This window comes from Salinivibrio sp. IB574 (genome assembly GCF_001996205.1).
Taxonomy (GTDB): Bacteria; Pseudomonadota; Gammaproteobacteria; order Enterobacterales; family Vibrionaceae; genus Salinivibrio; species Salinivibrio proteolyticus.
In genome coordinates this window covers 1-57,671 of sequence record NZ_MUFN01000014.1, presented here as the reverse complement: position 1 = coordinate 57,671, position 57,671 = coordinate 1, and the positions used below count along the sequence as shown (strand labels likewise).

Below are 57,671 nucleotides of genomic sequence, written 5' to 3'. Positions count from 1 at the left end.
GACCTGCGGGTCGGCGTTTTCGTATTCTTAATATTGAAAAGNGCGAGGTTGGCTTTTCAACGGTTGCATGGCATGGCCTTGGCTGGTGATCTTCTGATGCAATTCGCGATACCAGCCCGCTAACGCCGGCGGCAGTGGCGTGTCACGACGCTTACCCAACCACCAAAGCCCTTGCAGCGGCAAACTCAGCGCAAACAACGCCACAATCATGGCTTGCGGCATCCCTTGGTAGTTATAAGTCGCCATTTGCAACAACACGCTGATGGCAGCAACGGCAGGCATTACTTTCATCGCAAAACGAGTGGTTTTAATCACCCGATTTTCTGGGAATACCGGGGTGAGCTCCTTACGCATCGGCCACTCTTTCATATACTTTTGGCCGTCTTGCAGGCAGCGCCAGATTGACTTGTTCGTTGCCATACCTACCTCACTTGCTTAGCGTGACCGCGATGGCTGTCACTAAACTTTTACAATAAAAACTAAACAAAATGTTCAAAAACTTTCAAAAATAGCCAGTATTACTCAAAAAATTTTTGTTATCTGTATCAAGTCCCGCTATCCTTAGCGCACTTTATCATTGTTGCTCGGATTTGATTGTCTCGCAACCTAATCCGGTTGTGCTCAATGGAGCGAATGCCTATCCAGGACGGATAAGATGCATCCTTTCCCCGCGACAAAGCATGAGATAATTCTTTTTTGAAAAGGTAGTGTCTCAGTTTGTCCACTATCCTTTTCAGTTACACACTCTACTTCTCACGACAAAATAGGTAGTCATACATGTCAAAGCTGGTTCTCGTACTCAACTGCGGAAGCTCCTCTTTGAAGTTCGCGATTGTCGATGCACAATCTGGTGAAGAGCATCTTACCGGTCTTGCCGAATGTCTTAACCTTCCAGAAGCCCGCATTAAGTGGAAAATGGACGGTAAACACGAAGCCCAACTGGGCGCTGGCGCGGCCCATACCGAAGCCCTGACCTTTATTGTTGACACCATTCTCGCCTCAAAACCTGAGCTTGCCGAGAACCTGGGCGCGATTGGTCACCGTGTAGTACATGGTGGCGAGCAATTCACCCAATCAGCCTTGATTACGGATGAAGTGCTAAAAGGGATCCAAGATGCAGCAAGCTTCGCACCGCTGCACAACCCAGCACACATCGTGGGCATTGAAGCAGCGAAGAAAGCCTTCCCTGCGCTGAAAAACGTGGCTGTGTTCGATACTGCGTATCACCAAACCATGCCAGAAGAGTCTTACCTTTACGCGCTGCCATACAAGCTCTACAAAGAGCACGGTATCCGTCGCTACGGTATGCATGGTACCTCTCACTTCTTTATTGCTAACGCGGCCGCTGAGCAGCTTGGCAAGCCAGTAGAAGAAGTGAACATCATCAACTGTCACCTTGGCAACGGCGCGTCTGTCTGTGCGATTAAAAACGGTAAATCCGTTGACACCTCAATGGGTATGACCCCATTAGAAGGCTTGGTGATGGGCACGCGTTCAGGTGATCTTGATCCTGCGATCATCTTCCATCTGCACGATGCACTGGGTTACAGCGTTGAGCAAATCAACACCATGCTGACCAAAGAGTCTGGCCTGCAAGGCTTGACCGAAGTGACCTCTGACTGCCGCTTTGTTGAAGACAACTACGGTGAGAAAGAAGAAGCGACCCGTGCCATGAACGTATTCTGCCACCGTTTGGCGAAATATGTTGCCGGTTACACTGCTAGCCTAGACGGCCGTCTTGACGCGATCGTCTTCACGGGTGGTATCGGTGAGAACTCTGGCCCAATCCGCGAATTGGTGCTTGAGCGTCTTGGCCTTCTCGGTGTGGAAGTGGACAAAGAGCGCAACCTAAAAGCACGCTTCGGCGGCGAAGGTGTGATCACCACTGACAACAGCCGTGTACCAGCCATGGTTATCTCTACCAACGAAGAGTTGGTGATTGCGCAAGATACTGCGCGCCTGACTGGCCTGTAAGGCTCACTTTTCCAACGGCTGATTCCACTCAGCCGTTTTTGTATTTGTGCCGGCTTTCCGGCACATTCATCAGATAGTAAGAGGAAGTCAACGTGTCCCGTACTATTATGCTAATCCCAATCGGCTCGGGTGTCGGTCTGACAAGCGTCAGCCTCGGCGTAATGCGAGCGATGGAGCGTAAGGGCGTTCGCGTCTCGTTTTTTAAACCTATTGCCCAGCCACATCACGGCAGCGACACTGATGTGACTGACCTCACTACCGAAATCATTCACGCTAACAGTGACATGAAGGTAGCCGAGTCCATGTCGATGCACGAAGCAGAAAACCTGCTGCGCTCTGATCAGGAAGATGTCCTGTTGGAAGAAGTGCTGGCTCGCTTTACTCGTGCGACAAAAGACGCGGAAGTAGCATTGGTTGAAGGCTTGGTCACCACGCGTAACCACCCATTCGCTAACCAAATCAACTACGAGATCGCCAAAACGCTGGACGCGGAAATCGTGTTTGTCACCACCCCAGGTACAGACAACCCGGCCCAGCTGAAAGAGCGCATTGAATTTGCTTGCACCAACTTTGGCGGCAGCAAAAACGGCAACATCTCTGGTGTGATCATCAACAAGCTTAACGCCCCTGTTGACGATGCTGGCCGTACCCGTCCAGACCTATCCGAAATCTTTGATGATGCGGATGCTGCACGTCCAACCAACGTTGAAGTCATGCAAATCTTCAACTCTAGCCCAATTCGTGTGCTAGGTTGCGTGCCGTGGAAAATCGACCTGATTGCCACTCGTGCTAGCGATATGGCGAAACACTTGAATGCCACCATCATCAACGAAGGTGAAATTCAAACCCGTCGTATCAAGAGCATCACCTTCTGTGCGCGTTCAATTCCAAACATGGTTGAACACTTCCGCCCAGGTTCATTACTGGTCACCTCTGCTGACCGTCCTGACGTGATTGTGGCTGCCTGCTTGGCTGCGATGAACGGCGTGGAAATTGGTGCCCTGTTGCTGACCGGTGGCTATGCTATCCCTGATCAGCTCAAAGCATTGTGTGACCGTGCTTTCGAAACTGGCCTGCCAGTATTCACCACTGCGGGCAACACATGGCAAACCTCTCTCAACCTGCAAAGCTTCAGCCTTGAAGTACCGGCTGACGACAAAGAGCGTGTTGAGTTTGTGAACGACTATGTAGCGAGCCACATTGACGGCAACTGGATTGAGTCTCTGTCTGAAGGCTCTAACCGTGAGCGTCGCCTAAGCCCACCGGCTTTCCGTTATCAGCTGACCGAATTGGCTCGCCAAGCGGCGAAGCGTATCGTACTGCCTGAAGGCGATGAGCCTCGTACCATTAAAGCAGCGGCGATTTGTGCTGAGCGTAAAATTGCTGAGTGTGTGCTGCTGGGTAACCCAGAAGAAATCAAACGTGTTGCTGAGCAGCAAGGCGTGACACTGGGCGCTGGCGTTGAAATTATCGATCCGGCCAAAGTCCGTGACAAATACGTTGCTCGCTTGGTTGAGTTGCGTAAGAGCAAGGGTATGACAGAGGTGATCGCACAAGAACACCTCAAAGATACCGTGGTACTGGGTACCATGATGCTTGAAGCCAACGAAGTTCAAGGACTGGTTTCTGGCGCGGTTCACACCACCGCCAACACCATCCGTCCACCGCTGCAAATCATCAAAACCGCACCGAACGCCTCATTGGTATCGTCAGTGTTCTTTATGCTGCTACCTGAGCAAGTGCTGGTCTACGGTGACTGTGCGATCAACCCGGATCCAAATGCAGAACAACTGGCTGAAATTGCCATTCAATCTGCAGAGTCTGCCGCGGCATTCGGTATTGAGCCTCGCGTGGCGATGATCTCCTACTCGACCGGTAGTTCAGGTAAAGGGGCTGACGTGGACAAAGTTCGCGAAGCCACCCGTATCGCGAAAGAGAAGCGCCCTGATCTGGTGATTGATGGCCCGCTTCAGTACGATGCTGCGATCATGGAAAATGTCGCAAAATCAAAAGCGCCTGACTCTCCAGTTGCGGGTAAAGCCACTGTGTTCGTCTTCCCAGACTTGAACACTGGTAACACCACGTACAAAGCGGTACAGCGTTCTGCTGAGCTGGTTTCAATTGGTCCAATGCTGCAAGGCATGCGTAAGCCAGTCAACGACCTGTCTCGCGGCGCCTTGGTAGACGACATTGTTTACACTGTTGCACTGACCGCTATCCAAGCGAAACAAGCAGAAGACAACGGCCAAGCGTAAGCCTCGCCTCGTCTTTGATTCAAAAGCCAGCACTCGTTGCTGGCTTTTTTGCGTTTGGGTTCACAACGCGATGCCCTCACCCGATCTAGCATAAGGGTCCATCCTTGTTTTGGAGTCGATGATGGCCACTCTATTTGATCCCGTGAGCCTGCGCCGTACCCTGCACCAATACCCTGAACTGTCCAACCAAGAAGCGCAAAGTGCGCGCACCCTTGCCGCCCAATTGCGCGCCTTCGGATTTACGCCACACACCGAGATTGGTGGACATGGCATTGTGGTTGAGATTGCCGGCAAGGCAGCCGGCCCCACCACCTTACTGCGTGCCGATTTTGATGCGCTTCCCATCCATGAACGCACCCAATGTGCTCATGCCTCAAACCATGAAGGCGTCATGCACGCATGCGGCCACGATGGCCATGCCACCGCTTTGTTAATGGTGGCGAACACCCTCGCGCAACAACCGCCACAGCGAGGCAAGGTGCTTCTTATTTTTCAACCCGCCGAAGAAACCGGTGAAGGGGCGGCACGCATGTGTGCTGATCCCTGCTTAGCGACGCAAGAGATCGATCATGTCTATGCCTTTCATAATCTGCCGGGCTTTGCTCAACATCACATCGTAGTGCGTTCAGGCACCTTTGCCTGCGCGTCAACCGGCGTCGCGATACACCTTCGTGGCAAAACCTCCCATGCCGCTTATCCAGAACGCGGTATCAGTCCAGCCAGTGCCATGACAGAGGTTATAACCGCCTTAATGCAACTGCCGGAACAACATCACCCAGCCTTTAGTCTGGTCACCTTAGTACACGCGCAGTTGGGTGAACCCGCCTTTGGCGTTTCGCCCGGTGATGCCACCGTGATGGCGACGCTACTTTCCACGCGATGAAAGCCAGCCTGACTGCCACGATTAACGCAATCGCGCAGCACGCGGGGCTAGAGGTATCCATTGCATGGCACGAGCCTTTTGTCGCCGCCTACAACCATCCGGATCATTACGCCCATGTGGTTGACGCCGCCCAAACACTTGGTTTGTCAGTTCAAACACTTACCGAGCCGATGCGGTGGTCAGAAGATGTGGCCGAATTTCTCGCCCGTTGGCCCGGCGCGTTGTTTGGGATTGGCAGCGGAGAGCATCACCCACAGCTGCACAACCCGGACTATGACTTTCCGGATGCGATTTTATCGACTGCACATGATCTATTCTGCGCCTTGGTGGCTCGCCATCACGGCATGGCTGCACCCTCAGCGCCACAATGAACACGAGCATAATAAAAAACAGGCCTGTTACGGGATCCGCAAAGGCCTGTTCATCCTGCTCAACGCCAAGTCAGCGCTAACACATCACCGTTAGAACGACCACTGGGTGCCGATGGTAATGGTGCGGCCCGGGTCCGGCATGCTCACCACCGAGCCAGGTTGAATGGTGTAACGGTCCGTTAGATTATTGACCGTAATAAAGACACTGGCATCCGGCGTGATGTCGTAGTGGCTATAAATATCCACCAAGTATTCTGATGGGATTGCCACCACAGGGCTTGCGGCGCCGGTGCCTGTTAGCCAATCGGCAGGGTTCGACTTGCCGCTGTGGTAACGCACTGTGGTACCAATATCAAGCCGATCATCCAACCATTTATGGCCAATATTTAAGTGCCATTTACGCTCAGGTGGAATGCGAGTCGGTGTGGTGCCCCACGCAAAGCCTAAGCCATTACAGCGGTCCATGCCTGAACGTTCAGCCTGATCTTGCGAACACACCTGCACCCTGTCGTAAAACGTGGCAGAGAAGTGGCTGTAAAAGCCTTGGTACGCGTAATGTGCCTGCAGCTCAATGCCAGACAGCGACAGATCATCATAATTGGTGAAGGTAAAATTACTGCGCCAAGACGGCATCCCCGGCGTGCGATCGAGCACACCTCCAGAAATAAAGTCACTGACATGGTTATTAAAGTAAGACACCGTCATGGCAGCGCGACGTGTTTGCACAAGCCCCAGTTCCTGCAACCAAGCTCGGCCGTCTAAGCTCACACCGTACTCTTGGTTAAACGACACTTCAGGATCGAGCGGGTTATACGGGTTGTAGCTAAACACCTCGTTAGAAATGGTGACTTCATACAAGCTCGGTAACCGCGCCGTGCGAGAGAGTTTGGCAAACACAGACGCCGAAGCGTTGATGTCATAATGCAGCTCACCCAATAAGTCCCATTCACCGCGATAGTGCAAAGATTGCTGGGTTTGCTTATCCAGTGATTGCGCCTCATGCCAGTTCACGCCAAGCTTTGCGGTCACCGGCGTGAGATCGATTTCACTATTGGCAAACACACTCCACTCTGAGCGTTTTCCGTGGCGAGAGGTCGGCTCGCTGGTATAAAACTTGTCGGTGTCACCACGCGGTTCAAGGGTTTCTTTGGTGTAAGACACACCATAATCCACACTCACCGGCACACTCGACCATTCACTGCGGTTGACAATACTCGCGCCATGACGGTCGTTTTGATACTCATGCAGATATTGCTCTGCATTACTCCCTTTCGCCCAGAGCCCGTTGTATTGGTTCAGTTTGGCAGACGTGTGCCACGCATTCGCATGCAGATTCAGCCAGCTTTGCGACGGCGAGGTGTAGCGATAATTCGCGCTATAAGCATCCACATCCGCGGTTCCTAGTCCCCACTGTGGCATCAAGGTGTCGCCATCTTTCTCGTAGGTATACCAATAGGCCATCAGTACCTCGCCCGCCTCTTGGCGGTGATGACGATAGCTAATATCTGCCTGATGACCATTGCCGAATTCTTTGTCCAGTTTGGCGAGCCAAGAATCACTCTCAAAGCTGGTATTACCCACCTCTTGGCCCGCGCCAATCACTGGCTCTTCGTAGCGTTCAATACCCTTTTTGCCGGCAAAGTGGTTGCCTTTTTTGCGATGGCTAAATGCCAGCACACCACCAAGCCCATCACTCTGATAACCCAGCCCTACCATTGCGGACCCGTTATCAAATCCTTGATGATCATTGCGGTCGGCCAAGCGATAACGCATTTGCTCTTGGGCATCGTCACTCACTCGCGGCGAACGGGCGTTATTGTGGGCACGTAACTTCACCACCGCACCAAAGCCCTCGCCATCGCGAACAATGTCTGTCGCATTGAGTGTGGTAGCGGTAATGGTGCCACCAATCGCGCCGCTGGCATAAGGCGACCGCCCAATTGTGGCCCCTTTGTCTACCGACAGCGACGACAATAAGTCGGTATCAATATAGGTACGATCACTCACTCCCTGATAACCACGCGAGGTATGCGTCGACTGCAAACTGCCATCAATCAGCATCGCAACCCGCCCATGCCCCTGCAAACCACGAATACCGGGATCAATCGCACCGGCTTCGTTGTGCATGTTATTGAGCTGAATACTGGTGTTGCCCGAAAAGACATCTGCGTTACTGATCCCGCGAACCTTATCCAAATCCTCGCGCATCATCAGCGCATCGGAAAAGCGATCGGCATTGACCACCACGGTATCGATCGGCGCATCGTTTTCAGACACATCCTCTGCCGATGCGGCAAGCGCGAGAGAAGGAAAAGCAAAAAAGGTAAGAATAAAAGAGGCGATTGGCTTTAACTGCATTGAACATTCCCCGTCAATAAAAAGCGACGGGGATGATAATGCAAATGGTTATCGTTTTACAGTACTATTTGTGATCAACAAAGCCCTCGCTCAACGAGGGCTCTTCACAACACCTTGTATTCAATTACTCTTGAATTAACGGGAGGTTGTCCATGATATCTAGCATCACCTGCTTGTTATCACTAGAAAGGCTGTAGTTTGGCAACGACGTTCCACCGTTATCTTGAGACCACGAAATCCCCACTAAAACATCGCCTATTTTGCGGTTAATGTAGCGATGACGTTTTTTCTGATCCTCACTCGATTCCTGTTGAATAAGCAACTCATTGCCGAATTCATCTTGAATAACACGCCATTGACCACCGGTAAAAAAGTCATCTTTTGACTGTGTTTTATAGTCGATGGATTGAGATTCGTAGTAACCATTGCTTTTGAAGCGATTCATTAATATCGAGTATTGCAAAATCGGATCTTCCCCATCGAAACTTTGGGTGACACCGGTTTGCTCAACCATCAATCGATATTCTTCAACACCAGGGTAAACAAATGAGTCAACCTGAGCTGATTGATAAAAAGGAGTATCTGACGAGTCTAGCCAGAACAACTCATCATTAAACGCTTTCATAATCAATTGCTCTTGACCCTCAGCGTCTACATGGTGATAGAGACGCTCCATCACTACCGATTCACCTGCCCCATCTAAGGTAAATTGTAATTTCCCTTCGTTCAGCGTCACACTACCGCAACGTTTATGTTCATACTCAACATAGCCTGTTACATGATCAAGAGAGACCAACATCTGTTGAACAGATTGTGGATTCGTTAATGACCAATCGGTCTTACGACTAATGTTTGTCTTGTAGGCGTCGGGCACCTCGTCATTGCCGCCCCAGCAAAACTGATAATCTCCACCATTTTGTAAGAACATGGCATAACCAATTTCACCATCGGAATCTGCCAAACTACCCATCTTCCAAACGCGATTATCGTCAAATAACGCTTGGGTAAAGCCATTTTCTGGTTCAGTCACTGGAGGCTGATAGCCCTCTTTAACGTCAGGAAGGGAGAACACGGTTGACGTCATCGCCCCTTTATTATCTTTCGCAGAGATAACGAGTTTTGTCCCCGACTGACGCGCATGTTTCGGGACACCCGTAATACGTACGAGACCTTGTTTATCCACGGAGGCAACGAGACCCTCGAGATTAAACTGATCGATGTGATAAGACTGGATCGCTCCATCGGCGTCCTTGAACATAGCTGCAACACTGAACGATTGCTCAAAAACGTCACCTTGCTGGATATACCAATTATCAAGGATATCCTGCAATTCGGTTTTTTCTTGAGTATCCACAACTGGCGCTTTGTTTGATGTGCCAACTGTGAACTGAAGTGTCACTGCTTGTTTACCAACTTTTTTATTATCACTGTTAAAATCGTCGGCCAAAAGGGTTAGAACAACAGGACCCGCTTTTAGCGCTTCACCATTACTCGAAAGCTTAAGTATATTCTCGCGATAAGAGATCTGAATCCCCATATCTGGCGACAATGAGTCTACCGACCACGCAACTGGTGCTGTGGTGTCTTTATCACTGAATAGATCCGAAATATCTAAATCAATGACTGGAAAACTGTCGGTATCCATTAATGATTTCGTTTTGTCACTCAGCTTTGCCTGTAGTTTAGCTAAGGCATCGGCGTTTACTTTTACTGTGTGGTTTTCAGTGACCGTAAAGCTGTCGTTGTTATCATCACGCGTAATCACTGGCTTATACGTCGCGTCCTCCAACTGCTCGTCAGTCAAGGTCTCAACATGTTGAACCGCCTGGTTAGCGATTTTTAAAACCATTTCATCGTACTTAGCTCTACTGTCAGCCTTTGAAACTGTCAGTACCTGAGCAACTTTATGCAGCTTTTTATTTTTGCCCACATAGTCATCAAAGATTTCTGTAGAGTCTTCAACGCCTAATGCCGATTGCACCGCTTCAATTGCAACGTCTTCACTTTCACCTTGGCGCACTCTACTTGCAACCAAATCAGACAATGGTGAAATAACAACATTTTTGTTCTTAAGAGTAGAAATCGGCGTCATTAACGCGACTTCTCTATTGAGTGTTTGTCCTTTCAAATCTTGGTCAATCGTCGCTTGAGGATCCAACCCTAACTCTTCGAGCCAATTCAGTTTAGGACTGCCTTCAGCGATAATCTGTATCCCGATAAGTCCTTTGTCTTTAATCTTTTCACGTTCAACCTGAGCCTTACCATCACTATTCGTTTGTGCAATCACGGGCTCAGATTTATTCCAGTTACCGTCGTTATTTTGGTCGATAAAAACGACAGCGTTGCTCAAATAACCATCGATTGCCGTAATGGTTACCATATCTTTCGATGGCGTCGATTGCTCAGAAGAACCAGAGCCATTACAGCCAGTTAATGCAATCGCAACGGATGCCGCAAGAAGTGTTTTTTTATTCATCTTTGTCCCTGAAATAAACTGCAAAAAATACGCGCACTATCAAGCGATGTACGCATTTTCGTTCATTCTGTTGCTAGCACCTTGCTAGCACAAGGCACGCAAAGCTATACAAAAACCGTAATTTTTTTTAGTCTTTTTTGTGTTAAAGGTGCTGTTCGAATGAAAATCAGGCCAAGATAGATAAAATCTGTCTATATATCATACTATTCCTGTGGTTCAGCATAGAGAAGATTGATCTTAAACGTCTCTAAGCGATCCTTATATTCAGGCTTAGGATGAAACAGATAAGAGTAAACACGCCCATGAATCGGTATATCACTCGGATCAAAAGAAAAGTCTAGGTAGAGCGCCACTCTCGTCGGCGTTTGTTGGTACGTACCACATTGGGGAGGATAATTTCCCATGGGATCACCACTTGTGCTGATGAGCGTGTTGTATTGTGATGGACCAATCAACACTGAGTAGCCATACCAGCGCTCAATGTCAGCGCACGTCATACTATGAACAGGATGGGCAATATTCAGATCGGAGTCTGCAGGCTGATAATAACTTGGATCATCAATACGGACGTTATACATGTAATTCATCATGCCCACCAAGTAATAGTTACCCTCAGGATCCATTAACAAGTGGTCAAAATAACGGCCTTCATAGATATGATGCCCAGTATGCATATTCAACCGAGCTTCTGCCGCACGTTTGTTATCAAAAAGTGTATCGGTTTGGTATTGCCCACCACGTCGTTGCGTGACCAAGTAGTGGTGTGCACTTGGCCCATAATAAGCATCATAATCAAAGCGTAGTAGCCAAGTGATCTCGAAGGCTTCACGCGACAATTGGATTAAAACAGTATCACCTTCGACTCGATAAGTTCCCCGCTGCGCAATATTTGATATGTCTGGACATTTTAAACGATCTTGGCTTATGGCATACCAAACCTCATCATCACGAAGTAAGAAAACCTCGCATTGCAAAATATCATAAGCGACACCATTTTCATCACGAATTCGTGTTGTTGTTAAACGATACAAGGGTTGATCAACGAGCATCTCTGCCTTATCAGGTTTGTCCTCAATGCCCGGCATAGGAAAACGAGCAACAACCCAACTCTCTTCGCCACTGCCATGGTGATTATCTCTCGCCCTGATTACTAAAGTTAAACGCTCAAGATGATCATGCGGCGTGCCGCTCACTACAATCTGGCTTGATGATAATCGGGCAGAAATCGACTGTGTTTTTGCTCCCTCAATGCCGACTTGATAACTTAAGAAATCATCTTCAGCATCAATAAATAAATTTTGGAACGAAACCCGATGATACATGGCAACGTCTTGTTCCAAACGCCACGTTGCAACCTCCGCGGATATTTGAGAAAAAACATGAGGATCGATGGTTGGTTTGCTGTTATTGGGCTTCTGATAACCAGCCACTTCTCGTGACGACGCTTGTGTCGCCAACAATGCCACTTCATCCTCAACACTGTCATCGGGAACAAATAGCTTCCGCTTCATTGAGCACGCATCCTCGATGCAAACCATCCTTTCGAGAATTTAAGATCCTTTTCGATCAAGCTTTTGCTGCAACTCAACGTCTGGCTAATTTCATCCACTTTCATTCCAACCAGATACTTCATTTTTAAAACATCAGCTTGCCTAGGATAGCGATGCCCAAACTTCTCGAGCTCCATATCAAAAACTAGCATTCTATCTAATCCACTCAACTGATTTTTATCTACGAAAATTCTGGTCGATTTTCTCTTACTAGCATGTAATTTTCTTGCTTGTTCAATCAATACCTGACGGATAATTTTTGCAGCCATGAGATAGAATGATTTTCTATTATTCACGTCTGCTAAATCCGCTTGCGTCATTTTGATATAAGCTTCATTAACAAGCATAGTATCACTGTGAATAGCATCACTAATAATCGTATTTTCAACACCAAAGTTTTCGCTACTTCTTTTGCTTTCACGTGCCGCTAATTGCTTTAACCTAGAATAAGCCAGATGGTACAGTTCCGATTCAGATTGTCGATCACCTTGCTTCCATTGTAAAAGAAGCTGTGTGAAGTCTGCGTTTTTATTAATCATATTTTGTATACATACTTGTGTTAATGGTTTTTAAACTGGGCAAACCATGTTTATCTAATATTTTTATTTGATTGTATTGATAGATAGTCCCGCCTAACCAACTTTCATTAACTGGCAAGTACTCCCAACTAGTGTATTGATCGCCCTTATCTATATCAAACCAACTCACAGTAACATTGAGTGCAGACAAAGTGGTCTTACCCGTTTCACTCAGCCACCAAGCATCTCGATACAAAAACTTATCCATTAACTGATAGCTCGATTCTGTGATCGGACAATGATCTGTTTCTTTAGGTCCTTCTAGGATACGATCACCTTTCATCAACACGCATTGAGATGAGGTTTCTCTGCCATTAAATGTTTTCTTTATCCATACTCCAGAATAATCAATAAAACTCTCTTTATTCTTCGGATAAATAAAAGACACGCCTGCAGCAACATTGTTGTGATCAACGTGCTTTTTTTTACCTAACCCCTGAGATTTCTCCATTAAAAGATGCGTTTTCTCATCGTAATTTATGGCAATAGAACGATATTTCCAATCGCTACCATCTTGTCGATCGTCAATGTAAAAGCCATTCAATTGATATTGTCGACAGCCCTGCTTGGCACAACTTACTAGGCCTCGTTCGCCACCAAATTCATTGAGTGGGCTGACCACTACCTTCTGAACGTTATTGGGAACAAGCTGGCATCCTTCGAATCTATCGCCTATTGAAGGATATTCTATGATCGTATCATCTTTTATCTCAAAAGTCGTTTTCCCTATCGGAGCGTGGTAATAAGGGTTCCTTAGTTGGTCAAGATTAATGGCACAGATACTCCCTTTATAGTCTCTTTTCTTGACGGTTTCATAGATGAATACTGTATCTTTTGCATCAAGCACTTTATGCTCTGAAGCAAATCTATCCTTAATATACTCGTGGCTTTTTTTAAGGTGACGAGCAGCTTCTTCGATGGATACAAATGCAAGTTGAAACTCATCTAGGTGACTATCTAAATAGCTCAAGTCGAGATTGTTTAGTGTGTTTATTAACTCAGTATTACTCCTCACACTGTCGTCAATCGTGATGTTATTACGGTTATTTGGTGTACTATCCAGTGACATCAGTAAGCGAGTAAGATTAATACTTCGACTTGGCTGAGTGGAAATATTATTAGGAGTCACAATTTCTTGACCTGAAATTGCACTAATTAAAGCTCCTCGGTTATCTTGACCTAAATAAAATTTAACAGCGTCACCCTCATCATATTCAAATCGACCTTTATCCGTAAAGCCTTGATGCCCCGAGGATGTTTCGTAATATAAACCTGTAACAGGAGCATCAATAAAGTAGCCACTTAATTGCGGTTCACTTTGCGCTGGCAGTATCACACTCATGTAGGATAGTAAAAACAGTGTAATTTTATTTTTCATTTTTTGAAGTACTCGGATGAGGGACCATCATAGCGACAATTAATTTTTGTTTAACATCATCAGAGACATGGGGATTTGCAAGAATTTGACGACGAGAAAGATCTAACATCACCTCAAAACTAATCGGGTGGTCGTACGTTTCTTTACCATGAAACATCAGCTGTATCAGATGCATAACCAGCTCTTCAGATGCCTGTTTTTCAGAATAAAGCTGCTGATTTTTATTCACTAACACTAGGCTAAACACAAACGCAGACACGACCAACACGATCGATAAAAATAGAGGGATAGGCCGTCGTCGTACTAAACAGCGTAATCGATAGAGCCAATTATCTTGCTTAACAGAAATCGGCTTTTTATTCATCACATGAATAACGTCATTACGAAGCTGGTTGACAGTCACGTAGCGATTATCTGCCTCTTCTTCTGTCGCTTTAGTAATTACCAATGCCAACTCTTGATTGGGCTTTTTACCGTCCGCAGTCAGCAGAAATGCTAACAATTTGCCTAATGCGTATACATCTGTTTGTTGGGTAAGGTATTCGCCACGTTTTTGTTCAGGGCTTGCATAACGCTCACTGTAGGCCAACACACCATCATCACTATCAGGGCTTGGATAGCATTCAAGTTTTTGTGTGAGGTTAAAGTCGATAATTTTGGCCTGTCCGTCTCTATCAATCAGGATATTATCCGGCTTAATATCACCATGAATCATTTGGTGGCGATGCGCATGCTCAATCGCTGAGCAAATCGACACAAACAAGGATAGTCGTGCCTTGTGCGACGTTGGCTGCGTTGCTATCTGCTTTCCAAGCGTGCATCCATCCACATACTCCATGACAATATAAACACACCCGTCACTGATCCCGCCATCAAACACCTTTGCGATACAGGGGTGACTTAAACGCGCCAACATCTGTGCTTCTTTGAACAGAGAATTTCTACCGATAATAGGGTACAAAGAAGGGTGGATACACTTTATTGCAAGTTCTTGTTCAAACGTACTATCATCGCGATAAGCGCGATACACAACCCCCATTCCACCGCGGCCAATCTCCTCACCGAGACGATATTTATCCAACGTGGTATTCGGTTCAAACAGCTGTGATGCGATGAAAGATTGAGCCCCATCTGACCAAATTTGGCTCAGCAATGGCTGTGTATCGCAATGATAGAATGGCAAGAGTTGTGCGTATTGAGAGGGAGACGTGACTTTCAACCGACTTAACCATACCTCCTGTTCTTCCTCGGACAGATCGAGAAAATCATAAACAAGCTGCGTCTCAGCCCCACTAAATTGCACAATAATCGACCAAGTCTATGAATTTAAGTGGTTATTCTAATTATTTGCAGAATTATTAAAAGTTAATTCACCCCAACGCCAACCAAAATCCGACCCCGATCATCAGGGTGCCGGCGATTCGGTTCAGCAATTGTACATTGCCCTTTTGCTGCAAAAACTGACGCAAGGTACGCCCACCGCTGGCATACAGCATAAGACAACTGAATTCCGTGCAAAGAATGATCAACACCAGCACGCTCAACTGACTGGGTAGTGACATTGCAGGGTTAATAAACGGCGGCAACAGCGAGATCATAAACGCCCAACCTTTCGGGTTGGCAATGGCGGTCACAAAGCCTTGCGCGGCCAACGACAATGCCGAGGCTTCATTGGGGCTATCGTCATCCTCATTTGGGATCGCCATCTTGCCGCGAGAGCGCCACATTTGTACGCCTAAATACGCCAAGTACACACCACCGACATATTTAAACACCTGAAATACGCCGGGATAGTTCAGCATCACCGTCGCCACACCAATGACAGAGGCTATCGCGACCAGCCCCACGCCGATAAGCTCGCCCCACATCATATGTAAGCTACGCTTAACGCCAATTGTCATGCCAAGGGTCATCGATAACGTCATGCACATGCCGGGCGTAACCGACACAAAAAAGAAGGTGGGAATAAACAGCGTCAGCATGGTGGTATCAATCAACAGGGGAGACATAAAAACAACAGTCTTAACAGTTAGGTACGGAGACTATCAGTTAACGCGCTTTCCCTGCAGAGATCAAGCCCTTCGCTCACTTTATAACCGGACGGTTAGACTTATTGCCATTTGGACGTCTAGAAGTAAAAATATCCATTGACTTGTTTTTAACGAACCCATAGCATCAATAACCAGAGAGACCCGACAGCCAAGGTGCAAGGCGCTGGACAGCTGCGAGATGTCATAAGATTTATCGCTAAGGACATGTGATGATTGAGATAAAACAACTCAACAAGGTATTCGAACTCGGGGAGCGCCGAGTTCATGCCCTTAAAGACATCAATTTATTTATTCCGAAAGGAAAAGTGTTTGGTGTGATTGGCGCCTCTGGCGCGGGCAAAAGCACGCTGATCCGGATGGTTAACCTGCTTGAGCGCCCAACCAGCGGCTCAGTGACCGTGGGCGGCGTCAACCTTACTGCGTTACCCAACCGTGAGTTAACCCAAGCGCGCCGTAAAATCGGCATGATCTTCCAACACTTTAACCTGCTGTCGTCACGCACCGTGTTCGACAATATAGCCCTGCCGCTGGAGCTCAGTGGTACGCGCCGCGATGAGATTGAAACGCGCGTCAACGAGTTGCTCGATTTGGTCGGCTTGGCCGATAAGCGTGATGTGTATCCTGCCAGCCTCAGTGGTGGACAAAAGCAGCGTGTCGCTATCGCTCGCGCCCTGGCACCAAGCCCAAATGTATTGCTCTGTGATGAAGCCACCAGCGCACTGGATCCAGCTACAACCCAATCGATTTTGTCACTGCTACAAACCATTAATGAAAAGCTCAACCTCACCATTTTGCTGATCACCCACGAAATGGATGTGGTGAAGCGCATTTGTCACGACGTGGCGATTATTGGTGATGGCGAACTGGTTGAGTCTGGCCCCGTAGGCGATATTTTTGCTCATCCTAAATCCGAGTTAGCGAAAAACTTTATTCGCTCCACCTTGGATTTGTCGGTGCCACACGATTACGCCCAACGCTTACAAAAAGACTACTTTAAAGGCAGCTATCCGCTGGTGCGTCTAGAATTTACAGGCGCCACCGTCGACGAGCCACTGATCAGCCAGATGTCGCGCTTATTTAATATTGATATCAGCATCTTAAGTTCTGACATTGATTACGCCGGCGGCGTGAAATTTGGTCTACTCTTGGCGGAGATTATGGGCCCGAAGAGTGCTGTTGATGATGCGATTCACTACCTAAACAAACACCATGTCGCCACGGAGGTACTTGGCTATGTCGATTGATGCGTTAACCCAATGGATTGGACAAAACCAAGCACTGATTGAACTGCTGGCCGATGCCACCGGCCAAACCATTTACATGGTGTTAGTCTCCGGACTGCTTGGCTTTGCATTCGGGATCCCACTTGGCGTGCTGTTGCACATCACTAAAAAAGGCGGACTGAAAGCACAGCCACGGGTCAATCAAATTTTGGGCGCCGTCGTGAACATCGGCCGTTCCATTCCGTTTATTATTTTGTTGGTGGCTATCATCCCATTCACTCGCTTTGTGGTGGGCACCTCCATCGGCACCGCGGCAGCCATTGTGCCGCTCACGGTCGGCGCGATTCCATTTATTGCGCGTTTGGTGGAAGGCGCGCTTTTAGAGCTGCCCGCAGGGTTGGAAGAAGCCGCAAAAGCGATGGGCGCAACCCCAACGCAAATTATTTACAAAGTGCTGCTACCCGAAGCGCTGCCGGGGATCATCAATGGTGCCACCATCACCTTAGTCACCTTGGTGAGCTATTCCGCCATGGCGGGGGCTGTCGGCGGTGGCGGACTCGGGGATGTGGGCATTCGCTACGGTTATCAGCGCTTTGATACCACCGTCATGCTGATCACGGTTGTGATGCTGGTCGTGCTGGTACAAGCGATTCAATCATGCGGAGATTACTTAGTGCGTCGCACAAATCACCGCTAAACACCCAAACAGATAAACACAACATTTGTCCCAGCCACTGGGGATGCCACACGGCCACAAGTGGTTCGGGACTACCGTCAAAACGGATACGTTTTTTAAAAGGGAGACAGACAATGAAAACCACGATTAAAACACTGCTTGCCACACTTGGACTGGCCTCAACCCTTGCCCTTACCGGCTGTGGTGAAAAAGAAGCTGCCGTGCAAGACAACAGCAAAATCACCGTTGGCGTCATGGCCGGTGAAGAAGCACAAGTGGCCGAATATGCGGTTCAAGAAGCCAAAAAACTCGGCCTTGAAGTGAAGCTCATCACCTTTACCGACTATGTGTCCCCTAACGCCGCCCTCGCCGATGGCTCTGTGGACGTGAATGCCTTCCAGCACAAACCGTACCTCGACGCGCAAATCAAAGACCGTGGCTACGAGTTTGCGATTGCAGGCAACACCTTTGTGTATCCAATTGCGGCCTACTCTTACAAACTTGATAGCGTGGCCGATTTGCCTGAAGGCGGCAAAATTGCCGTACCTAACAACCCATCGARCCTTGGCCGTTCGCTGGTATTGCTTGAGCAGCAAGGCATTATCAAGCTTAAGGAAGGCGCTGGCATTAACGCCACCAAACTAGATATCGTTGAGAACCCGAAAAACGTCGAAATCATCGAGCTAGAAACCCCACAACTGCCTCGCTCACTGGAAGACGTGGACATTGCGATCATCAACAACACCTTTGCCGCGGGCGTGGGCCTAACCCCAAGCAAAGACGGTTTGTTTGTTGAAGACAAAGAATCGCCTTACGTGAACCTGATTGTGGCGCGCAAAGACAACGTAGACGCTGAAAACGTGAAAAACTTTGTTAAAGCCTACCAAACCGACGCAGTTTACAACGCCGCAATGGAAGTTTTTGACGGCGCAGTGGTAAAAGGCTGGTAAGCCAGTCCGCTCACCACACTGAAATGCTCAAGCCCGCGCTGAAAAGTGCGGGCTTTTGGTATTGGGGGCACTCAAAACAAATCACGGATAAGCTACACTCAAGCGGTAATCTGGTGCCAAGGAGAGTTAGACCTATGCTAACCACTCCAAACGCAAAGCTTCTCACTTTTGATCCAGCGGAGCTCTTGGATAACCAAGAAGCACTTCAAGTTTACTTGGACGAAGCGGTGCAAACGGGCGATCCCGTATTTATCGCCGATGCTCTGGGTGTGATCGCAAGCGCCAAGGGAATGGCAGATATTACTAAGCAAACAGGTCTTTCACGAGAAACGTTCTACCGCACACTCAGCCAAAAAGGCAACCCTAACCTCAAGACACTGATCGCGATAGTGAATGCGTTAGGATTGTAGTTGAGGCTTGGTGGTTCGAAGTCAGTGAAGTCATAGTGGCTATTGCGGTGCTGCTATCAAATTTGGAATGTCACTCAGCTGGACATACTGGGAAATGAGCAAGCCCGCACTAAATAATTCGGGCTTTGAGTGGAGTGACACGAAAAGGGTAAGTCGATGTCATTTTGGCTTGGAAATGGACAATTGTGAGTTAGAAATTACAGACTAGCTCCCCCTCATAAGATTAGTAAAGGTATGTAGGAAGCATAGGGGCATAATTAATGGCCTGCCCTCCACAGCTCCGCGCTGTTTGCTGATTCAGACTGCAGCCTTATGGCAGGTACCACTCTACGAGTTCTCTCACATTATCCGAGGATCCAATAATATCTGGCTTAAACAAGATATTTTCTTCAGAGATAGACTCAACATACATTGATATTTCCTTAATCTCTTCCGGAGGAAATCCATACCGTAGCAACAATGTATGAACAGTATCGTTAGTGCCGTACTTTAATAGCTCCACCATCTTTAACGCCTTGGTATCTTTAGTATGATTATGATAAATACTAAAAGCTCCGATAAGCACGTCTGACAAAGAAAACGAGATTACCGTATCCAGATAATCGTAGGTATCAAATACGACAGCATCGTAACTCACATCCTTAGACTTTGTATTTTTAAACAGTGGATATTCATTAAATAACCCACTATCTGGTAGCTTATTCGCAGGCTGAGTGAAGTTGGCATCCAAGTTTTGGTTTTTGCCTCTATTTGAAATATAGCTATACCTTATTCCTACAATTTCCTTAAAGCTTCGTCCTTGGATCAAGTGAAAAAATATTTCGATTGCAGTATCAAAGACGTTCTTCTCTCCAGGAAGCAAAGGTCTACCTAGCGAGGTTTCATAAATAGCCCTTAGACGGCCTTTTGTAATTAACCTATTTTCTCTATTATCTTTGCCAAACAGCTTTGCTCCAAATCCATCTTCATACATAAAATATAAAACGGACTCCATTAGCTCTAGGGCTTCTTTCGTCGAGAGCCTATCTACTTTAGTTAAAGGAAGATTCACCTCCTCATCAAATGTACCTTCGATTATTGAAGAAACAAGCTCTCTTTCATCATCCAACCCTTCTATATCTTGTTCGAGAAGTGATTCTTCAGATAAAGTAAATGATGTATTTAAACGCGATGAAAGTAACACAGGGCTCTTTGTATATACATACCCAAAATCAAACACTGCCCCCTTAGAAAGTCGTCCACTACGTCCTATCAAATTTTTGAATGCTAGTGCTTTGTCTTCTTCATCTCCACCCTGCATTCTCATATTGTCCAACCAAACAACATCGAATGGCATATTGATACCTTGGGCTAAGGTACTAGTAGCAAAGCAAATCTTTGCATACCCCTGCCTGATAAACTCTTCAATCAGGAACCTCACCTCAAGAGGTACAGAACCATGATGAATAACTACACCTTTTTTTAGCAAACTAACAAGATTAGAGTGATGGTCTTGCTCATTTGCTCCAATCAATAATTCAACCTCTTGAATTATTGATATTGCAGATTCATCTTCAATTAAACCAAATCGGTCAACATACTTATGAAAATCATCGATAAAGTCCCCTCGATATAATGACGCTTTAGACACAAAAACCAGAACTGTATTAATGCCATTGAAAGCTATTTTCTCAAACTTTTCATTGAGCTGTATGCAATTTTTTACATGGTGACCTTGCTCTTTATACGGTGAGAAATAGTAGTCTTTCTTGTTACTGTGTCCAAATACAAATGCTTTACCAACAGTATTATGATTGTATGACCGAGAATATGCCAGACTCTCGTCTAACGCATGCTTCTTCATTTGGGCGTCAGGATTATCTACAAAAGGATGTGCAAATACTAATTTTGCTTCTGGGTAGGCAGCCTTAATTCGCCTAACTAAAACATCAAAAATAACCCCTCTTTCAGCTTCTTCTGATACTTGAGCCTCGTCAAAAAAGAATAACGAGATATTCAATTTATCTTTATGTGAAAATATTTCTCTAGCGCGTTCAGGTGTAAGAACAAAAATCCTTCTCAATTTTCTGCTTGTAAAAACATAATCAACAAAGGAAGAGATCATGACCTGCTTATTGTCTTTAAAACGCTCCCTCAAGGTCGTCATATACTCAGCAATAAGTGCTCGCGATGGAACAACTATTACGCTATCTTCCTCTTGCTCAAAAATATAATCCCTTAGAGAAAAAGATTTACCTGCACTGGTTGGCGCTGATATTGAAGTGTATCGATTCTCTTCTACCGCTAATCGCACACTCGCTTGGACTGGAGTAAGCCATTCACCAAATCTTTTTTTGTTTTCTCTTCCAAATCCTGCCAATAAAAAAGAATATAAGTCCGTTGGACTCTCATCTTTATAAAACAATCCAAGAACTGATATAACCTTAGACTCAAACATTTTAAAAACTTCAGAATGAAAAAGTTTGTAATAGGTTAACGCCTGTATGACTTCACGATCCACTGGGCCATCTTTATGGAGTTTTTCTATTAATTCTCCAACACTAACTTGCGGATAAGCATCTGCCTTAATACCTCTAATATCTAACATACAACAACTCCAATAACGTAAGCACATTGAACTTTCTTAAACAGTCCAGACGCCTGAATGCTTTCTATTGCATTATCCATTATTGAATCGTGATCTTTTGAATTTATAGAAAATGCAGCTATGGCACCAAACTTGTCATCGTCTAAATTCTCTATAGATTTAGGGGACACTAAATTGACTAAATGTACCCGATCCCTAAAATGCTTTTCTTCATTAATAAAGTCTTCTGCTTGTGGTATTGCTTTACCATGAGGGTTTACGCTCCCAGAAAATTTTGCCTCACCAAAGTTTATTAGGTGTTCTGTACACTCGGTGTGGAAATCAAAACCTTCATTTTGTTTTAGCTGAGGTTTCCATATCTCGGCTATAGGTAGTGCTATGTGATCAAAGAGAATTGATAATGAACGAGCTGAWCTGATAGAAACCATAACCTCGCCAAACTCAGCACCTAATTGATGGTCATCTGAAAACCTTTTAAAAATCTCCACTAAAGTATTGGCAGTCTCTCTAGCTGTATACTCATAAGTCCTTCTGGTACCTTTATCTAGATCAAGCATCCACGAAGAGTCAAGCACTGCTGAAGTCAGTTTTTCAGAGATCTTTTCTAAGTCGGAAACAGCTACAATACATGCTTTGACGTTGCTGCTATCGTGGTAACGAGAATGGGTACATCCCCATTCTTTATCAATTTTTTCCAAATCCATCACCTAACTAATCTATATAAAAAAATTCTTCAAAATTGAAATTAAAACCGTTCAAAGACATTTATTATGTTTATAGTATCATTCGTTATTTTTTATAATCCAATATATTAATGACTTAAATCAAGATTTGTATCATTAAATGCGCTCATCAATATAACACCTAGAAGCCTCAGCCATTGGGAAACATCATCATAAGCAATTACTAAGTGTTTTTTAGAGCTGGAAAGCAACTGAGAAGGATATCTTCCTAGTTGCCAGCACAAAATGGGGCATAAATGAGCTAGTCCCCACTCCCTTAAAATCACCTTTACCACTTCCCCTAATCCTTCCTATGCTGGCTCTCCACTTCTTCCGCAAGCATGCCGTAGATAACGATGAGGTTATAACTGACCATGCCGAGGACTTGGCCGTTTTCGATAACAGGAGCGCGGCTGATGCCGAAGCGTTCAAATAAACGGGCGCAGTACTTCACGTTCATATTGGGAGAGACGCTAAGCGCGGGTTTGGTCATAATTTCATAAACGTTGACCCGTGATGGGGCGCGGTTTTTGGCGAGCACTTTTTTGGCAATGTCGTTCATTAATACAATGCCGAATTCGTCATGCTCATCGCGTTTATTGACGATAATCGCTTTCACTTCTTGTTCGCGTGCAATGCGGATCGCTTCTTCGACCGTGGTGAGCCCATCAATACACACGGCATGGGCATGCATCACATCTCTTACCGTTTTATGTTGTTTCATAACTCATCCTTCACCACTTCGGTTAATTCTCGCATTTGGTGGGCCACGCCCACGGCATCTTCCACATCTATTTGCACCGCAATGCCACTGCCGGAGGTGGCATCAAACTCGCCCACGTCATTAATGGTTTCGAGTATGGCGCGTGATAAGTGCTCTTCCACCAGGAAGATGGCCACGTCTCGCTGCACATCCAGCGTCAGCCCTAAAAAGGTTTTCTTTTTCACCAAGCCTTCGCCACGCGCGTTGTTGATAATGGTCGCGCCGGTAGCGCCGGCTTGTCTGGCGGCATCGAGCACCGCATCGGTTTTGGCATCTTCAATAAACGCCATGATTAATTTGAACCGCATAGGCTCTCCTTACGATGAACGCTGTGCGTGCTTTTTCTGTAAATAGGCTGTGATTTGGGCATAGCCCATCACGGTGATCATCGGAAACAAACTGGCAAACGCAATTAAGCCAAAACCATCAAGCATCGGGTTTCTTCCCGGCACGGTAGAGGCTAGCCCCAACCCTAGCGCCGTCACCAAGGGCACGGTCACGGTTGAGGTGGTCACCCCTCCAGAATCATAGGCCAAGGGCACGATAAACGGCGGGGCAAAATAGGTTTGGATCACCACCACCACATAGCCGGTGATGATGTAGTAATGGAGCGGGTCGCCCACCACAATGCGATAGCACCCCAAGGCAATTCCCATTGCCACGCCAAGCGCCACCGAGGCACGTAAGCCGTTCACTCGAATCGCCCCACCCGAAACCTTGGCCGCTTTGATCGCCACCGCGATCAATGAGGGTTCGGCTACCGTGGTGCTAAAACCAATTGCGGCACCAAATAGGTACACCCAGTAATAGGCTTGCCAGTTAATCTCGCCGCCGGCTTTGAGTGCTGCGCCGACAAAATCAGTGGCAGTGAGCTGCTCAGCCATCGAGGCCCCAAGCGGGAATAGCGCCAGCTCCAGCCCCATTAAAAATAGGCTCAAGCCCAAGATGACATAGAAAAAACCAAACAAGATCCGTTTGGGGTTGTTGAGCGCTTTTCGCAGCACAAAGAGTTGAAAGCCAAAGATGATCGCGATAATCGGGATCACATCGCGCACGGTGGAGAAAAAGGTGTCGATAAACAGGCGCAGACCATCCATCACGCCACCACCATGCCGTAAGCCATTACAAAGATCATCGGTGATAGCGAGGCGAACGCAATCAAACCAAAGCCATCCACCATCGGGTTGCGCCCTTTAATCACGGTTGCTAGCCCCACGCCGAGCGCGGTCACCAATGGCACTGTAATCGTGGAGGTGGTTACCCCACCCGAGTCATAGGCAATGCCGATAATGCTAGGTGGTGCCACCATAGTCATCGCCACCACCAGCAAGTAACCGCCGATAATTAAGCGGTGGATCGGCCAACCTTTAATAATCCGCACCACGCCGAGCACAATCGCAAAGCCGACCGAGAGCGCCACGGTTAGCCGCAGCCCATTGGCGTAGCTGTCTTTGGCTGCCTCTGTGGTATTTATCATCCCGCCATTGGCGGCGACATCTGCTGCTTCCGCCGCCACCGCGGTGAGTGCAGGTTCCGCAATCGTGGTGCCAAAGCCAAGTAGGAAGGCAAACGCAATTAACCACCCTAAACTGCCTTTGTGAGCCAGCGAATGCGCCATCGATTCGCCAATCGGGAACAGCCCCATGTCTAAGCCGTACACAAATAAGGTCAGCCCAACGACCACGAGCACTAGCCCAATGGTGATGGATAACCAATTGGGCAATGGCTGGTTAAGGACTACCACTTGAAAGAAACCAATCACTAAAATGATGGGTAAGAGATCGCGAAAACTGCCAAGTAGTGATTTGAACAACGCCTGCATGTGGGTGACATGACTCCCTGCGTAACGAGCATCTACCTTGAAAAGGCACAGTGTTTATATGCCTATTTATGTTAGCACTCCCAATGTGCGGTGCGAGTGACAAAGCAGAAAACTGCGCGATCAAACCAATTTTCGCTGCCACACGTAACAGGATACAAAGCAACCACTTGCGCTTAGTGGAAAAGCCCCTTAGCGTTAACAGCAGAGATTTCGTCACCCTTTTAGGACTCTAGGCATGAATATTTTAATCACAGGTGGCACGGGCCTGATTGGCAAAGCCTTGGTCGCCAAGCTACAGCCTCAACATCAACTCACCGTGCTCTCGCGCGACAAAGAAAAGGTGACAAAGATATTCGGGGACTCGGTCGCCGCGATAGAGCGTCTTGACGACCTTCCCCACCTGAATGATTTTGATGCTGTGATTAACCTTGCCGGTGAGCCAATTGCCGATAAGCGTTGGAGCGAGCAGCAAAAAGGGATCATTTGCACCAGCCGTTGGGGGCTAACAGAAAAGCTGGTCGAGAAAATCCATGCCAGCAGCACGCCTCCCCACACCTTTATTAGCGGTTCGGCAGTGGGGTACTACGGCGATCAGCAAGACCATCCGTTCGATGAAACCTTGGTGGTTCATGCCGATGATTTTGCTCAGCACGTGTGTCATCAGTGGGAAAAAATTGCCTTAAAAGGCGCCTCGCAACATACGCGGGTCTGCCTGCTGCGTACCGGTGTGGTGTTAAGCGCTGAAGGCGGCGCACTAAAACGGATGATGTTGCCCTACCAACTTGGCCTTGGTGGCCCGATTGGTAAAGGCCAGCAATACATGCCGTGGATCCATATTGATGATATGGTCGCAGCAATCATACATTTGCTTGACTCGCCTGTACTGCAAGGGCCGTTTAACTGCACCGCGCCAGAGCCGGTCACCAATAAACGCTTTAGTCAGGCGCTAGCCAGTGCTTTAAAACGCCCGCACCTTTTCTTTGTGCCTACCGTGGCGATTAAGGCCATGATGGGGGAAGCCTCGCACTTGCTGCTCGATAGCCAGCGCGCCCTGCCCCATGCTCTTGAAGATTCAGGGTTTAAGTTCCAACACCCCAAAGTAGAAGAAGCGATGGCGTCACTGTTTTAATCGCCCATTCGCTTTTCGCCTAAGCATGTTGCTGGTTAGATTTTTCGGGCGTTCTCCACAAAAAAGCGGGTATCAAAAAAATTGATACCCGCTTTTTGCATATGAAAGGCGAACGCTTATCCGCCGCCCCGTATTAACGCCGCTGTGGATCAATCAGTTTGCGCAGCATCGAGGCGACCGTGACAAACACCAGAGCCACCGCTAACACCGGCAACACCGCCCAAAGCTCAGGGTGCAAGCGTACCTCCATTTCAAAGCCCCATTTCAGCAAACCAACCATCGCCGCTTCTGCGCCCAGCACCGCCATCAGGCCCGATACAAAGGCCATCACGCCGTACTCGCTCCATAAGGTGCGCTGAATACGGGTGCGGCTCGCGCCCAAGGTGCGATAGAGGTTTATCTCCTGCTGACGTTCGCTCAGGCTGATACGCAGCAAGGTGAGCAGCAATAGCAAGCCGCTGATCACCGCCAGCCCCGCTAACACCGAGAGCGACAAGCCAATTTGACGCAAAATCGATTGAATACGGCTGCTCATGGTACGCAAATCAAGCAACGTGACGGTCGGGTACTCCCGTGCCAAGCGATTGAGCAGCGGTGTTTGCGATTCATCGAGCCTGAAGCTCACTAGCCAGTTAGCCGGTTTGTCGGCAAGCGTCTCGCGGTCGAAAATAAAGTAGAAGTTAGGCCGCATATTGCGCCACTCGACTTCACGAATCGAGTTCACCGTGGCGGTAAAGTCTTGGCCGGTGACGCTAAAGGTCAGGCTGTCGCCAATCTCAATTCCCAAGCGCTCGGCAATGTCTGCCTCCACCGACACGCCATTCTCGGTTGGCCATTCTCCGGCAATCACCTCATTGTGCGACGGCAAACTGTCTCGCCAAGTGAAATTAAGCTCGCGACGTAGTGCTTCATCCACTTCATCGCGCTCAACTTCATCGGTTGGGATCTGGTAACGCTCACCGTTTTTGCCCACCAGCCGGCCACGCACTATGGGATAAGCATCAGAGCGCATCAAGCTGGCGTCATCGAGTTCCCCCACATAGCCTTGCTGCTCGCTCGGAGCAATATTCAGCGCAAACACATTGGGCGCATCGGGCGGCAGCATCCGTCCCCAATCAGCGAGCAAATCGGTGCGCAGCAGCCAGATGATAGCTAACAGCATAAAGGAGATCGCCAGCGCCCCTAATTGCACGCTGCTAGCCAGTTTGTTGCGGGTAATTCGGCTAAGGGCCAATTTCACCGAGGGAGCACGCACCCGTGATTTCACCAACCGGAGCAAGCCTAACCCTGCCAGCGCCAGCAAGACGATCATCACTGCCATCGCCCCCAGCACTGTCCATAGCAAGGTGTTGTCGAACGCCCACAGTGCAAGCGCCCCTACCGGTATCGCGATTAAGATCGCCGCAGTGCCGCGACGTTGACGCCCACGGGCAGCCTGCGATTGCACGGCGGCCAACGCGGGGGCATCCAGCAGTTTAAGCAGCGGCACGCCCAAGGCAGGCAGCGCCACCAAAAGCGCGACGCCGGGCGCAAGTACCCAAGGTACCCAACCATAGCTTGGCAATGGCGAGGGCAGCACATCGGTCAGCGGCAAGCGCAATAACACTTCAAGCGTGTACCCCGCAGCCAAGCCCACGGCGGTAGCAAGGACGAACAATAAGGTTAACTGCCGAGCCAACCAGCGCCGCACCCATTGTTGGCTGGCACCTAAGCTTTTTAGCATCGCCACCAAATCCGCGCGGCTTTTAGCATAGTGCTGACAAGTTAAGGTTAACGTCGCCGCGGCCATCACAATCACCAGCACCACGGTTAACGATAGATACTGACGGCTGCGATCCAGCATATCCCCAGTGCGATCAGAGGTGTTTTCATCTACCCAGCGCTCACCATCTTGCAGCGTATAGCTGGCTTTAGCCGCGCTTAGGCTGGGCTCGTCACCGGTTAAAAAGTAGCGATAACGCACCCGACTGCCTTCGCGTACCACACCAGCGGCAGGTACATCGGCTCGATGCATCATCACCGCAGGCATTTGGCTAAAGGGGTTAAAAGAGAGTTCCGGCTCCGCGGCCAAAGTACCGCTCACCGTTAAATCGAGATTACCAATCGATACGGTGTCGCCCGCTTTCACATCCAGCAAGCTAAACACCCGCTCAGACAGCCATAGCTCACCGGGTTGAATGCGTCGGTCACCACCAATGGCTTGGCCGTTTTGCTCCAGCACCAAATCGCCGCGCAGCGGATAAAGGCTATCCACCGCTTTCACGCTCACAAGCTGCATCTTTTGCTCGCTGAATGCCATGGTGCCAAAACGGGTTTGGGCAGATACTGTGGCGCCAGCTTGTTTAAACGCCTCAATTTGCTCGGTGTTAAGCGGCTGACGAGTACGCAGCACGGTATCGGCGGCAATCAGGTTACGCCCTTGCTGGGTGAGCACGTTTTCAATGCGATCGGCCAATGCTGATAGCGCAAACACACAGGTGATAATCAGTGCCAACGCCACCGCCACGGGCCAAATTTGCCCGTGTAACAGTTCGCGCCACGCCCAGCGATTGAGTAGTCCGTTTTTACTCGCCATTCACTCGCTCCTGTAGCTTGCCGCTGTCCATCATCAAGGTACGCTGACAACGCTTTGCCAGCGCCGGATCATGAGTAACCAACACCAAGGTGGTGCCATGCTTTTCGTTCAGTTCAAACAATAAATCAATGATGGTCGCCGCGGTTTTTTGGTCAAGGTTGCCGGTCGGTTCATCGGCAAACAGCACTTGCGGGCGAATAATAAACGCACGCGCCAAGGCTACCCGTTGCTGCTCCCCGCCAGAGAGTTGCGACGGCAAATGGCTTTCGCGCCCTTGCAAGCCCACCGAGGCCAGCAGTTGCTTGGCGCGGGTTTCGTCTTCTTCCTCACCGCGAATCGTCAGCGGCAGCATCACGTTCTCAAGCGCGTTCAGTGACGGCACCAGTAAAAAACTTTGGAACACAAATCCCACCGATTCGGCCCGCAGTGCGGCGCGCGCATCTTCATCCAAGGTGGAAAGCTTGTGGCCGAGCAGATCGACCTCGCCTTCACTGGGCGTATCTAATCCTGCAAGCAAAGTCATTAAGGTGGATTTTCCTGCGCCGGACACGCCCATCAATGCAATCGACTCGCCTGCCTCGATTTGTAGCGAGACATCCTGCAGAATGGTAAGCGGCTGTTCGCGTGTCACGACATGTTTTGCAATTTTTTCGGCTCGAATAACAGGAGAGGCCATGTTACGCATCCTTACTTTGTTGTGTTTTTTGTGGGTGAGCAGTGCCAGTGCACAAACGCTCCTTGTCCTTGGTGACAGCTTAAGCGCTGGCTACCAAATGGCGGCTGAACAAGCCTGGCCTGCTAAGCTGCCGCGCGCACTCAACGACCATGATGTCGAGGTTGAGGTGATCAACGCCAGCGTTTCCGGCGATACCACCGCCAATGGCCTGCAGCGTCTGCCTCAATTATTAGAACGCCACCAGCCCGAATGGGTGCTGATTGAGCTCGGCGGCAACGATGGCCTACGCGGTTGGCCGTTTAACCGTATACGAGACAACCTTGAACAATTGATCACCCAAACTCGCGCGGCCGATGCCACGCCTTTATTAGTACAAATCCAAATTCCGCCAAATTATGGCCAGCGCTATGCACAAGGATTTGCTGATATTTATCCTACACTGGCAGAGCAAACACAAACCCCCTTGCTGCCCTTTTTTATGGAGACTGTGATCCAAAAGCCTGAATGGATGCGTGATGATGGCATTCACCCGATGCCGGAAGCACAACCTTGGATTGCCGATTTTATGGCGGAAAAGCTCGCGCCTTATTTGTCTGACGTGCCACAATCATGAGTGAGGATGTCATGGAAACGGCTTCGCCATTAAACAACGCCATTTTAATCACCGGCTGCTCCACCGGCATCGGCTATGCCTGCGCCAAAGCTTTGCATGAGCAAGGGCACACGGTGATCGCCAGTTGCCGAAAGCCTGACGATGTCAGCCGTTTACAGCAAGAAGGCTTAACCTGTATCCAATTGGATGTGTCAGACACGGCCAGTATCAACCAAGCGGTCGACACAATCGAGCAAATGACAGGTGGCAAACTCTTTGCGCTATTTAACAACGGCGCCTACGGCCAACCGGGCGCGCTGGAGGATTTGCCCACCGATGCCTTACGCGCCCAGTTTGAGACCAATGTGTTTGGTTGGCACCATTTAACCCAAGCCTTGTTGCCGATGCTGCTCAATTACGGCGAGGGACGCATTGTGCAAAATAGCTCGGTGCTGGGCATCGTGGCATTGAAATATCGCGGCGCCTATAACGCCAGCAAGTTTGCGCTCGAAGGCYGGACCGATACCCTGCGTTTAGAGCTGAGCGATACGCCCATTAAGGTGAGCTTAATTGAACCTGGTCCAATTGAAACCGCGTTTCGTGCCAATGCGCTCAGCGCCTTTAAACACTGGGTCGACCCCGATAAAAGTCGCCACCAGCTCGCATATCAAAGCCAAATCGACCGTCTTGCTGCAGACGAAGGCGGCAACAAATATACTCTGCCCGCCGACGCGCTCGTTGCACCACTGACGCATGCGCTGTTCTCGCCGCGTCCCAAGGTGCGTTATCGCGTAACGCAACCGACAGTGTGGATGGCAATCCTCAAACGGCTCCTTCCCAGCCGTTGGCTCGATCGGGTCTTGCTCAAAGGCAGTTAATGCAATGGGAAGATGATCGCAAAAAAAACGTGTTTTATGTCGCAATTGTCACATCAATGTCATAGATCGCGATTAATCTAGCTTGCATGAGTGGAAGCGGCCACTTGCTGACACGCTTTCCTTCATTGGCAGCCAAGCTGCCAAGCCAATAACACCGACAATAATAAACAACAGGAGCCGGCTGATGACCTTGCATCAATTGAACTGGCTCTGCTTGAGCGTCGCTTTGTGCGTGGTGCTCGTGTTGTAACCCGCACTCGTCATCTTTGATGGACTCGCTTGCAGACCGACGAAATAGGCCACCCTTGGGTGGCTTTTTCGTATCTCAGCTGCTTGAATTTCGACGCATTTGCCCCCACCCTTATTGCAAACACACTTCGTCGGGATCCATGATGCACGCAAACTATATCGTTGAATTAACCGAACATAATTTTCAGCAAATTCTTGAGTCTTCTTCACGCACGCCGGTGCTGGTGTATTTTTGGGCAAACATGATGCCCGAAAGCGTTGAGCTGAAAACGGTTGTCGAGCAGGTGGCTCACGATAGCCACGGCACCTTTACGCTCGCCACGATCGACTGTGAAGCGCAGCAGCTGATTGCCGCCCAGTTTGGCGTCCGCGCACTGCCAACGCTGGCTCTGTTTAAAGATGGTCAACCGGTGGATGGCCTTGCCGGCCCGCAAAATGAAGAGACGGTGCGCGAAATGCTGAATAAGCACCTGCCAAGCCCAGAAGATCAAGCGTTTGACCAAGCGCGTCAATTGATGGCGGAAGGTAATTACACCGATGCCTTGGTGATCCTAAAACCCCTTGAAAGCAGCCACGGTGAGAAGGGAGACTTTAAACTGTCGCTGGCCGAATGTCTGGTCGAGACCCAGCAGTTTGATGCAGCGCAAGCCGTGCTCGATACGGTGTTGATGCAAGATCAAGACGCGACCTACAAAGGGCTGATCGCGAAAATTGAATTGCACAATCAAGCAGCTGACGCGCCAGAGATCCGCAACTTGCAAGATGCACTGGCTGAGAACCCAGAGAATGCAGATATTGCCTATGAGCTTGCGGTGCAACTTAACCAAATCAATCGTAGCGAAGACGCACTTGAGCTGCTGATGAACATTCTCCGTCGCGATATGAATCACGCCGATGGAGAGGCGAAGAAAACCTTGATGGATATTCTGGCCGCATTGGGTCAAGGCAACGAAATTGCCTCACGTTATCGCCGTCAACTGTACTCGCTACTGTACTAATTTTTTACCCACGCTTGGCAGCTATTTCGCCGACGCTTGGCAGCACTGACTTTCGGTAATACCAATGCTGCCTAGCTCACTGTCCCCGCGCAGGGCTTCGATGATCGGGCACTGCGCGTCACCATCACCGGGACACGCTTGGGTAAGTGCTTGAAGGGTGGTTTTCATCGCCGCCAGCTCGGCAATTTTTTCATCGATCTCCATCAATTTACTCTCGGCGCGTGCCTTCACATCGGCACTGCGTAAAGAAGGATCGCGCGATAACGCTAACAAATCCGCACTTTCTTCCAAGGTAAACCCCACCAATCGCGCCCGACGGATCATTTGCAACTCACTCACGTGCTGCGCGCGATAATCACGATACCCATTGTCGGCGCGGTGTGGCGGCGTGATCAGCCCTTTCTGCTCGTAAAAGCGGATGGTTTTGGTGGTTAAGCCGGTTTTTTCGGCGACTTGCTGAATTTTCATTCTCGCTCCTTGACCTTCCAGTAGCTATAAGGTTTATGGTTCAGTTTACTCGATGTTGCGACGTTTCCCCAACACGTGCGCCGTGTTGTGATCATTAAGGAGCGGAAATGACAACCATAGATACCACCATGACTTATTACACCTTGCCTCTTGACGGGTTGAGCTGCAACGGGTGTGTGAAAAAAGTGACCCAAGCAGTGGGAACAGTCGATAACGTCCGCATAGAAAAGGCGGATACACAAGCTATCTCGCTGGAAGTGCTCGGAGGTAACCCTGAAGCGACGCTTAAACAGGCCGTCGACGCGATCGAGGCACTGGGATATCAAGCCGGTTTTCGTCATGCCTTAGCGTTAAGTGGGCTGAACTGTGGACGCTGTGTCGCCAAAGTCGAAGCGGCATTGGATGCCCTGCCCACCGTGTTTTCGCACTCGGTAACTAAAACCCATGCAGATATTCATACCAGCTTGAGTTTGGACTCCATCATCCAAACCATTGAGAACCTTGGCTATCAAGTCGGTTATCAGCATGAATTGGCATTGTCGGGGTTAAGCTGCGGTCACTGCGTGGCGAAAGTGGAGCGTGCGCTCGATGAAAACGATGCCGTTTTTGACTATCAAGTCAGCAAAGACGCGGCGACCGTGCGCACGACGCTCAGCGCCGAGACGCTGATTGAAACGATCGCAGCGTTGGGCTTTGGGGCCACACTCATCGATCCCAGCCAAGCAACGTCCTCATCAACCGAGCCGCATCAACCGCAAACCGAGACCGCCGAGGTTGAGCAACAAGCCAAAGCCCAGATGCGCACTGAACCTTCATCCAGCCACTCACGCATGCAGTTTGTGTTATCCGGCATGACATGCGCAAGTTGTGTCAAAAGTGTTGAAACTGCTATCAGCAGTGTGGACGGCGTGGCCAATGTTAGCGTGAACCTTGCTGAGCGTAGTGCCATTGTTAAAGGCAATGCGACAGCAGCGTCGATTATTCAAGCAGTAGAAAACGCAGGCTATGGCGCCGAAAAGGTGGAAGATGATAATGACCGCCGAGAACGCCAACAGGTTCAGCAAGCCTCTGAGCTGAAAAGCTTTAAACGCAGTACCCTTGCAGGGTTAGGGCTCGGCGCACCACTGATGGCATGGGGGATATTGGGTGGCAATATGACCATTCAATCGACCCAAGATCAGTGGGCGTGGGGCGTGATTGCCGTGCTAACGCTGATATTGCTTGCAACCGGTGGTCGCCACTTCTTCGCGAATGCGTGGCAAGCGTTGATGCACAAACGCGCCACCATGGATACCTTGGTCGCGCTCGGCACGGGGGCGGCGTGGCTGTACTCAACCGCYGTCGTCGTGGCACCGGCATTATTCCCTGAACAAGCACGTCATGTGTATTTTGAAGCCTCGGCAATGATCATTGGTTTGATTAGCTTGGGCCATGCGATTGAAGCGCGCGCACGTGCCAATACCTCCAAAGCGCTAGACCAGCTGCTTGATTTGCAACCGCCCACAGCCCTCGTGATTGAAAATGGCCAAGAAACCGAGCGCCCATTAAGTGATGTGGAAAAAGGCATGACTCTGCGTGTGAAACCGGGTGCCAAAGTCCCTGTGGATGGTGAAGTGATTGATGGCAGCAGCTATATCGATGAATCCATGCTAACTGGTGAACCGGTACCGGTGCATAAGCAAGCCGGCGATACCTTACATGCCGGAACCGTGAACCAACAGGGTGGCTTAACCTTTAAAGCCACCGGCGTGGGCAGCGACACCATGCTGGCACGGATTATCGATTTGGTGCGTGAAGCCCAAAGCAGCAAGCCTGAACTAGCCAAGTTAGCGGATCGCATCTCCTCTGTGTTTGTGCCTGTGGTCGTGTGCATCGCGTTACTTACCGCTGCCATTTGGTATCTTGTCGGCCCAGAGCCATCTGTGAGCTATATGCTGGTGACAGCGACCACGGTATTAATTATTGCTTGCCCGTGTGCGCTTGGGCTGGCGACACCGCTATCGGTCACCGCCGCGGTAGGACGCGCAGCTGAAATTGGGGTGTTAATCCGTGATGCGGACGCACTACAAACGGCCGCCAAGCTACATACCCTAGTGTTTGATAAAACCGGTACGCTGACACGTGGCCAGCCTGAGGTGACGCATATTCATGCCCTTCATGGCGAACAAGATCGCCTCATGGCTATCGCGGCGTCCATGGAACAACATTCCGAGCACCCCTTAGCAAGGGCGATTGTGGACTATGCCAAGGCACAGACACTCTCATTGCCCGAATCAAGCGACTTTAACAGTGAATCCGGCAAGGGGATCCAAGCCAAAATTGACGGCGAGCGTTACTACATCGGCAACCACGCATGGATGCGTGCTCAAGGACTGGATACCCGCCCCCATCARCAGGATATTGACGCCATGACCCACCGCGGTGAGACCGCGATTTATCTTGCCAATGATCAGGCAGTGCTGGCGCTTATCGGGATCAGCGATCCGATTCGGGACGATGCGATTGATGCCGTCGCGCGGCTGCAACAACAAGGGCTCGAAGTCATCATGCTATCAGGCGATCACCCCGATACTGCCAATGCGATCGGTCGCCAGTTAGGCATTGATCATGTGATTGCAGGTGTACTCCCGGATGGTAAGTCCGAGCAAATTCAAACGCTGCAACAGCAAGGTAAGCGTGTGGCAATGGTGGGCGATGGCATTAACGACGCCCCCGCTCTCGCTCAGGCGGATGTGGGTGTCGCGATGGGCGGCGGCAGTGATATTGCGATTGAAAGTGCGCAAATTACGTTAATGCACCAACATCTTGGAGCACTTGCCAACGCGATTGCTTTATCTCAAGCCGCCGTGCGCAATATGAAGCAAAACCTGTTTGGTGCCTTTGTTTACAACACGCTGGGGATCCCAGTAGCGGCCGGTATTCTTTATCCCTTTACTGGCATGTTACTCAGCCCCGTGATTGCCGGCGGCGCAATGGCGTTGTCTTCGATCACTGTGGTGACCAACGCCAATCGACTACGTTTTTTCAAAATAAAATCAGACGAGAAGTAACAAGGAGCGATAATGAAGCGTTTACAACGACTTGTAGCAACCGTAGGCCTGATGAGTGCCTCAGCGATGGCCGCGAGCGGTGTGGTGTATAAATCGCCCAGCTGTGGCTGTTGCGACGATTGGGTTGAGCACATGGAGCAAGCCGGCTTTGAGCTGGAGGTTAAACCGCACAACAATATGGCGGCCGTCAAACAAGAGATGGGTGTGCCTGCCGACATGCAATCATGTCACACTGCACGCATCAACGGCTACGTGATTGAGGGCCATGTGCCCGCACAGGAAGTGAAAAAGCTCCTTGCCACCCATACAGGCTATGAAGGTCTCGCTGTTGCTGGCATGCCGATCGGCTCGCCGGGTATGGAATATGGCGATCGTCACCAGCCATATACGGTGATGGCATTTGACGAGACAGGTCATACTGAGGCTTTCCAGCACTATCCTAAGCCTTAAGTACTCACCTGCAATAAAACGAAAAAACCCCAGCCGAGAGGCTGAGGTTTTGTATTGGTCGGTGAAGAGGGATTCGAACCCCCGACCCTCTGGTCCCAAACCAGATGCGCTACCAAACTGCGCTATTCACCGTTAATGCTTTTTACGTCAACTAAGTAACCTTCGATCACTCAGTTTAAAATAGTGGTCGGTGAAGAGGGCTTCGATGGGGCGGCCTTCCGTGCGACCGGGCTCCCGGACCCCGACCAAATACGCTCTCCACTAACTGAATAGTGGTCGGTGAAGAGGGATTCGAACCCCCGACCCTCTGGTCCCAAACCAGATGCGCTACCAAACTGCGCTATTCACCGACATATGACAAGTTTTACGAATTGACGTTTATCTTGTCAAGCGAAGGGCTATGCGACCAAGTGCATCCCCGCGCTGAGGTGGCCTATAATACTCAAGCCCACCGAAACCTCAAGCCCTGTCCGATAAATTTTTTCTTGTTCACGCTTAAGCGGTGAAAGAAACGTCAGTTACGCAGAGACTGTGATCCAATCCCCGTTAACATATGTTTATTATTTGTTCGTCCTCTGACTTGATCCTGATCAGTATTCAACTAACTGCCTATTGGCATTCTGACCCTACATTAACGGACACGAGGGTACAGACTATGGACTTTTGGCTTGATCTCCTTTTCGGCAATGCAGTCGGCTTGTCATCCATGATTGTCATCATCTGTACATTTGGCTTAATCAGTTTTTTTGGTGGTTACTTCATCTACAAAGTGATGACGTCCAAACCTCAGTAACCTGTTTTTTATTGCCTACCTAACTTTAAGCATTCTTGCTTAGTCCAGGGTCACATGGTTGGTCACAGAGTGTGGCTCTGGGTTTCTTTTTTTAATTTCGTTTATACTGTCCCCAAATCGTATCAAACCACACATGGCATAAGAGCGATGAGTGATAAAAATGAGTTTGATTTGTTCCGCGAGATGATGTCTGACGTTGACCCCATTGAGCAGGACAAAGTAGAGACCCAACCGGCATCTCACCAACCAACTGAAGCACAGCTGGCACGACAGCAAGCGGCGCAAAAGCTGGCCGACAGCGACCCTGAGTATTTGTCGTTGGATTACGCCACCATGGTGAAACCGGACGAAGTCATGGCCTATAAGCGCGCGGGTGTGCAAGAAGGCGTGTTCCGTAAACTGCGTTTAGGGAAGTATGACATTCACGCAAGGCTCGACCTGCATAAGATGTCGTTGGAAAAAGCACGCGATGAAATTTTACGCTTTTTAAAACAATGTCAGCGTATGGATATTCGTACCGTGGTGATTGTGCATGGTAAAGGAGAGCGCAGTAACCCGCCGGCCATGATGAAAAGCTATGTGTGCCAGTGGTTACAGCAAATCTCAGATGTCCTTTGTTATCACTCGGCGCTGCGCCATCAAGGTGGCTCGGGAGCGCTTTACGTGATGCTGAAAAAAAGCCAAGAGAAAAAATTGGAAACGCGCGAGCGCCATTTGAGCCGCCGCGCCTAGCGAATGTGCCCCAACACGATACGGCGCTGTCTTGCGCCAAAGAAAAAAGACTGGTGAGCCACCAGTCTTTTTTTGTACTTATGTTTCGGCCGTTATGCGGTTTAAAGCGTCACTACCACCCGCACCGATAGCGCGATTAATACCACGCCTGAGAGCTTATCCACCCACACGGCATGTTGGCGTAGCTTATCGACCACACTGGCGCTGGAGAGCAGAAACGCGATCAGGGTATACCATAAGCCATCAATCAGTAGCGGTGTTAAAACAATCACACTGCGACTAAAAAAATCGGTACCAATGGCGACAAACTGACTAAATAAGGCAATGAAAAAGAGCGCCAGTTTGGGGTTAAGCATCGAGATCATCGCACCATCCCGCGCTGCCTCACCTAAGCTTGCCGGTTTACCCGCTTCAAGTTTGGACGCCACGCCACCTTGGCTCAACAAAGATTTGACGCCAAGCCACGCTAAGTAAGCTGCCCCTGTATAGGCAATCCCTGTAAAGAGTAACGGCGATTGTTTGAAGATCACGGCTAAGCCCAACATGGTGATCAGCGCATACAAACCGACGCCAAGCGCATGCGCCCAAGACGCAACAATACCGTGTAAGCGACTGTTGGCGAGGCTATGTTTCGCCATCACCACCAAACTCGGCCCGGGCGACATCGCACCGAGCATACACACAAGCGCCAATGAGGCCCAAATGGTGAATGTCATACTGGATTATCCTTATGGTTATTCGCCGATCGCCGCGTACTTTCCCGCAGTCAACGCCAACAAATCCGCTGGCGATAGTTCTATTTCTAATCCACGACGACCGGCGCTGACACAGATCGTCTCAAACTGTTGTGCAGACGCATCAAGTAGCGTTGGCAAGCGTTTCTTTTGTCCCAGAGGGCTGATCCCGCCAACCAAATAGCCTGTCACCCGTTGTGCATTCGCCGGCTCCGCCATCACCGCCTTTTTACCGCCTGCAGCTTTGGCTGCCGCTTTCAGGTTGAGCGAGCCTTTCACCGGCACGACCGCGACCGCTAGTTGTTTACTGTCACCATTGATGCAAAACAACAGCGTTTTGAATACCCGCGCAGGATCTTGCCCAAGTGCTTGCACCGCTTCTTCGCCAAAGTGTTGGTTGTTAGGATCGTGTTCATATTGATGAACGTTAAACTTAATCCCATGTTTTTCAGCTAATTTAATCGCTGGTGTCATCATGCTTCTCTACAGCTAAAACACATCACACTATCATTGCATAAAAAAAGCGGCACCGCATCGGTACCGCTTTGTCATCATGGCAATCTTAATCAGATTTACTTGTAAACAATTTCGCCCTTCGGTGCGTAGTCGTTCACATCAATTGGGCTGTGCGCTTCTAGGTAGTCTTTCAGCACTTCAGCATCCACGAAACCTGTGTTTACGTTACCTGGATGGTTGGTCAGTTTTGGATAACCGTCACCACCCGCTGCGTTAAAGCTTGGCACGGTGAAGCGGTAAGTTTTGTCCATATCTAATGGCTCACCACCGATTTTCACATCGTGAACTTTACCGTTTTCAACCACCATCGAGATACCGGCAAACTGTACATACGCACCAGAATCAACTGGCTTAGTGCCGACAACATTCAGGTAGTCCAGCACTTCTTTACCGCTCATATCGGTGTACGTCACCATGTTGCCAAATGGTTGTACTTTCAATACGTCTTTGTAAGTGATGTCGCCAGCAGGAATCGAATCACGTACGCCGCCGGAGTTCATCACCGCAAAGTCTGCTTTCGCACGCTCCATGTGTGACATGGCGATCAGGCGACCAAGGTTGGTTTGTTGGAAACGCACCACATCACGATCACCTTCAAGCTTGCCATTGCTCTTAGCAATTTTGACGTTGAGTTTTTCTTGGCCTTTGTCTTGGTATGGCTTCAAGAAGTCATACAGCGCTTGATCTTTCGCGATTTCATCTTGGATGAAGACACGTTTCTTCTCACCGTTCACCTTGATTTTTTTCTTCAGGTTCACAGGGATCAGATCATAGCTAACGAGATTCAAATCGCCGTTTTGGAATTCAAACTCCGCCTTACCGACATATTTGCCCCACTCGTGCGCTTGCATGATCCACGCACCGTTTTGCTGGTCTGGCGTACATGCATCACCCGGCTGGAAGTTTTTGTTGTACATGTTTGGACCTTCCATGCACACCGGCTCTTGCGAGTGTCCACCGATGATCAGATCCAAATCACCTTCGTCAATATAACGCGCGAGCGCCACATCACCCGGTGCGTTCACGCCGCTCTTACCATCGGCATAGTGGCCCATGTGTGTAGCAGCAATGATGATGTCTGGGTGCTCGGTTTCTTTCAACTCTGCGATCAGTTTCTTCGCTTCCGCTTTTGGATCACGGAATTCCAATGAACCGATATACTCTGGGTTACCAATTTTGGCGGTATCTTCCGTGGTTAAGCCAATCACAGCAACTTTAAGGCCGTTGCGCTCAAACATTTGATAAGCTTGGAATTTGCGCTCGCCTGTCTCTTTATCATAGATGTTGGCTGACAGCATTGGGAAGTCGGCCCATTGCATTTGCTTTTCAAGCACGCTCAGTGGGTTATCAAACTCGTGGTTACCGATCGCCATCGCATCGTAACCAATTTGCGTCATGCCTTTAAAATCAGGTTCCGCTTGTAGCAAGTCAGACTCAGGCACACCGGTGTTGATATCACCGCCTGAGAGCAATAGCACCTCGCTGCCTTCTGCTTTTGCTTCGGCACGCAACTCATCAATCAGCGTTTTGCGCGCAGCCATGCCGTATTCGCCGTAGCGGTTGTGCCAGAAACGACCGTGGTGATCGTTGGTATGAAGAATGGTTAACTTATAAGTGGTATCTGGCGCCCAACCGTGTTCTGGTGTTTCTGAGTCTGTATTGGCGCACCCTGCCAATGACGCAATTAACGCAGCACTGACCGCTGCCTTCAAAGAAAGACGTTCCTTCATGATCTAAGACCTTATTAGCGATGGATAAGCCACCATCGACGACTGTCGACGATTAGAAAACGCCGACTAGTTTAAAAGAATTCATGCTATCTCGCTGGTCTATTTCATTATTTTGTTGCAATGATCACCGTCAGTTGGGCAAAAACCGTCACTTTGGTGATCGAGTCATAAGTTATAGAGCCTAAACTCTAATCAATAGCAAAATCGGCGCATCCTTTGCTTGCGATTTCGCTAGAGCCAAGAAAAAAGCCTTTGCGTTAGGCAAAGGCTTTATGAGGTGAGCCATTTTAATAGCGCGTTATCAGACCATTACTACTGACGGGCGTGAAACCAGTGTCGGCTGGCAATAGCAACCAGTGCAGAAATGGCAAGGAAGAAGCAGTAGTACGAGTGGCTTACAATCACCAGTGGCGAGAGACCAAAGCTGGCACCCAGCAGCAGGATTTGCGCGCCATAGGGGATCACACCCTGTACCACACACGAGAAAATATCGAGCAAGCTGGCACTGCGTTTCGCTGGCACCTCGTGTTCACTGGCAATGTTCTTCGCCACTTGCCCTGACACTACGATAGCAACCGTGTTGTTGGCGGTACACACGTTGGCGAATGATACCAACAAGGCTATTCCAAACTCGCTGGCCCGTGAGTGGTGGTTGCCTTGGTTTTTCTGGAAACGGGCAATCACTTTATTGACCGTGTTGGTTAAAAAGCTTAATCCACCTTGGCAACGCATCAGCTCTGCAATACCGCCAATCATCAAAGACAAGATGAAGATCTCTTGCATGCTGGCAAAGCCGTCTTTGACATGCTGGCTAAAGCTCATCAAGGTAAAATCTGGCGTGCTCATCAACCCGACGCCCATCGCCAGCAAAATCCCCGCAGTCAGCACCACAAACACATTCAGCCCTGCGAGCGCCAAGACGATGATAGAAAGGTACGGCACAACCGCGAGATAATTAATGCTTTCAGGCGCGTCCACCGGCGCACTTTGGTTGTTGAACACAAATAAGATAATGGCAGCAATGGCGGCAGGAATGGCTATCCCGACGTTCTCTTTAAACTTGTCGCGCATGCTACAGCCTTGTGAGCGTGTTGCCGCGATCGTGGTATCGGAAATAAACGACAGGTTGTCACCGAACATCGCACCGCTGAGCAGCACCCCCGCCATCACTGCCGGTGACTGGCCGGTCGCGGTCGCCATGTTCAATGCAAAGGGAGCCAGTGCGGCAATGGTGCCCATTGACGTACCCATTGCCGTGGAGATAAAGGCCGCAATCACAAACAGTCCCGGCAGAATCAGGCTTTCTGGGATCAAGGTCAGCCCCAGATTGACCGTCGCCTGCACACCGCCCGTGGCGTCAGCCACCGATGAGAAGGCACCCGCCAGCAGGTAAATCATACACATGGCGATAATATCACCATGACCCATGCCACGGATAAGCTGTTCAATCGCGGTATTCAGCCGCTCACGGCTGAGTGCAAGTGCCACCATCACCGCTGGTAAAATGGCGACATGTGCGGGCAATTGATAGAAGGCGTAGTCCGCCCCTTCTAAGGTAAAGTAAACGCCTGCACCAATAAAAAGGGTTAAGAATAATAATAGGGGCAGCAGTGCAAGGGCAGAAGGCTGCGGCGTTGTGTTTGCAGATGTTGTCATGGCAGTTTTTGTAATACCTCTTATAAAACTGTGATCCAGATTACAGCCCTCTAGCCATCCAGTCAACAAATAGACGTCTAAACATCTAAAAACCTTAACGGCTCGTATTCACTGCTAGACAGTGTTTCGCAACCAAGGCTGAACTTGCCCGCAAGACGACCCCGAACAAATGACACGGTGGCAGACGAAAAGACAGCGACAATAGCCGAATACATCGGACAACACCGTTTGTCGGTCAAGCTACTTGAACTTATCAGGAAGGATAGCGAAGGAAGCGGCAGTACACCGCTCCCATTTTGCGTGGTGACTATCGAGCGGGAGTTAGTCTTCGAGCGAGAGGATCACTACGGCTGCCAATGCTAAAAAGCCGGTCATCACAGTAAAGGCATCGTTGTACGCCATGATCGCGGCGTCACGTTGCATCACACTCAACACGCTGGCTTGTGCTTGATGCAACGCAGTGGTGGCATCACTGCCTGTGGCGATAAACCAATCTGTTTGTTGGTGCAAACGCTGCCAACCTTGCTCGCTCACTGTGGACAAGGTGGCTTTGATGTTCGCCAAGTGCAAGCGTGTTTGGTTATCTAGCAAGGTCGCTATCATGGCAATGCTAAACGCACCGCCCAAATTACGCATCACATTGGTGAGTGTGGATGCATCTGGCGTGTCATCACGCTGGATATGCTTCAGTGCCACTATCGACAAAGGCACCATAATAAATGGACTACCAATGGCACGCAGGATCATGGATAAAACCAGCTGCTGACCACCAAAATCGACGGTCATGTGTGTATTGACGTAACAACTTAGCCCAAACATTACAAAGCCAAATGTCACCATGTGAGTTGGGCGAAACACGCGCATTAACTTGGGCACGAGCGGAAAGAGTAGCAACTGTGGCAACCCCATCCACATCAGCACTTGGCCAATTTGCATCGCGTTGTAGTGTTGGATCTGGGTGAGATAGAGCGGCAACACGTAAATCGAGCCCAGTAAGGCCATACCCAAAATTAAATAGGCAAAGCAGGATAAGGCAAATTGCTTGTCTTTCAGTAGCCGCAAGTTCACCAGTGGACGGGGGTGTTGCAGTTCGTTAATCACAAAGTAGACGATGTTCACCACGGAAATCGCACTGAGCGTAAGAATAAATGATGAGCCAAACCAATCTTCACGATTGCCCTCTTCAAGCACCACTTCTAAGCAGCCAAGCCCTAATGCCATAGTGGCAATTCCGACCCAATCGGCCTTTTTCAGCAATGACAATGATAACGGCGTATCCTCAAGCCCGTAGCGGATCATGGCTATCACCAGCATTGCTGGTGGAATATTGATGTAGAAAATATAGTGCCACGACAGATTTTCCGTCAGCCAGCCACCAAAGGTCGGTCCAATAGCAGGCGCAAACGTCGCCGTGACACCGAACATCGCCATACCAATCGCCCGTTTGTTGGCAGGTAGCAGTTGCACCACCAGCGAGAAAGCCAGTGGGATCAGCGCGCCGCCACTAAATCCTTGCATGGCGCGAAACACGATCATCGCACTCATGTTCCATGACAGTGAGCACAAAAAAGATGACAGCGTAAACACCGCAGTGGTCCATGTCAGATAGCGCCGTACGCCCAGCGCCCGCGATAACCAGCCACTGAGCGGGATCGCAATCATCTCTGCCACCAGATAGGAGGTCGAGATCCACGAACTTTCGTCCAAGGTCGCCGACAGCGCCCCTTGAATATCTTTTAGCGATGCATTGGTGATTTGAATGTCGAGAATGGCCATAAAGGCCCCAATCAACCCACCCAAGAGGGCAATCCAGTTTTTGAGCGGTACGTGATCGCTGTAGGCATCGGCCGTTAACGCAGTCGCGGTCATCTTCAGCCTCGTGTATCTACCGTTGCAATCACAGATAGCCCAGGCAATAACTTGGCTTTAAGTGGCTGATCGGGGATCCGGACTTTAATCGGCACCCGCTGAACAATTTTCGTAAAGTTCCCCGTGGCATTTTCAGGGGGCAGCAGCGCAAACTGTGCGCCCGTGGCTGGCGAGAAGCTATCGACCACGCCATGCAGTGCTTGTCCGGGAAACGCGTCCACTTCAATATCCACCGATTGCCCCGGCTGAATATGCGCGAGCTGTGTTTCTTTAAAATTCGCTTCAACCCACACCTCCCCTTGAGGCACCAAGCTGACTAACGGCATACCCGGCTGAACCAGCATGCCAACGCGTAAGCTCCGTTTGCCAATCACCCCATCAACGGGCGCATAAAGGCGGGTATCATCCAAGTTAAGCTGCGCTTGAGTCAGCTTAGCGGTGGCGTCATCAATCGCAGCTTGGGCTTGTTTCAGCTCACTGGCTAACACGGCCAATTGGTCACTGGCGGCATGATGCGCGGCTTTAGCTTGTTCTAGCTGGGCGAGTCGCACTTTTTGCTGCGCAAGTTGGGCATCCAATTCATCTTCAGAGGAATAATGCTGCGCGATTAAACGCTGGGTACGGGCCACTTGCTGCTTGGCGCGATCGTACTCAGCTTGCGCGGATGCCATCTGACTCGCGGCTTGGCGGATCTTACTGTGCTGTAAGGTTTGCTGTGCGTGCAGATGCTCGACATTCGCGCTTGCCGAGGCGAGTGCTGCTTTAGCTTGGGAGACCGCGGCACGATAATCGCGATCGTCAATTTCGGCCAATAAGGTTCCGGCTTTTACAAATTGGTTGTCGTCGACATATCGGGCCACGATATAGCCAGAGACTTTAGGACTGATGGTGACAATATCCCCTTTTAGGTAGGCGTTATCGGTCGACACATGATACTGCCCCTCCATCCACCAGTACCCGGCACCAAGCGCACCAATCACGAGGAATATCAAGGTCGCCAATAGTGGCGCTTTAACGCGTTTCGAAGCGGTTGAGGCTGTCATGAGGTCTCACTAATGTTAATTAAATCAATACCAAGCAAAGTGTTTCGAATTGTAAACCAATCGTATTAATTAATAATCGCGCTATAATCAAAAACACTGTTGCACAAATTAACCTAATCAGAGGAAGGATGTTGGACTTCAATGCGCTCGCCATCCTAGTGAAAGTGGTGGAATTAGGCAGTTTCACGCAAGCGGCTGAGGCACTGGGAATGACAAAATCGACGGTCAGTCGAAAAGTCTCTGACCTTGAGCGCAATCTAGGTGTGCGTTTGATCACGCGCTCCACGCGCAGTTTAAAGCTGACCGCAGAGGGCGAGCGCTTTTACCAATCGTGCCTGTTGGCGAAAGACATCATGGAACAGGCAGAAGTTGAAATCACCGCTCACCAAGAATTGATCCAAGGGGATTTAAATGTGGTGATGCCCGTTGAGCTCGGTCATCAGGTATTGGGGCCTTACATCAACGAGTTCATCAAGCTGCATCCGCATATCCGCGTGCACCTTGAGATGAGTAACCGTGAAGTCGACATTATTGGTGAAGGCATTGACCTCTACGCGCAAGTCGGGACACGCAAAGACTCAAACCTCGTTTCACGCCTGCTCACCAATTCAACCCGTGTGGTAGCGGCAAGCCCAGCGTATTTAGCCGAAACTGGCATGGTGCAAAGTCCTGCCGATCTTCGTTCACCGCATCGCCAAGTCAAAGTGTATAACCAAGCAGTGAAGCTGTTAGCGTGGGAGTTATTTGACAAGCAGGGGCAGAGTTTTAGTGTCGACCTCCCCTATCAGCTGCGGGTCAACACCATTACAGCCTCGTTGCAGGCATGCCTTGATGGCCTCGGCATTGCGGTATTGCCGACGTTCTTATGTCGTCCGCACTTTGAGTCAGGTCGTTTGGTCCAACTGCTTAGCGACTGGCAAATGCCGACGGTACCCATCAGCTTGGTGTATGCCAATCGTACCTTGATGCCCAAACGACTCCGCACTCTGATTGACTATTTAGTAACGCGCCTAAACGAAGACATGCAACAAGGTGTGACTCCTTGAAAAACTGTCTAGCCAGTTCAACATAAAAATAAATTACTGGACAATAAGTAAAAGTGTGCTAAAAACTTTGTCTATTTTTTTCTACGCTACAGGAGTAAAAATGAAAGGGGTAATAAAGAGCTTTGACAATACAAAGCGCGAAGGTCTGATCACCGGTGAAGACGGTATTGAATATAATCTAACAATGGACGAGTGGAAATCTGGCACGCTACCAGAGACTGGTATGAATGTTGATTTTGCGCTATCCAATGGAAAGGCTACCGCTGTATTCGGTGAAGCAGTATCCTCGACCAGCTCAAAGAAAATACCAGCAGCCTTGTTGGCTTTCTTCTTTGGGGCATTTGGCGTACATAAATTCTATCTTGGCTATACCAAAGAAGGCCTAATCATGTTGTTAGCCTTCCTATTTGGCTTTATCTTGCTTGGTATCCCTAGCATAGTTATAGGGATTATTGCTTTTGTTGAATTCATCATTTATCTGATCAAAACAGATAAAGAGTTTGAAGCGACCTATGTAAATGGCCACAAAGGCTGGTTTTAACAGTACTCTCTGACTACACGTTGTCACCTTTACAGCATCATATTTACTTATGAGTCCAAAAAAGCTGCCAATGGGCAGCTTTTTATAGGTCTCGATCATTCGCGAATTAGCGAATATCAATCTCTGCAAAGTTTTTAATCACATCATCCAGCGCTTTCATTTGCGCAAGGAAAGGCTCGAGTTTATCCAGCGGTAGTGCTGAAGGGCCATCACAACGTGCGTTGTCTGGATCTGGATGCGCCTCAATGAACAAGCCCGCAATCTTGGTCCCTAAACCAGCACGCGCTAAATCCACCGTTTGTTGGCGACGGCCACCAGATGCAGCGCCCATCGGATCGCGACATTGCAGGGCATGAGTAACATCAAAGATGATCGGGCTGCCGTTAGAGGCCTTTTTCATCACATCAAAGCCCAGCATATCTACGACCAAGTTATCGTAACCGTGGCAGCTGCCACGCTCACACAAAATCACTTTCTCGTTGCCGCACTCCGCGAATTTATCCACGATATTCCCCACTTGGCCTGGGCTCATAAACTGGGGTTTTTTCACGTTGATCACCGCATCGGTTTTGGCCATCGCTGCCACCAAGTCGGTTTGGCGGGCCAAGAACGCTGGCAGTTGGATCACGTCCGCCACTTCCGCTACGGGTGCCGCTTGCTCTTGCTCATGAATGTCGGTGATCACTTTGACGCCAAAGGTGCTTTTCAGCTCTTCAAAGATCTTCAGGCCTTCTTCCATTCCCGGTCCACGGTATGAGTGTACGGATGAACGGTTCGCCTTATCAAAGGAGGCTTTGAAGACATAAGGGATGCCCAGTTTGTCCGTTACCTTGACGTAGTGCTCACAGATTTGCATCGCTAAATCGCGAGACTCCAGCACATTCATGCCAGCAAACAGCGTAAAAGGACGGTCGTTAGCCACTGGCATATCGCCAATATGAACGGTTTTTTGCGTCATGGTCAGTTCCTTGGTCGCACTAAACGTAGCGCGCTAATGTAAAGTCGGTTGTTCTTCGTTGAGCACTTTCACTTGCATCTTTAACAGCTCTGCCGCCGGATCATCCGGGCATTGCTCAATAAAGTACTCATAGTCGGTCGCCGCAACCCGATCACAATCGAGTTGCTGAAAGATATAGCCGCGATCGCGAATCTCGTATGGGTCGTCAGGGCTAAAGGTTAGCGCGAGTTCGCTACAACGTAATGCCATCGCGTACTTTTCTTCGCGCAATAACGCACTTTTGGCGACGGCCAACCAGCGACCAATGATCGATGGGTGGTCACTCACTTCAAGGTGCGATGGCTCTAGCTCAGCAAAAGGCCCTTGACTGCCTATCAGCCAGCCACGCAGGGTTCGCATGCTAACACGCTCACCATCAAATGGATTGAGGTATACGGGGGTGTCTTCTAACTCATCAATGCGCAACAGCAGCTGAGTTGGAAAGCCTACCGGTTTGACGGGTAGCGAGAGGCGCTCACACAGGTACAAAAAGATCGCACCTAGCGAGACTGGGATCCCTTTTTTGCGCGACAGTACATGGTGAATAAAGACGTTCTCCGAGGAAAAGTATTGCTCGAAGTCGCCCGTAAATTGCCATTGATGATAGAAAAGGCGACGCAAGCCCTCGAGGCGCAAAGCCATATCGGGTTCGCTGCCCAGCAGATGTTCGGCTTCGTCCGCCAACAGCTCCAGTGAGGCCTGAACGTGATTAACATCGATCGACGGATCGAGCGCGTGGTTCAATGTTAAGGCGCCCTCTGCCAGTGTGAGCTGATCCAGTTGTTGATCGGTTAATGGCATCCTGTTATCCCATTAGGTGTGGTACTTTCGTTAACGCTAAATTGGCTGCTGCGTATGCCCAACCCAAGGCGCCAAAGAACGCAAAGGTGCGAAAGAGTTTGCCACGGCTGTAGTGCAAGGTGACAAATCCGAGCGCAATGTAAGCCAGTACACAAGTCAGCTTTTCGGTCATCCACGCCCCGCTTGGCGTAAATGGCACAAAACCTGTTACAAAAATCAGGCCAATTCCGGTGGTCAATAATACGGTATCGACAACATGGGGTGTCGCTTTGACCCATTTTTTGTTGAGCATCTCACTGCCACGCATCACCCAGAAAAAGCGGATCACGAATAGCGAAAGGCTCAAGACAATACTCAATAAATGGGTATGCTTTAGTGCCATGTAGATCATAAAAAGTTCCTGCTTCCAGTCAGTTAGAATTATACGTTCTGAGCGACAGTGACTCTATCGAGCCCAGCGAGATCCTGCTGGGTTGCAATATTGCCCCATCCTTGTCGTTGCCAAAGCGCGCGCACTGCTGCGCCTTGGTCATAGCCATGCTCTACCATTAGCCAACCAGATGCGGCCAAATATGTCCGCGCAGTCGCACCAATGTGGCGAATATCTGCCAGCCCACTCTCGTCTGCCACCAGCGCACTCGCCGGTTCAAACCGTACGTCGCCTTGCTGCAAATGCGGATCGGCACCGTCGATATAGGGCGGGTTGCTGACAATCAGATCAAAAGGCTGCATGTCGCTGAGCGCATCAAACCAATCACTTTGAATAAAGTGCGCATTGGTGATTTGATTGTCGTGTGCATTCCGGCTGGCTAATAATACCGCCTCAGGCATCACATCGACGCCCACCACGGTGGCATCGGCACGCTCTGATGCAATCGCCAATGCAATCGCCCCCGTGCCTGTACCTAAATCCAATATCCGACATGGCTTATCCGGTAACACCGCCAGTGCTTGCTCGACTAACAGTTCCGTTTCTGGGCGTGGGATCAAGGTCGCGGGCGATACCGACAGGCGCAGCGTCCAAAAGTCGCGATAGCCAAGAATATACGCCACGGGTTCGCCTTGCAGACGACGCGCAAACAGCTGACGAAACTGGGCAAGCTGAGCAGCGGTCAGTTTACGGTCAGGCCAGGTATACAAATAACTGGTGGGCTGATCGAGCACGTGACAAAGCAGCACCTTCACGTCAATGGCCGCCGAGCCATGCCCGACAGCGCTTAATTCATGGGTACTATCCGCTAACAGTGCGCTAATCGTGGCAGTCATAATTATTGTTGCTCTGACAACGCCGCGAGTTGGTCGGCCTGATGCTCTTGAATCACAGGGTCAACCAAGCTATCCAAATCGCCTTGCATCACTTCATCTAAACGATAAAGGGTTAAGTTGATACGGTGATCAGACACTCGGCCTTGTGGATAGTTGTAAGTACGGATACGGTCGGAGCGATCGCCTGAGCCTAACAAGTTACGACGTGTTGAGGCTTCTTCGGCAGCGCGCTTTTCTTCTTCCGCTTTAATCAAACGAGCGGCCAGTACTGACATCGCTTTGGCGCGGTTTTTATGCTGTGAACGTTCGTCTTGACATTCCACCACTGTGCCGGTTGGCAAGTGGGTGATACGAATGGCTGAGTCGGTGGTGTTAACGTGCTGACCACCCGCCCCCGATGCACGGAAGGTGTCCACTTTCAAGTCAGCAGGGTTAATCTCTGGAATTTCTGCTTCTGGCACTTCAGGCAAAATGGCAACGGTACACGCAGAGGTATGTACGCGGCCTTGCGATTCTGTCGCCGGCACGCGCTGGACACGGTGGCCGCCAGATTCAAATTTCAGCACACCATATGCGCCCTCGCCTGCCACGCGCGCGATCACTTCTTTAAAACCGCCGTGCTCACCATCGCTCGCGCTGATGATTTCAATCTTCCAGCCACGTTGCTCGGCATAACGGCTATACATACGGTATAGGTCGCCTGCAAAAATCGCGGCCTCATCACCGCCGGCGCCGGCACGGATCTCAAGGAAGCAGTTGCGATCATCATTAGGGTCTTTGGGGAGGAGCAAGATTTGCAGCTCGTCGGTCAAGTCGGCAATGCTCTGCTTGGCCTGTTCGACTTCCTCTTGCGCCATTTCGCGCATCTCTGGGTCGTCCTCATTTGCCATTTCTTCTGCGGCTACCAAGTCTTCTTGCGCTTGCTTGAACTGACCAAAACACTTAATCACTTCTTCAAGCTGAGAGTATTCTTTGGACAGCGCACGGAACTTGTTCTGATCGTTAATGATCTCTGGCGTACCTAACAGGTGCTGAACTTCTTCATAACGCTCGGCCAGTGATTCTAGCTTGGCTAAAATTGATGCTTTCATAAATCTCTTCGTTAGTTATCACTGTCCAGCCCAAGACAGGCACGCATCACCGCCAGTTTTTCTGGCTCACCATTTTGTGCTGCTTGCTGCATTGCCTGTGTCGGCGTATGGATCAGTTTATTTGTTAGACGATTGCTCAATTGGCGCAATACGCTTTCGGCATCTGCGCCATTGGCCAACGCCTGAATGCTTTGTTCAAGCTCGGCTTGTTTGATCTGCTCCGATTGAGTGCGGAATTGCTTAATACTATCAACCGCCTCTCGTGAGCGTAGCCAACGCATGAAATCGGCGCTTTCTTCCGTCACGATCGCTTCGGCTTGGATCGCGGCTACTTTACGCTGTTCGCGATTGCGTTCCACGATAGATTGCAAATCATCCACACTATACAGATACGCGTCGGCTAGGTTGCCCACTTCTTCTTCAATGTCTCTTGGCACGGCGATATCGATCAGCAACATTGGCTGGTGACGGCGCTGTTTCAGTGCTTTTTCTACCATGCCTTTACCGATAAGCGGCAAAGGGGCGGCCGTTGAGCTAATCACGATATCTGCTTTCGCCAAGTGCTCTGGGATCGCTTCAAGCCCAATCACCTGCGCATTAAATTGGTCTGCCAAACACTGCGCACGAGATTGAGTCCGATTGGCCACGATAATGTTGCTGCACTTGTGTTCATGCAGGTGCTTGGCCACTAATTCTATCGTCTCACCCGCCCCGACCAGTAAGGTGGTGACGTCGGATAACGACTCAAAGATCTGACGCGCCAAGGTACAAGCCGCAAAAGCAACAGAGACCGCATTGCCGCCGATGTCCGTCTCGGTTCTCACCCGCTTGGCAACGGCGAACACTTTTTGAAACAGCTTTTCCAGCGGGCCCGCAATCAGATTGGCTTTTCCGGAACTGGCATAAGCCTGCTTTACTTGGCCTAGAATTTGTGGCTCACCGAGTACCAAAGAGTCCAACCCACACGCTACGCGCATCAGGTGTTTCACCGCCGCTTGTTCCTCGTGATAGTAAATACTCGCCATCAGGCTATCACTGCTTAGGTGATGAAAATTGGTCAACCAATCCACCAGCACGCCGATCCCCGGCTGACGCATGTCGGCGTACAGCTCAGTGCGGTTACACGTTGAGACGATCACACAGCTTCGCACTTGAGGGTGGTCGGTCAGTTGCTGCAACGCTTGTTCCAGTTGTTGCGGCGAAAAGGCGACTTTCTCCCGCAAGTCAACGGGGGCCGTTTTGTGATTGATTCCGAGAACTAACAGGCTCATGAAGCGTTGTTACCGACAGCACCAGTAAGGATTGGAGCGGAGGATTTTACTTGATGGCCCCCGTGAATTAAAGCGAACATTGATATGCATCATCCTCTTGGCGTGGAAATGTGAAGCCTCGCGAGATTGGTGGCTTCCTCGCCAAACCCGTACCGCATGCACGGATACAGGCACGATAGGCGTCTTCTTTCTCCGCACAGCTTGTGGCAAAGTAAGCGCATCACGGCCCTGATGCCGCTTTATTGACGTCAAAGAAAGGATACTCAGCACATGCTTGCTCCCCTACGCGCCTGCGTCATCGCCGCCTGTATTGCTATTTTATCGGGCTGTGCCACCGCTCCACCACCGTCGACCCAATGGCAAGCGCATCAGTCGGCGTTAACGGCCATCGATAGGTACACGGCGAAAGGCAAGGTCGCGTTTATTTCACCCCAAGAGCGGTTTTCAGCGAATTTGTATTGGCATCATCAGCCAGAACAATCCACGCTCCGTCTGACCAATTTTTTAGGGACCACGCTGCTCTCGCTGACTATCGATCCACAGCGTGCCACCGTGGTGGATGACCAAGGCCAAGTTTATACCGACTCAAATGCAGCTCGCTTAATTGAGCGGTTGACCGGCATGTCGTTACCGATTGACGCGCTGCCCGCTTGGTTGCTTGGCTTGCCACAATCGCGAGATCAATTTGAGCTCGGCGATGACAACCGCCTCGCCCGTTTAAGCAACGCCCAAGGCTGGACCATTGATTATCTCGGTTACGATGGTAGCACGCAGCCGGCGCTGCCTTCGCGTATCACCTTAAAAAGCCCCCAGCAAACCGTAAAGCTGGTTATCTCCAATTGGACGCTTGATGATGAATGACACCACATTTTGGCCCGCTCCCGCCAAACTGAACCTCTTCTTGTATATCAATGGCCGCCGTGAGGACGGCTACCACGAACTYCAAACCTTGTTTCAGTTTTTGGACGTGGGCGATACCCTTGCCATTACGCCTAACCAAACAGGGACGATCAGCCTCAGCCCTGCCATGGAAGGAGTGAAAGAAGACGATAATTTGATTGTCAAAGCCGCCAAGGCGCTGCAAGCCCACACAGGATGTCCCTACGGGGCGCACATTAATATCGACAAACGGCTCCCTATGGGCGGTGGATTAGGGGGCGGCTCATCAGATGCCGCCACCACCTTGGTTGCGCTCAATCATTTATGGCAGACCCAAGTCAGCGCTGATGAATTGGCGGCTCTTGGATTGCGTTTGGGTGCCGATGTGCCTATTTTTATTCATGGTCAGGCAGCATTGGCTGAGGGCGTGGGTGAAAAATTTACACCGGTGTTACCGGAAGAAAAAGTTTACTTAGTGGTTAAGCCGGACGTGTCGATTTCGACCGCTGCAATTTTCACGCATCCTCAGTTGCAAAGAAACACGCCAAAGCGCACAGTTTCTGAGCTAATGGGGCAAAAATACGAAAACGATTGCGAAAAGATAGCCCGTAAACAATTCCCCGAGGTTGATAAGGCTGTTTCGTGGCTGCTAGAATACGCGCCGTCTAGGATGACTGGGACAGGCGCGTGCGTGTTTGCCGAGTTTGACACCGCACAAGATGCCCAGGCCACACTCGACATAATGCCTAACTGGCTGACAGGGTTTGTTGCACGTGGGTTGAACCGTTCACCCCTACTTGATGCGCTACAGCAGCAAACTGTGAGTCAGTGACTACTAAATGGATGCAACCCGAGGTTTCCACCGTGCCTGATATGAAGCTGTTCGCTGGTAACGCGACACCCGTTCTCGCCCAACGTATCGCAAACCGTCTTTACATGTCACTGGGTGACGCCACTGTCGGCCGTTTTTCTGACGGCGAAGTGTGTGTTCAGATTAACGAGAACGTGCGCGGTAGTGACGTGTTCGTCCTCCAATCTACCTGTGCACCGACCAATGACAACTTAATGGAATTGGTCGTGATGATAGACGCGTTCCGACGTGCATCGGCAGGTCGTATAACCGCAGTAATCCCTTACTTTGGTTATGCCCGTCAAGACCGCCGCGTACGTTCCTCCCGTGTTCCTATCACCGCAAAAGTTATTGCAGATTTTCTTTCCAACGTTGGCGTTGACCGCGTCCTCACCGTTGATCTCCACGCAGAGCAAATCCAAGGCTTCTTCGACGTGCCTGTCGACAACATCTTTGGCACCCCTGTTTTGCTTGAAGACATGCTAGCGAAGAACTTGGAAGATCCTGTTGTTGTCTCTCCTGACATCGGCGGCGTGGTTCGTGCGCGTGCAACCGCAAAACTGCTCGACGATACCGACATTGCCATCATCGATAAACGTCGTCCACGTGCGAACGTGTCTCAAGTTATGCACTTGATTGGTGACGTTGAAGGCCGTGACTGCATCATCGTTGATGACATGATCGATACCGGTGGCACCCTGTGTAAAGCCGCTGAAGCGCTGAAAAACCGTGGTGCTAAACGTGTATTCGCTTACGCGACTCACCCTGTATTTTCTGGCGACGCGCCGAAAAACATTGCGGAATCTGTCATCGATGAAATCGTGGTGACCGACTCCATTCCGCTAAGCGCAGAAATCCAAGCTACCGGCCGAGTCTCACAACTGACTCTGTCTGGCATGCTAGCGGAAGCGATTCGCCGTATCAGCAACGAAGAATCCATCTCTGCGATGTTTAATTCGTAATAGACGCATCCTTAGTAACAGCGCCCTGCCTCTGTGCAGGGCGTTTTTTTATCTGTCTATTTTCAGTGCTGACTCGACCGCTGAGTCGTAACAATGGTAGGATATGGCGCCTTTTGGGGTGGGCAGAATGCTCACCGGCTATGATGGGTAGATAAACAGCGAGAAACATCGTGAGTAATCAGATCCGCTTATTAGTTGGATTGGCCAATCCGGGGCCAGAATATGCCCAAACACGCCACAACGCGGGCGCTTGGGTCGTGCAAGAACTTGCGCGGATCCACAATGCACCGCTGAAAGAAGAAAAAAAGTTTTTTGGCCTGACCGGCCGCATTACCGTACACGGTCAAGATCTGCGTTTGTTGATCCCAACCACTTACATGAATTTGTCCGGTAAAGCCGTTCAAGCACTGGCTAATTTTTACAATATTCCCGCCAATGCCATCATGGTGGCGCATGACGAGCTAGACTTGCCACCGGGTGTGGCAAAGTTTAAGCAAGGCGGTGGACACGGAGGACATAATGGCCTGCGTGACATCATCAGTAAATTAGCTAACGATAAATCGTTCTACCGACTCCGGATTGGTATTGGCCATCCGGGTCACAAAGACAAGGTAGCGGGATATGTGCTCACCAAAGCCCCCGCCAACGAGCAAAGCCTGATCGAACAGGCCACGGACGAGGCGGTTCGTAGCCTCGATATCTTGCTCAAAGACGATCTTGCCAAAGCGCAAAACCGTCTGCATACCTTCAAAGCACAGTAATTTTTGATTAAAGGGTTACCATCTCATGGGTTTTAAATGTGGCATCGTGGGCCTACCAAACGTAGGTAAATCCACTCTGTTTAATGCACTGACCAAAGCTGGCATTGACGCAGCTAACTTTCCATTCTGTACCATCGAGCCAAACACAGGCGTGGTGCCTGTGCCTGACTTGCGCTTGGATGCGTTAGCCAAGATTGTTAACCCCCAAAAAGTGCTGCCAACCACCATGGAATTTGTGGATATCGCGGGACTGGTAGCCGGTGCATCACGTGGTGAAGGCTTAGGAAATAAGTTCCTCGCTAACATCCGCGAAACCGATGCAATTGGTCACGTGGTACGTTGTTTTGAAAACGACAACATTGTTCACGTTGCCGGTAAAGTCGACCCTGCGGATGATATCGATGTTATCAACACCGAGCTGGCACTGGCCGACCTTGAAAGCTGTGAGCGCGCCATTCAGCGCAACACCAAAAAAGCCAAGGGTGGCGACAAAGACGCCAAGTTTGAGCTAACAGTGCTTGAAAAACTGCTGCCTGTGCTGGAAGAAGGCAACATGTTGCGTTCTGTCGAGCTAAGCAAAGAAGAAGAAGCGGCAGTACAATACCTCAACTTCTTGACGCTTAAGCCCACTATGTACATTGCCAACGTCAACGATGATGGCTTTGAAAACAACCCTTACCTCGACAAAGTACGTGAGATTGCCGCGCAAGAAGGTGCCACCGTGGTTGCCGTGTGCGCGGAAATTGAAGGCGAAATTGCCGAGTTAGACGCCGAAGAAGCGGCTGCGTTCTTGGAAGAAATGGGGCTGGAAGAGCCAGGCCTTAACCGTGTGATTCGCGCCGGTTATGAACTGCTTACCCTGCAAACCTATTTCACGGCGGGTGTTAAAGAAGTGCGTGCTTGGACCGTGCCAATTGGCGCCACTGCTCCGCAAGCGGCAGGTAAAATCCACACTGACTTCGAAAAAGGCTTTATCCGTGCTGAAGTAGTCGGTTATGAAGACTATATTGCGAACAATGGCGAAAGCGGCGCGAAAGAAGCCGGTAAATGGCGCCTAGAAGGCAAAGACTACATCGTAAAAGATGGCGATGTGATCCATTTCCGCTTTAACGTATAAGCGCGTAATGCCTCTTGGGTGAGTTGTCGAGACCCCACCCTTATCAGATAAAACCAGCCTCCAGGCTGGTTTTTTTCTTCCCACCGTTCAACGCTATCCGCCACCTCCTCGGTAGGCTTTGCCGCTAAATTGTCCAAAATGGCGATTATTGCAGCCAATGAATGCAAAATCGCAAAAAAAACAATAACCAGACCTTGACGACTTTCGCCCAGATCCGCATAATTCGCAGCGTCTTAAGGCACTACGCCTGACAGAGTGGCTACGTAGCTCAGTTGGTTAGAGCACATCACTCATAATGATGGGGTCACAGGTTCGAATCCCGTCGTAGCCACCATTATTTTTATAATTCGGTCTGCGTTTTCGTCACCGGGTTATCCACCTTTTGCGGAGGTGGCGGAATTGGTAGACGCGCTAGCTTCAGGTGCTAGTGTCCGAAAGGACGTGAGGGTTCAAGTCCCTCCCCCCGCACCAAGACAATTGGTACTCAGCCCGCCCGCTGAGCTATCATAAAAATATGCGGAAGTGGCGGAATTGGTAGACGCACCAGATTTAGGTTCTGGCGCCGCAAGGTGTGAGAGTTCAAGTCTCTCCTTCCGCACCATCTTAGAAGCCCATCAGCTGTTGCTGGTGGGCTTTTTTGTTATTTCTTTTTTATCCGCTTATTTCTCGTCACTTTTTGTGTTCTTTTCTTGATCTTTGATGTGTTTTCACTACCATAAGTTTCGAAACGAAAGTTGGTAGGTTACATGTCGAAACGAAACACGCAACAGCGTCGTCATACCATCGTTACCTTGCTTACCGAGCAGGGCAGCGTCAGCGTTGACGAACTCTCTCAACGCTTTGAAACGTCAGAAGTGACTATCCGTAAGGATCTTGCCGAGCTAGAAAAAAATGGCCTGTTGCTGCGCCGTTATGGCGGAGCGG

Annotated in this window: 52 protein-coding genes, 5 tRNA genes and 1 pseudogene; 27 read left to right on the top strand and 31 right to left on the bottom strand. The window is 49.7% G+C overall.

Features of this window, described 5'->3' with window-relative positions; genetic code table 11:
• Nucleotides 1–45 precede the first annotated feature (45 nt).
• Nucleotides 46–420 (bottom strand): annotated as a pseudogene (gene yfbV / locus BZJ17_RS08510) (terminus macrodomain insulation protein YfbV); the annotation flags it as partial.
• A gap of 357 nt (nt 421–777) precedes the next feature.
• Between yfbV and BZJ17_RS08505 the strand changes: the two are divergent.
• The 4 genes from BZJ17_RS08505 (at nt 778) to BZJ17_RS17430 (ending at nt 5,483) form a co-directional block, all read left to right on the top strand.
• Nucleotides 778–1,974, top strand: coding sequence for an acetate kinase (locus BZJ17_RS08505; protein ID WP_069589341.1), 1,197 nt, complete (start codon nt 778–780; stop codon nt 1,972–1,974).
• Nucleotides 1,975–2,081: 107 nt separating this feature from the next.
• Nucleotides 2,082–4,229: a phosphate acetyltransferase gene (gene pta, locus BZJ17_RS08500; RefSeq protein ID WP_077640436.1), complete on the top strand. Its 2,148-nt coding sequence runs from the start codon at nt 2,082–2,084 to the stop codon at nt 4,227–4,229.
• A gap of 118 nt (nt 4,230–4,347) precedes the next feature.
• Nucleotides 4,348–5,112, top strand: a complete 765-nt coding sequence (locus BZJ17_RS08495) for an amidohydrolase (protein WP_241824942.1) — start codon at nt 4,348–4,350, stop codon at nt 5,110–5,112.
• Nucleotides 5,109–5,483 (top strand): M20/M25/M40 family metallo-hydrolase, encoded by a 375-nt coding sequence (locus tag BZJ17_RS17430; RefSeq protein ID WP_241836783.1) that lies wholly within the window; start codon nt 5,109–5,111, stop codon nt 5,481–5,483. Before BZJ17_RS08495 ends, BZJ17_RS17430 begins: the two co-directional genes overlap by 4 nt.
• Before the next feature lie 90 nt (nt 5,484–5,573).
• Here the strand turns inward: BZJ17_RS17430 and BZJ17_RS08490 are convergent, their stop codons facing one another.
• From BZJ17_RS08490 to BZJ17_RS08460, 7 genes are all read right to left on the bottom strand, one after another.
• On the bottom strand, nt 5,574–7,841 hold the full coding sequence (locus BZJ17_RS08490) for a TonB-dependent receptor plug domain-containing protein (protein WP_077640435.1): 2,268 nt from the start codon (nt 7,839–7,841) through the stop codon (nt 5,574–5,576).
• Between the two features lie 124 nt (nt 7,842–7,965).
• Complete coding sequence (locus tag BZJ17_RS08485; RefSeq protein ID WP_077640434.1) at nt 7,966–10,317, bottom strand: hypothetical protein; 2,352 nt, start codon at nt 10,315–10,317, stop codon at nt 7,966–7,968.
• Between the two features lie 203 nt (nt 10,318–10,520).
• Nucleotides 10,521–11,828: a hypothetical protein gene (locus tag BZJ17_RS08480; protein ID WP_077640433.1), complete on the bottom strand. Its 1,308-nt coding sequence runs from the start codon at nt 11,826–11,828 to the stop codon at nt 10,521–10,523.
• The gene (locus tag BZJ17_RS08475; protein ID WP_077640432.1) at nt 11,825–12,406 is read right to left on the bottom strand and encodes an ECF-type sigma factor; all 582 of its coding nucleotides are present in this window, start codon (nt 12,404–12,406) and stop codon (nt 11,825–11,827) included. Before BZJ17_RS08475 ends, BZJ17_RS08480 begins: the two co-directional genes overlap by 4 nt.
• Complete coding sequence (locus BZJ17_RS08470; RefSeq protein WP_077640431.1) at nt 12,399–13,823, bottom strand: hypothetical protein; 1,425 nt, start codon at nt 13,821–13,823, stop codon at nt 12,399–12,401. The genes BZJ17_RS08475 and BZJ17_RS08470 overlap by 8 nt, the downstream gene beginning before the upstream one ends.
• Nucleotides 13,813–15,126 (bottom strand): serine/threonine-protein kinase, encoded by a 1,314-nt coding sequence (locus BZJ17_RS08465; RefSeq protein WP_077640430.1) that lies wholly within the window; start codon nt 15,124–15,126, stop codon nt 13,813–13,815. The genes BZJ17_RS08470 and BZJ17_RS08465 overlap by 11 nt, the downstream gene beginning before the upstream one ends.
• A 67-nt stretch (nt 15,127–15,193) precedes the next feature.
• Nucleotides 15,194–15,832, bottom strand: a complete 639-nt coding sequence (locus tag BZJ17_RS08460; RefSeq protein ID WP_077640429.1) for a LysE family translocator — start codon at nt 15,830–15,832, stop codon at nt 15,194–15,196.
• A 251-nt stretch (nt 15,833–16,083) separates the two neighbouring features.
• Here BZJ17_RS08460 and metN point away from each other — a divergent pair, with 251 nt between their 5' ends.
• From metN to BZJ17_RS08440, 4 genes are all read left to right on the top strand, one after another.
• Nucleotides 16,084–17,118 carry a methionine ABC transporter ATP-binding protein MetN gene (gene metN, locus BZJ17_RS08455; protein WP_077640428.1) on the top strand — a complete coding sequence of 345 codons (1,035 nt, stop codon included), beginning with the start codon at nt 16,084–16,086 and terminating at the stop codon, nt 17,116–17,118.
• Nucleotides 17,108–17,794: a methionine ABC transporter permease gene (locus BZJ17_RS08450; RefSeq protein ID WP_069589333.1), complete on the top strand. Its 687-nt coding sequence runs from the start codon at nt 17,108–17,110 to the stop codon at nt 17,792–17,794. Before metN ends, BZJ17_RS08450 begins: the two co-directional genes overlap by 11 nt.
• A gap of 113 nt (nt 17,795–17,907) precedes the next feature.
• Nucleotides 17,908–18,723, top strand: a complete 816-nt coding sequence (gene metQ / locus BZJ17_RS08445) for a methionine ABC transporter substrate-binding lipoprotein MetQ (protein ID WP_077640427.1) — start codon at nt 17,908–17,910, stop codon at nt 18,721–18,723.
• 134 nt (nt 18,724–18,857) lie between these two features.
• Nucleotides 18,858–19,133 (top strand): addiction module antidote protein, encoded by a 276-nt coding sequence (locus tag BZJ17_RS08440; protein WP_077640426.1) that lies wholly within the window; start codon nt 18,858–18,860, stop codon nt 19,131–19,133.
• Between the two features lie 310 nt (nt 19,134–19,443).
• On the opposite strand, the gene BZJ17_RS08435 is transcribed toward BZJ17_RS08440, so the two are convergent.
• The 6 genes from BZJ17_RS08435 to BZJ17_RS08410 form a co-directional block, all read right to left on the bottom strand.
• Entirely contained in the window at nt 19,444–21,720 is a 2,277-nt protein-coding gene (locus BZJ17_RS08435) for a DEAD/DEAH box helicase (protein WP_077640425.1), read from the bottom strand.
• Nucleotides 21,714–22,418: a hypothetical protein gene (locus BZJ17_RS08430; RefSeq protein ID WP_198534130.1), complete on the bottom strand. Its 705-nt coding sequence runs from the start codon at nt 22,416–22,418 to the stop codon at nt 21,714–21,716. The genes BZJ17_RS08435 and BZJ17_RS08430 overlap by 7 nt, the downstream gene beginning before the upstream one ends.
• Nucleotides 22,419–22,743: 325 nt before the next feature.
• Nucleotides 22,744–23,166 (bottom strand): CBS domain-containing protein, encoded by a 423-nt coding sequence (locus BZJ17_RS08425; protein ID WP_025674526.1) that lies wholly within the window; start codon nt 23,164–23,166, stop codon nt 22,744–22,746.
• On the bottom strand, nt 23,163–23,513 hold the full coding sequence (locus tag BZJ17_RS08420) for a P-II family nitrogen regulator (protein ID WP_069587355.1): 351 nt from the start codon (nt 23,511–23,513) through the stop codon (nt 23,163–23,165). The genes BZJ17_RS08425 and BZJ17_RS08420 overlap by 4 nt, the downstream gene beginning before the upstream one ends.
• Before the next feature lie 9 nt (nt 23,514–23,522).
• Nucleotides 23,523–24,302 carry a DUF1538 domain-containing protein gene (locus BZJ17_RS08415; RefSeq protein WP_077640423.1) on the bottom strand — a complete coding sequence of 260 codons (780 nt, stop codon included), beginning with the start codon at nt 24,300–24,302 and terminating at the stop codon, nt 23,523–23,525.
• Entirely contained in the window at nt 24,302–25,027 is a 726-nt protein-coding gene (locus BZJ17_RS08410; RefSeq protein ID WP_077457298.1) for a DUF1538 domain-containing protein, read from the bottom strand. Before BZJ17_RS08410 ends, BZJ17_RS08415 begins: the two co-directional genes overlap by 1 nt.
• A 235-nt stretch (nt 25,028–25,262) precedes the next feature.
• Here BZJ17_RS08410 and BZJ17_RS08405 point away from each other — a divergent pair, with 235 nt between their 5' ends.
• The gene (locus tag BZJ17_RS08405; RefSeq protein ID WP_077640422.1) at nt 25,263–26,156 is read left to right on the top strand and encodes a TIGR01777 family oxidoreductase; all 894 of its coding nucleotides are present in this window, start codon (nt 25,263–25,265) and stop codon (nt 26,154–26,156) included.
• A 133-nt stretch (nt 26,157–26,289) separates the two neighbouring features.
• On the opposite strand, the gene BZJ17_RS08400 is transcribed toward BZJ17_RS08405, so the two are convergent.
• Nucleotides 26,290–28,731 carry an FtsX-like permease family protein gene (locus BZJ17_RS08400; RefSeq protein WP_077640421.1) on the bottom strand — a complete coding sequence of 814 codons (2,442 nt, stop codon included), beginning with the start codon at nt 28,729–28,731 and terminating at the stop codon, nt 26,290–26,292.
• Nucleotides 28,721–29,407 carry an ABC transporter ATP-binding protein gene (locus BZJ17_RS08395; RefSeq protein WP_077479687.1) on the bottom strand — a complete coding sequence of 229 codons (687 nt, stop codon included), beginning with the start codon at nt 29,405–29,407 and terminating at the stop codon, nt 28,721–28,723. Before BZJ17_RS08395 ends, BZJ17_RS08400 begins: the two co-directional genes overlap by 11 nt.
• Here BZJ17_RS08395 and tesA point away from each other — a divergent pair.
• From tesA to BZJ17_RS08380, 3 genes are all read left to right on the top strand, one after another.
• On the top strand, nt 29,406–30,020 hold the full coding sequence (tesA, locus tag BZJ17_RS08390) for a multifunctional acyl-CoA thioesterase I/protease I/lysophospholipase L1 (protein ID WP_077640420.1): 615 nt from the start codon (nt 29,406–29,408) through the stop codon (nt 30,018–30,020). The genes BZJ17_RS08395 and tesA overlap by 2 nt on opposite strands.
• Nucleotides 30,021–30,031: 11 nt before the next feature.
• Nucleotides 30,032–30,877, top strand: a complete 846-nt coding sequence (locus BZJ17_RS08385; protein ID WP_077640419.1) for an SDR family oxidoreductase — start codon at nt 30,032–30,034, stop codon at nt 30,875–30,877.
• Between the two features lie 392 nt (nt 30,878–31,269).
• Nucleotides 31,270–32,124 carry a co-chaperone YbbN gene (locus BZJ17_RS08380; protein ID WP_077640418.1) on the top strand — a complete coding sequence of 285 codons (855 nt, stop codon included), beginning with the start codon at nt 31,270–31,272 and terminating at the stop codon, nt 32,122–32,124.
• A 21-nt stretch (nt 32,125–32,145) separates the two neighbouring features.
• Here BZJ17_RS08380 and cueR read toward each other — a convergent pair whose 3' ends face one another.
• Nucleotides 32,146–32,592 carry a Cu(I)-responsive transcriptional regulator gene (gene cueR / locus BZJ17_RS08375; RefSeq protein ID WP_077640417.1) on the bottom strand — a complete coding sequence of 149 codons (447 nt, stop codon included), beginning with the start codon at nt 32,590–32,592 and terminating at the stop codon, nt 32,146–32,148.
• Between the two features lie 107 nt (nt 32,593–32,699).
• Here cueR and BZJ17_RS08370 point away from each other — a divergent pair, with 107 nt between their 5' ends.
• Both BZJ17_RS08370 and BZJ17_RS08365 read left to right on the top strand, forming a co-directional pair.
• Nucleotides 32,700–35,642 carry a heavy metal translocating P-type ATPase gene (locus BZJ17_RS08370; protein ID WP_241836782.1) on the top strand — a complete coding sequence of 981 codons (2,943 nt, stop codon included), beginning with the start codon at nt 32,700–32,702 and terminating at the stop codon, nt 35,640–35,642.
• Nucleotides 35,643–35,654: 12 nt separating this feature from the next.
• Nucleotides 35,655–36,092, top strand: a complete 438-nt coding sequence (locus tag BZJ17_RS08365; protein WP_077457312.1) for a DUF411 domain-containing protein — start codon at nt 35,655–35,657, stop codon at nt 36,090–36,092.
• A 55-nt stretch (nt 36,093–36,147) separates the two neighbouring features.
• Here the strand turns inward: BZJ17_RS08365 and BZJ17_RS08360 are convergent.
• A tRNA-Pro gene (locus BZJ17_RS08360) sits at nt 36,148–36,224 on the bottom strand.
• A 141-nt stretch (nt 36,225–36,365) separates the two neighbouring features.
• Nucleotides 36,366–36,442: transfer RNA gene (locus tag BZJ17_RS08355), tRNA-Pro, on the bottom strand.
• Between the two features lie 305 nt (nt 36,443–36,747).
• Between BZJ17_RS08355 and BZJ17_RS08350 the strand changes: the two genes are divergently transcribed.
• Nucleotides 36,748–36,885 carry a DUF3149 domain-containing protein gene (locus BZJ17_RS08350; RefSeq protein WP_069587366.1) on the top strand — a complete coding sequence of 46 codons (138 nt, stop codon included), beginning with the start codon at nt 36,748–36,750 and terminating at the stop codon, nt 36,883–36,885.
• A 147-nt stretch (nt 36,886–37,032) separates the two neighbouring features.
• Nucleotides 37,033–37,617 (top strand): DNA endonuclease SmrA, encoded by a 585-nt coding sequence (smrA, locus tag BZJ17_RS08345; RefSeq protein WP_077457314.1) that lies wholly within the window; start codon nt 37,033–37,035, stop codon nt 37,615–37,617.
• 101 nt (nt 37,618–37,718) lie between these two features.
• On the opposite strand, the gene BZJ17_RS08340 is transcribed toward smrA, so the two are convergent.
• The 6 genes from BZJ17_RS08340 to BZJ17_RS08315 all read right to left on the bottom strand — a co-directional run bounded on the left by BZJ17_RS08340 (nt 37,719) and on the right by BZJ17_RS08315 (nt 45,165).
• On the bottom strand, nt 37,719–38,333 hold the full coding sequence (locus BZJ17_RS08340; RefSeq protein ID WP_069587367.1) for a LysE family transporter: 615 nt from the start codon (nt 38,331–38,333) through the stop codon (nt 37,719–37,721).
• An 18-nt stretch (nt 38,334–38,351) separates the two neighbouring features.
• Complete coding sequence (ybaK, locus tag BZJ17_RS08335) at nt 38,352–38,825, bottom strand: Cys-tRNA(Pro) deacylase (protein WP_069587476.1); 474 nt, start codon at nt 38,823–38,825, stop codon at nt 38,352–38,354.
• 98 nt (nt 38,826–38,923) lie between these two features.
• Nucleotides 38,924–40,597, bottom strand: a complete 1,674-nt coding sequence (ushA, locus tag BZJ17_RS08330; RefSeq protein WP_077640416.1) for a bifunctional UDP-sugar hydrolase/5'-nucleotidase UshA — start codon at nt 40,595–40,597, stop codon at nt 38,924–38,926.
• A 312-nt stretch (nt 40,598–40,909) separates the two neighbouring features.
• Entirely contained in the window at nt 40,910–42,253 is a 1,344-nt protein-coding gene (locus BZJ17_RS08325) for a Na+/H+ antiporter NhaC family protein (RefSeq protein ID WP_077640415.1), read from the bottom strand.
• Nucleotides 42,254–42,574: 321 nt separating this feature from the next.
• Nucleotides 42,575–44,122: a DHA2 family efflux MFS transporter permease subunit gene (locus tag BZJ17_RS08320; RefSeq protein ID WP_077457322.1), complete on the bottom strand. Its 1,548-nt coding sequence runs from the start codon at nt 44,120–44,122 to the stop codon at nt 42,575–42,577.
• Nucleotides 44,123–44,124: 2 nt separating this feature from the next.
• Nucleotides 44,125–45,165: an HlyD family secretion protein gene (locus BZJ17_RS08315; RefSeq protein ID WP_077640414.1), complete on the bottom strand. Its 1,041-nt coding sequence runs from the start codon at nt 45,163–45,165 to the stop codon at nt 44,125–44,127.
• A gap of 131 nt (nt 45,166–45,296) precedes the next feature.
• Here BZJ17_RS08315 and BZJ17_RS08310 point away from each other — a divergent pair, with 131 nt between their 5' ends.
• Nucleotides 45,297–46,211 (top strand): LysR family transcriptional regulator, encoded by a 915-nt coding sequence (locus BZJ17_RS08310; RefSeq protein ID WP_077640475.1) that lies wholly within the window; start codon nt 45,297–45,299, stop codon nt 46,209–46,211.
• Between the two features lie 100 nt (nt 46,212–46,311).
• Nucleotides 46,312–46,752 carry a TM2 domain-containing protein gene (locus BZJ17_RS08305; protein WP_077640413.1) on the top strand — a complete coding sequence of 147 codons (441 nt, stop codon included), beginning with the start codon at nt 46,312–46,314 and terminating at the stop codon, nt 46,750–46,752.
• 106 nt (nt 46,753–46,858) lie between these two features.
• On the opposite strand, the gene kdsA is transcribed toward BZJ17_RS08305, so the two are convergent.
• From kdsA to hemA, 6 genes are read right to left on the bottom strand one after another with little or no spacing between them, the layout of a single operon-like run.
• A complete protein-coding gene (kdsA, locus tag BZJ17_RS08300; RefSeq protein ID WP_077457326.1) occupies nt 46,859–47,710 on the bottom strand; it encodes a 3-deoxy-8-phosphooctulonate synthase in 852 nt (283 codons plus the stop codon).
• 33 nt (nt 47,711–47,743) lie between these two features.
• Complete coding sequence (locus BZJ17_RS08295; RefSeq protein WP_069587373.1) at nt 47,744–48,550, bottom strand: tetratricopeptide repeat protein; 807 nt, start codon at nt 48,548–48,550, stop codon at nt 47,744–47,746.
• Nucleotides 48,551–48,554: 4 nt separating this feature from the next.
• A complete protein-coding gene (locus BZJ17_RS08290; RefSeq protein ID WP_077640474.1) occupies nt 48,555–48,938 on the bottom strand; it encodes a SirB2 family protein in 384 nt (127 codons plus the stop codon).
• Nucleotides 48,939–48,970: 32 nt separating this feature from the next.
• Nucleotides 48,971–49,816, bottom strand: a complete 846-nt coding sequence (prmC, locus tag BZJ17_RS08285) for a peptide chain release factor N(5)-glutamine methyltransferase (RefSeq protein WP_077640412.1) — start codon at nt 49,814–49,816, stop codon at nt 48,971–48,973.
• Nucleotides 49,817–49,818: 2 nt separating this feature from the next.
• Entirely contained in the window at nt 49,819–50,907 is a 1,089-nt protein-coding gene (gene prfA, locus BZJ17_RS08280) for a peptide chain release factor 1 (protein ID WP_069587375.1), read from the bottom strand.
• 11 nt (nt 50,908–50,918) lie between these two features.
• The gene (gene hemA, locus BZJ17_RS08275; protein ID WP_069587376.1) at nt 50,919–52,178 is read right to left on the bottom strand and encodes a glutamyl-tRNA reductase; all 1,260 of its coding nucleotides are present in this window, start codon (nt 52,176–52,178) and stop codon (nt 50,919–50,921) included.
• Nucleotides 52,179–52,448: 270 nt separating this feature from the next.
• On the opposite strand from hemA, the gene lolB reads away from it, so the two are divergent.
• The 9 genes from lolB to BZJ17_RS08230 form a co-directional block, all read left to right on the top strand.
• Entirely contained in the window at nt 52,449–53,039 is a 591-nt protein-coding gene (gene lolB, locus BZJ17_RS08270; RefSeq protein ID WP_077640411.1) for a lipoprotein insertase outer membrane protein LolB, read from the top strand.
• Nucleotides 53,029–53,889, top strand: a complete 861-nt coding sequence (ispE, locus tag BZJ17_RS08265) for a 4-(cytidine 5'-diphospho)-2-C-methyl-D-erythritol kinase (RefSeq protein WP_077640410.1) — start codon at nt 53,029–53,031, stop codon at nt 53,887–53,889. The genes lolB and ispE overlap by 11 nt, the downstream gene beginning before the upstream one ends.
• Nucleotides 53,890–53,921: 32 nt before the next feature.
• Complete coding sequence (locus tag BZJ17_RS08260; protein WP_131825056.1) at nt 53,922–54,869, top strand: ribose-phosphate pyrophosphokinase; 948 nt, start codon at nt 53,922–53,924, stop codon at nt 54,867–54,869.
• A 170-nt stretch (nt 54,870–55,039) separates the two neighbouring features.
• On the top strand, nt 55,040–55,630 hold the full coding sequence (gene pth, locus BZJ17_RS08255; RefSeq protein WP_077640409.1) for an aminoacyl-tRNA hydrolase: 591 nt from the start codon (nt 55,040–55,042) through the stop codon (nt 55,628–55,630).
• A 25-nt stretch (nt 55,631–55,655) separates the two neighbouring features.
• Nucleotides 55,656–56,747, top strand: a complete 1,092-nt coding sequence (gene ychF, locus BZJ17_RS08250; protein ID WP_069587380.1) for a redox-regulated ATPase YchF — start codon at nt 55,656–55,658, stop codon at nt 56,745–56,747.
• Between the two features lie 257 nt (nt 56,748–57,004).
• A tRNA-Met gene (locus tag BZJ17_RS08245) sits at nt 57,005–57,081 on the top strand.
• A gap of 50 nt (nt 57,082–57,131) precedes the next feature.
• Nucleotides 57,132–57,218: transfer RNA gene (locus BZJ17_RS08240), tRNA-Leu, on the top strand.
• Nucleotides 57,219–57,263: 45 nt separating this feature from the next.
• Nucleotides 57,264–57,348 (top strand) — tRNA-Leu (locus BZJ17_RS08235).
• Nucleotides 57,349–57,493: 145 nt separating this feature from the next.
• Nucleotides 57,494–57,671: DeoR family transcriptional regulator (locus BZJ17_RS08230; protein WP_131826803.1), on the top strand; the 178-nt coding region annotated here is incomplete at its 3' end.

Bases quoted from the DNA above. Each gene is read 5' to 3' on its own strand.
- BZJ17_RS08505 (WP_069589341.1), top strand. From the start codon at position 778: ATGTCAAAGCTGGTTCTCGTACTCAACTGCGGAAGCTCCTCTTTGAAG.
- pta (WP_077640436.1), top strand. From the start codon at position 2,082: ATGCTAATCCCAATCGGCTCGGGTGTCGGTCTGACAAGCGTCAGCCTC.
- BZJ17_RS08495 (WP_241824942.1), top strand. From the start codon at position 4,348: ATGATGGCCACTCTATTTGATCCCGTGAGCCTGCGCCGTACCCTGCAC.
- BZJ17_RS17430 (WP_241836783.1), top strand. From the start codon at position 5,109: ATGAAAGCCAGCCTGACTGCCACGATTAACGCAATCGCGCAGCACGCG.
- BZJ17_RS08490 (WP_077640435.1), bottom strand. From the start codon at position 7,841: ATGCAGTTAAAGCCAATCGCCTCTTTTATTCTTACCTTTTTTGCTTTT.
- BZJ17_RS08485 (WP_077640434.1), bottom strand. From the start codon at position 10,317: ATGAATAAAAAAACACTTCTTGCGGCATCCGTTGCGATTGCATTAACT.
- BZJ17_RS08480 (WP_077640433.1), bottom strand. From the start codon at position 11,828: ATGAAGCGGAAGCTATTTGTTCCCGATGACAGTGTTGAGGATGAAGTG.
- BZJ17_RS08475 (WP_077640432.1), bottom strand. From the start codon at position 12,406: ATGATTAATAAAAACGCAGACTTCACACAGCTTCTTTTACAATGGAAG.
- BZJ17_RS08470 (WP_077640431.1), bottom strand. From the start codon at position 13,823: ATGAAAAATAAAATTACACTGTTTTTACTATCCTACATGAGTGTGATA.
- BZJ17_RS08460 (WP_077640429.1), bottom strand. From the start codon at position 15,832: ATGTCTCCCCTGTTGATTGATACCACCATGCTGACGCTGTTTATTCCC.
- metN (WP_077640428.1), top strand. From the start codon at position 16,084: ATGATTGAGATAAAACAACTCAACAAGGTATTCGAACTCGGGGAGCGC.
- BZJ17_RS08450 (WP_069589333.1), top strand. From the start codon at position 17,108: ATGTCGATTGATGCGTTAACCCAATGGATTGGACAAAACCAAGCACTG.
- BZJ17_RS08440 (WP_077640426.1), top strand. From the start codon at position 18,858: ATGCTAACCACTCCAAACGCAAAGCTTCTCACTTTTGATCCAGCGGAG.
- BZJ17_RS08435 (WP_077640425.1), bottom strand. From the start codon at position 21,720: ATGTTAGATATTAGAGGTATTAAGGCAGATGCTTATCCGCAAGTTAGT.
- BZJ17_RS08425 (WP_025674526.1), bottom strand. From the start codon at position 23,166: ATGAAACAACATAAAACGGTAAGAGATGTGATGCATGCCCATGCCGTG.
- BZJ17_RS08420 (WP_069587355.1), bottom strand. From the start codon at position 23,513: ATGCGGTTCAAATTAATCATGGCGTTTATTGAAGATGCCAAAACCGAT.
- BZJ17_RS08415 (WP_077640423.1), bottom strand. From the start codon at position 24,302: ATGGATGGTCTGCGCCTGTTTATCGACACCTTTTTCTCCACCGTGCGC.
- BZJ17_RS08410 (WP_077457298.1), bottom strand. From the start codon at position 25,027: ATGCAGGCGTTGTTCAAATCACTACTTGGCAGTTTTCGCGATCTCTTA.
- BZJ17_RS08405 (WP_077640422.1), top strand. From the start codon at position 25,263: ATGAATATTTTAATCACAGGTGGCACGGGCCTGATTGGCAAAGCCTTG.
- BZJ17_RS08400 (WP_077640421.1), bottom strand. From the start codon at position 28,731: ATGGCGAGTAAAAACGGACTACTCAATCGCTGGGCGTGGCGCGAACTG.
- tesA (WP_077640420.1), top strand. From the start codon at position 29,406: ATGTTACGCATCCTTACTTTGTTGTGTTTTTTGTGGGTGAGCAGTGCC.
- BZJ17_RS08395 (WP_077479687.1), bottom strand. From the start codon at position 29,407: ATGGCCTCTCCTGTTATTCGAGCCGAAAAAATTGCAAAACATGTCGTG.
- BZJ17_RS08380 (WP_077640418.1), top strand. From the start codon at position 31,270: ATGCACGCAAACTATATCGTTGAATTAACCGAACATAATTTTCAGCAA.
- cueR (WP_077640417.1), bottom strand. From the start codon at position 32,592: ATGAAAATTCAGCAAGTCGCCGAAAAAACCGGCTTAACCACCAAAACC.
- BZJ17_RS08365 (WP_077457312.1), top strand. From the start codon at position 35,655: ATGAAGCGTTTACAACGACTTGTAGCAACCGTAGGCCTGATGAGTGCC.
- BZJ17_RS08350 (WP_069587366.1), top strand. From the start codon at position 36,748: ATGGACTTTTGGCTTGATCTCCTTTTCGGCAATGCAGTCGGCTTGTCA.
- smrA (WP_077457314.1), top strand. From the start codon at position 37,033: ATGAGTGATAAAAATGAGTTTGATTTGTTCCGCGAGATGATGTCTGAC.
- BZJ17_RS08340 (WP_069587367.1), bottom strand. From the start codon at position 38,333: ATGACATTCACCATTTGGGCCTCATTGGCGCTTGTGTGTATGCTCGGT.
- ybaK (WP_069587476.1), bottom strand. From the start codon at position 38,825: ATGACACCAGCGATTAAATTAGCTGAAAAACATGGGATTAAGTTTAAC.
- ushA (WP_077640416.1), bottom strand. From the start codon at position 40,597: ATGAAGGAACGTCTTTCTTTGAAGGCAGCGGTCAGTGCTGCGTTAATT.
- BZJ17_RS08325 (WP_077640415.1), bottom strand. From the start codon at position 42,253: ATGACAACATCTGCAAACACAACGCCGCAGCCTTCTGCCCTTGCACTG.
- BZJ17_RS08320 (WP_077457322.1), bottom strand. From the start codon at position 44,122: ATGACCGCGACTGCGTTAACGGCCGATGCCTACAGCGATCACGTACCG.
- BZJ17_RS08315 (WP_077640414.1), bottom strand. From the start codon at position 45,165: ATGACAGCCTCAACCGCTTCGAAACGCGTTAAAGCGCCACTATTGGCG.
- BZJ17_RS08305 (WP_077640413.1), top strand. From the start codon at position 46,312: ATGAAAGGGGTAATAAAGAGCTTTGACAATACAAAGCGCGAAGGTCTG.
- kdsA (WP_077457326.1), bottom strand. From the start codon at position 47,710: ATGACGCAAAAAACCGTTCATATTGGCGATATGCCAGTGGCTAACGAC.
- BZJ17_RS08295 (WP_069587373.1), bottom strand. From the start codon at position 48,550: ATGCCATTAACCGATCAACAACTGGATCAGCTCACACTGGCAGAGGGC.
- prmC (WP_077640412.1), bottom strand. From the start codon at position 49,816: ATGACTGCCACGATTAGCGCACTGTTAGCGGATAGTACCCATGAATTA.
- prfA (WP_069587375.1), bottom strand. From the start codon at position 50,907: ATGAAAGCATCAATTTTAGCCAAGCTAGAATCACTGGCCGAGCGTTAT.
- hemA (WP_069587376.1), bottom strand. From the start codon at position 52,178: ATGAGCCTGTTAGTTCTCGGAATCAATCACAAAACGGCCCCCGTTGAC.
- lolB (WP_077640411.1), top strand. From the start codon at position 52,449: ATGCTTGCTCCCCTACGCGCCTGCGTCATCGCCGCCTGTATTGCTATT.
- ychF (WP_069587380.1), top strand. From the start codon at position 55,656: ATGGGTTTTAAATGTGGCATCGTGGGCCTACCAAACGTAGGTAAATCC.